Genomic DNA, 51,239 nt, shown 5'->3' on the forward strand with positions numbered 1-51,239 from the left:
CCGCGCTCGCCGGCGCCGCGCAGGTCACCGCCAACGACATCGACCCGTACGCGGTCGCCGCCGTCACGGTCAACGCCCGCGCCAACCAGGTGACGGTCGCGGCCACCGGCGGGGACCTGCTCGACTCGACCGACCTGGGCACCGACCTGCTGGTCGCCGGTGACGTCCTGTACGACCGGGAACTCGCCGACCGGGTGCTGCCCTTCCTGACCCGGGCCGCCGAGGCCGGCGCCGAGGTGCTGGTCGGCGACCCCGACCGGGGTCACCTGCCGCACGGACGGCTCGACTCGATCGCCACCTACCCCGTACCCACCACCGAACCGTCGGTCGACTCCCCGGTCCGCCGGGTGCAGGTGCTGCGCCCCGCCTGAGCGGCCGGCTCAGGGACCACCCCGAGCCGACGTCAGGGGTCAGGTGGGGGGTCCGGCCCGATGTGGCCGGTGGCGCGGCGGCCATAGCGTACGGGCATGGCGGATTGGCTGGCACAGGTCGGAGAGCTGCCCCTCACCCTGCTGGTGGGGGCGCTCGGGGTGGTCATGCTCTTCGACGCCGTGCCGCTGCTGGGGGTGCTGGTCCCCGGCGACGTGGCCATCCTCGCCGCGGTGGGGGTGGGCCGACCCGCGACCGGGCTGGCCACCTTCGTCGCCGTCGTCACCGGCTGCCTGGCCGGCTGGTCCCTGAGCTTCGCGGCCGGCCGCCGTTACGGCGACCGCCTGCGGCGCAGTCGGGTGGGCGGCTGGATCGGTGAGTCCCGGTGGGCCGCCGCCGAGGGCATCCTGCGCCGGGGTGGCGGCCGGATGGTGCTGGTCGCCCCCTTCCTGCCGGTGTTCAACGCGCTGCTGCCGCTGGCCGCGGGCGGGCTGCGGATGTCGTACCGGCGCTTCCTCGGCTGCGCGGCGCTCGGCGCCGCCGCCTGGGCCGGGCTCTACCTGGTCCTCGGCACCGCGTCCCGGTCGCTGGCCGGGCTGCTGCCCGGCGGGTCCGGCAGCCCGATGCTGGTCACCATGGCGATCGGGCTGCTGCTGGCGGGCGCGGTGCTGCTCGGCACACGGCGCCGACTGGGCGCTCTCGCCGGCCTTCCCGACGACGACGCCTGACCGTCCAGGCCGGACCGGAACCGCCGCCGGACGACGCTGAACCGGGACCGCCGCCGGACCGTGCCTCCCCCGGATGGTGCGGTCCGTTTCCCGGGTCGGGACGTCTCTCCGATCCGGGCCCGCCCGCTACCAGCCGCGCGCCCGCCACTGCGGCAGCGCCGGCCGCTCCGCGCCGAGGGTGCTGTCCCTGCCGTGGCCCGGGTAGAACCAGGTGTCGTCGGGCAGTCGGTCGAACAGCTTCCGCTCGACGTCGTCGATCAGCGCGGCGAACCGCTCCGGATCCTTGTCGGTGTTGCCGACCCCACCGGGAAAGAGGCTGTCGCCGGTGAACAGGTGCGGCGTCCCGGCCGGGTCACGGTAGAGCAGCGCGATCGAGCCGGGCGTGTGCCCGCGCAGGTGGATGACCTCCAGCGCGCAGTCGCCGACCGGCACGGTGTCGCCCTCCGTCAGGGTCTCCGCCGGGATGGGCAGCCCCTCCGCGTCGTCGGCGTGCACCAGCGTCCGGGCCCCGGTCTTGGCGACCACCTCCTCCAGCGCCACCCAGTGGTCCATGTGCCGGTGCGTGGTGATCACCGCGTCCAGGCCGTCGCCGCCGACCAGCTCCAGCAGCCGGGGCGCCTCGTTCGCCGCGTCGATGAGCACCTGGTCGCCGGTGGAGCGGCAGGTCAGCAGGTAGGCGTTGTTGTCCATCGGGCCCACCGAGAGCTTGCTGACGGTGAGCCCGGAAAGCTCGCGTACCGCCGGCGCGCCGCCGGGGGCCACGTCTCCGCTGTAGGTCATGTGGTCGTCTACATCCATTCGGGTGGGTTCGGCAGGGGGCCGGTGGGGGTGACGGTGAGTCGGTCGCCGCCGTCGCGGCCGATCAGCCAGGCGGCGAGGTCGGGGGCGGCGCCGGCCACGACCGGGGCGCCGTCGCGCCCGCCGAGGACCAACTCGTGGCGGCTGCCGTCGAAGCGCAGCACCATCGGTGGTACGCCGGGACGGTCGACCAGGTCGGTCGCCACCTCGTGCAGCAGCCGGTGGGCGAACGCCTCCGGCCAGTCCGCCGGCCCGTGCCCGGCGGCCAGGTCGAGGTGGTGCACCTCCACCTCGCGCAGCCGCCCCCAGACGAGCAGCGCGGCGACCTTCGGGCCGCGCGGCGTCTCGACGGTCGCGCTCCACGCCTCGGCCGGCATCGCCCCGACCGCGTCGGCGAACCGGTCGGCCGAGCGGCGCAGGTCGTCCAGGTGCGCCTCCGCCGCCCGGACGGCACCGGACTCGATGTCGGCGGACCGGGCCGCCGGTGAGGCGTACATCGGGCGGGCCTCGCCGGTGCGGGCGGCGGTGAGCAGGTTCACGAAGCCGTCCGCGTTGCGGGCCAGGTGCGCCAGCACGTGGCCGCGGGACCAGCCCGGTAGCAGCGACGCGGCGGCCAGGTCCGCCTCGTCGAAGGTGGCCGCGGTGCGCAGCAGCCGCGACGTCGCGTCGTCCACCTCGCCGATCAGCAGCAGGGGATCGGTTGTCACGTTCCGACCCTAGCGGTCCGCGGTCCGGGCGTCCCCGTGGAAATCGCTTTCGGCGCGTCGCCCCCGGCCCTACCGTCAGCACCGTACGCGGCACCGGGACGTCGGGAGGAGGTGGGTTCATGCCGGTCGAAGCACGCGTGGTCCACCGTCGTCACCTCCGACACCGATGAGGATTACATGACCATCGATCTGACCGCCCTCGGCTGGGACGCCGAGTGGGCGGCCCACGTACGCCGTCGCAGTGATCACCGGCCGGGCCGGGTGGCCCGGGTTGACCGGGGTGTCTGCACCGTTCTCTGCGCGGACGGTCCGGTCCGCGCCAGCCTCGGCGGCGGGCTGCTGGCCGACGCCGCCGTCGACCTGACCCGGCTGCCCTGCGCGGGCGACTGGGTGCTCGTCGGCACCTGGCCCGACGGGCGGACCACCGTCGAGTCCGTGCTGCCCCGGCGGACCGCGCTGGTGCGCCGGACCGCCGGCAAGGACGCCAGCGGGCAGGTGCTCGCCGCCAACCTCGACGCCGCCGCGGTGATCGAGCCGGTGCACCCCGAGCCCGACGTCGCCCGCATCGAGCGGCTGCTCTCCCTGGTCCACGAGTCCGGCGCCCGCCCGCTGGTGGTGCTCACCAAGGCGGACCTGACCGACCACCCGGGGCCGCTCGCCCGTCAACTCGCGGCGGTCGCGCCCGGCGTGCCGGTGCTGCCGGTCAGCGCCGAGCACGGCACCGGCCTGGACCCGCTGCGGGCCGAGGTCGCGCCGGGCCGCACGCTGGGCCTGCTCGGCCCGTCCGGCGCGGGCAAGTCGAGCCTGGTCAACGCCCTCGCCGGGGCGCTGATCATGCCGACGCAGGCGATCCGCCGGGTGGACGGCAAGGGCCGGCACACCACCACCTGGCGGGCCCTGGTGCCGGTGCCGGGCGGCGGCGCGGTCGTCGACACCCCCGGCGTACGGGCGGTGGGCCTGCTCGACGGCTCGACCGGTCTGGACCAGGCCTTCGCCGACATCGCCGAACTGGCGATCGGTTGCCGGTACGCCGACTGCGCCCATGACGGGGAACCGGCGTGCGCGGTGCGGGAGGCGCTGGAGGCCGGTGAGCTGACCACCCGGCGCTGGGAGAGCTGGCGGCGGTTGCAGCGGGAGCTGGCGTACGAGAGTCGGCGCCGGGAGGCCCGGGTGGCGGCGGAGCGGCGCGGCGGCTGGCGTGGTGGCCGCCGGCGGTCGACCCGTCCGGCCCGGCCACCGTCGGCGGGCGGATTCTGACCGGCGACCGCGTCGACGGGGGCGGGCCCGGTCCGCCGCACGGATCGACGGTCCGGGGGGTTGTTCCCGGTCGGCCATCCCGGCTGCCGGCAGGCGCCACGGGCGGCGGCCGACCGGGCTGAGCTGGGGGAATGTGCGGGCGCGGAGAATTGTCGTACCTCGGGGCTAGAGTTGCCGAGGCGTCATTCGTGCGCCCGCACAACCGCACAGACCCGCCTCCGAGCGGACAGATCCGCCTCATCTTCTTCCGGGAGCACACGCACCGTGGCCGACCGACTGATCATCCGTGGCGCGCGCGAGCACAACCTGCGTGACGTCAGTCTCGACCTGCCCCGGGACGCCCTCATCGTGTTCACCGGGCTCTCCGGGTCGGGCAAGTCGAGCCTGGCGTTCGACACGATCTTCGCCGAGGGGCAGCGGCGCTACGTGGAGTCGCTCTCCTCGTACGCCCGGCAGTTCCTCGGTCAGATGGACAAGCCCGACGTCGACTTCATCGAGGGCCTCAGCCCGGCCGTCTCGATCGACCAGAAGTCGACCTCGCGCAACCCGCGGTCGACCGTCGGCACGATCACCGAGGTCTACGACTACCTCCGCCTGCTCTTCGCCCGGGTCGGCGAGCCGCACTGCCCGGTCTGCGGCGAGCGGATCTCCAAGCAGAGCCCGCAGCAGATCGTCGACCGGGTCCTCGCCATGGCCGAGGGCACCCGGTTCATGGTGCTCGCCCCGGTGGTGCGCGGCCGCAAGGGTGAATACGTCGACCTCTTCGCCGAGCTGCAGGCCAAGGGCTACGCGCGGGCGCGGGTCGACGGCGTGGTGCACCCGCTCACCGAGCCGCCGAAGCTCAAGAAGCAGGAGAAGCACACCATCGAGGTGGTGATCGACCGCCTCACCGTCAAGCCCACCGCCAAGCAGCGGCTGACCGACTCGGTCGAGGCCGCGCTCGGCCTCTCCGGCGGCCTGGTCCTGCTCGACTTCGTCGACCTGGCCGAGGACGACCCCGACCGGGAGCGGCGCTACTCCGAGCACCTGGCCTGCCCCAACGACCACCCGCTCGCCATCGAGGACCTGGAGCCCCGGGTCTTCTCCTTCAACGCGCCCTACGGCGCCTGCCCGGAGTGCACCGGCCTGGGCACGAAGAAGGAGGTCGACCCGGAGCTGGTGGTCCCCGACCCGGAGCGCAGCCTGCGCGAGGGCGCCCTCCAGCCCTGGTCGACCGGGCACAACCTCGAATACTTCCTGCGGCTGCTGGAGGCGCTCGGCGAGGCCGAGCACTTCGACCTGGACACCCCGTGGCGGGCGCTGCCGTCCCGGGCGCAGAAGACGATCCTGCACGGCTCCGACGACCAGGTGCACGTCCGCTACCGCAACAAGTACGGCCGCGAGCGCTCCTACTACACCGGCTTCGAGGGCGTGGTGCAGTGGATCGAGCGCCGGCACACCGACACCGAGTCGGAGTGGTCGCGCGAGAAGTACGAGGGCTACATGCGCGACGTGCCCTGCGCGGCCTGCGGCGGCGCCCGGCTCAAGCCGGAGGTGCTCGCGGTGACCCTCGCCGGCAAGAGCATCGCCGAGGTGTGCAACCTGTCGGTCGGCGAGTGCGCCGAGCTGCTCGGCGGCATCGAGCTGACCGACCGGCAGAAGATGATCGCCGAGCGGGTCCTCAAGGAGATCAACGCCCGGCTGCGGTTCCTGCTCGACGTCGGTCTGGACTACCTGTCCCTGGACCGGCCGGCCGGCACCCTCTCCGGCGGCGAGGCGCAGCGCATCCGGCTGGCCACCCAGATCGGGTCGGGCCTGGTCGGTGTCCTCTACGTGCTCGACGAGCCGTCGATCGGTCTGCACCAGCGCGACAACCACCGCCTGATCGAGACGCTGGTGCGGCTGCGCGGGCTGGGCAACACGCTGATCGTGGTGGAGCACGACGAGGACACCATCCGCACCGCCGACTGGATCGTCGACATCGGCCCGGGCGCCGGTGAGCACGGCGGCAAGATCGTGCACAGCGGCTCGGTGCCGGCGCTGCTGGAGAACCCGGAGTCGATGACGGGGGCCTACCTGTCCGGGCGCAAGTCGATCCCGACGCCGCGGCAGCGCCGGCCGCAGACGCCGGGCCGGGAGCTGGTGGTGCACGGGGCGCGTGAGCACAACCTGCGCAACCTGACCGTGTCGTTCCCGCTCGGCCAGCTCATCGCGGTCACCGGGGTCAGCGGCTCGGGCAAGTCGACCCTGGTCAACGACATCCTGCACGCCGTGCTCGCCAACCAGATCAACGGTGCCCGGCTGGTGCCCGGTCGGCACACCCGGGTCACCGGGCTGGAGCACGTCGACAAGGTGGTCGGTGTCGACCAGTCGCCGATCGGGCGTACGCCCCGGTCGAACCCGGCCACCTACACCGGGGTGTGGGACCACATCCGCAAGCTGTTCGCCGAGACCACCGAGGCGAAGGTGCGCGGCTACGGGCCCGGCCGGTTCTCCTTCAACGTCAAGGGCGGGCGCTGCGAGGCGTGCTCCGGCGACGGCACCATCAAGATCGAGATGAACTTCCTGCCCGACGTGTACGTCCCGTGCGAGGTCTGCAAGGGTGCCCGCTACAACCGGGAGACCCTGGAGGTGCACTACAAAGGCAAGACCGTCTCCGACGTCCTGGAGATGCCGATCGAGGAGGCCGCCGAGTTCTTCTCGGCCATTCCCGCGATCCACCGGCACCTGAAGACGCTGGTCGACGTCGGCCTGGGCTACGTGCGGCTGGGCCAGCCGGCCCCGACCCTCTCCGGCGGCGAGGCGCAGCGGGTCAAGCTCGCCTCGGAGCTGCAGAAGCGCTCCACCGGCCGCACGGTCTACGTGCTCGACGAGCCGACCACCGGTCTGCACTTCGAGGACATCCGCAAGCTGCTGATGGTGCTCGAAGGGCTGGTCGACAAGGGCAACACGGTGATCACCATCGAGCACAACCTCGACGTGATCAAGACGGCGGACTGGCTGATCGACATGGGCCCCGAGGGCGGCCACCGGGGCGGCACGGTGCTCGCGACCGGCACGCCCGAGGAGGTCGCCGAGGTGGCCGAGAGCCACACCGGCCAGTTCCTCCGTCAGGTCCTCAAGCTCGACGGCGAGGCGAAGGGGGCGGCCGCGGCCACCTCCCGGGCCGCCAAGGCCAACGGCGCCAAGTCCCGCTCCCCGCGCAAGGTTCCCGCCGGGGCGCGCTGACCACCCGCCCGGTGGCGACGGTTCTTCCGTCTCCACCGGGCATCACCACGTGGTACGGGTGAACCGTCCGGCAGAGTGAGGCGTGTGCACAATTGTGGCCCGCGCCAGGACGGGCCGCGGCAGCTGACGAAAGGGCAAGCATGAGTGAGGATCAGGTGCGCAGCGGTCCGGGCACGCCGACGCGGCGGGCCCTGCTCGCGGGCGCGGGCGCGGTCGGCGCGGCCGTCGTCCTGTCCGCCTGCGGCGCGGACGACGCGGGTGACGGCGCCACGTCGACCACCAGCCCCGGCCCGACGGTGCCCAGCACCGGGGACGCCGGCGGCGGTGACCGGCAGGGGTCCCAGTCGCTCGCGACCACCACCGACATCCCGCTCGGCGGCGGCAAGGTCCTCGCGGCCGAGGGCGTCGTGATCACCCAGCCGAGCCCGGGTGAGTTCAAGGGCTTCGACCCGATCTGCACCCACCAGCGCTGCCCCGTCTCGAACGTCGACGGCGGCACGATCAACTGCACCTGCCACGGCAGCAAGTTCTCGATCGAGGACGGCTCGGTCAAGGCCGGCCCCGCCACCCGACCGCTGCCCGCCAAGAACGTCAAGGTCGTCGGCGACCAGATCTCGTTCGCCTGACCGACGCCGGACGGCGCGGCGGCGCGCGAGCGCCCGCACCCGGCGACACCACCTCCCGCCACCCCGGGGCCGCCCACGCGCCCCGGGGTGACGCGTCCGCGGCGTCGCCGGGGCGAGTACGCCGCGACCGGGCGCTGTCGGTCCCGCGGACTAGGCTTGCAGCCGTGGCTGACCCCTCGACCTACCGTCCCGCGCCCGGCACCATTCCGGAGTCGCCCGGGGTCTACCGCTTCCGCGACGGCACCGGCCGGGTGATCTACGTCGGCAAGGCGCGGAGCCTGCGCAGCCGGCTCAACTCCTACTTCGGCGACCTGTGGAACCTGCACGACCGCACCCGGCAGATGGTGACCACCGCCGAGTCCGTCGACTGGGTCACCGTCGGCACCGAGGTCGAGGCGCTCCAGCTCGAATACCTCTGGATCAAGCAGTACGACCCCCGGTTCAACGTCCGCTACCGGGACGACAAGTCCTACCCCTACCTCGCGGTGACCCTCGACGAGGAATACCCGCGGCTGCAGGTGATGCGCGGCGCCAAGCGCAAGGGCGTGCGCTACTTCGGGCCCTACTCGCACGCCTGGGCGATCCGCGAGACGCTCGATCTGCTGCTGCGGGTCTTCCCGGCCCGCACCTGCTCCGCCGGGGTGTTCAAGCGTGCCGGCCAGGTCGGCCGGCCCTGTCTGCTCGGCTACATCGGCAAGTGCTCGGCGCCCTGCGTGGGCAGCGTGTCCGCCGAGGAGCACCGGCAGATCGTCGACGGGTTCTGCGACTTCATGGCCGGCCGCACCGACACCATGGTGCGCAAGCTGGAACGGGAGATGGCCGAGGCCAGCGAGCAGTTGGAGTTCGAGCGGGCGGCCCGGCTGCGGGACGACGTCGCGGCGCTGCGTCGGGCGCTGGAGAAGCAGAGCGTGGTGCTCGGTGACGGCACCGACGCCGACGTGGTCGCGTTCGCCGACGACCCCCTCGAGGCGGCCGTGCAGGTCTTCCACGTCCGCGACGGCCGGGTCCGTGGCCAGCGCGGCTGGGTCGTGGAGAAGACCGAGGACCTGACCACCGGCGACCTGGTGCACCACTTCTGCACGCAGGTCTACGGCGGCGAGCAGGGCGAGACCGACGTCCCCCGCGAGTTGCTCGTTCCCGCGCTGCCGGGCGACGCCGACGCGTTGGCCGACTGGCTCTCCTCCCACCGCGGCAGCCGGGTGACCCTGCGCGTGCCGCAGCGGGGCGACAAGCGGGCCCTGATGGAGACGGTGGAGCGCAACGCCAAGGACGCGCTCGCCCGACACAAGCTCAAGCGCGCCGGCGACCTGACCACCCGCGGCAAGGCGCTCGACGAGATCAGCGAGGCGCTGGGCATGCGCACCTCGCCGCTGCGCATCGAGTGCTTCGACATCTCCCAGATCCAGGGCACCGACGTGGTGGCGAGCATGGTCGTCTTCGAGGACGGGCTGCCGCGCAAGAGCGAATACCGCCGGTTCATCATCCGGGGCGCCACCGACGACCTCTCCGCGATGTCCGAGGTGCTGCGTCGCCGCTTCGCCCGCTACCTCGACTCCCGATCCGAGACCGGTGAGGCGGGGGTGGAGTCGGCCGACGACCCCGAGGCCCCGGCCGGCCAGGTCGACGCCGGGGAGCCGCGGGTCGGCGCCCTGGTCGACCCGACGACGGGACGGCCCCGGAGATTCGCGTACCCACCGCAGCTGGTGGTGGTCGACGGCGGTGCGCCGCAGGTCGCGGCGGCGGCGCAGGCCCTCGCGGAGCTGGGCATCGACGACGTGGCGCTCTGCGGACTGGCCAAGCGGCTGGAGGAGGTGTGGCTGCCCGACGACGAGTTCCCGGTCATCCTGCCCCGCACCTCCGAGGGCCTCTACCTGCTGCAACGGGTGCGCGACGAGGCGCACCGGTTCGCCATCACCTTCCACCGGCAGCGGCGCTCGAAGCGGATGACGACGTCGGCGCTCGACACGGTGCCCGGGCTGGGCGAGGTACGGCGCAAGGCGCTGCTGCGGCACTTCGGCTCGCTCAAGCGCCTCTCCGCGGCCACCGTGGAAGAGATCACCGAGGTGCCGGGCGTGGGCCGGCGGACGGCCGAGGCGGTGCTGGCGGCGCTGGGCGGCGAGAGCAAGGCCCGCGAGGACAGGGCCGCCGAGGACAGGGCCGCCGAGGACAGAGCCGCCGAGGACAGGGCCGCCGAGGACAGAGCCGCCCAGGTCAGGGCCGCCGAGGGCAGGGCCACGCCGACCGAGGACGCGAGCGCCGCCCCGACCGACTAGTCGGCGTCGGCGAGGACGCCGAGGATCTGCTCGCCGTACCTGGCGAGCTTGTTCTCCCCGACGCCGCTGACCCGGGACAGCTCGGCCAGCGAGGTGGGCGCGTCGGTCGCGATCTGTCGCAGCGTGGCGTCGTGGAAGATCACGTACGCGGGAACGCCCTGCTCCTTGGCGGTGGCCGCGCGCCAGGCGCGGAGCCGTTCGAAGCTCGGGGCCGCGGCGGCGGGCAGCTCGGCGGCCGCGGTGGCCGCCTTCGCGCGGCCGGTCCGGGTCGACGCGGGCCGCTCCGGTTCGCGGCGCATCATCACCGTCCGCCGCCGGCCCAGCACCTCCGCGCTCGCATCGGTGAGCGCCAGCGTGCCGTAGTCGCCCTCGACCGCGAGCAGCCCCTCGGCGAGCAGTTGCCGGACCACCGCCCGCCACTCGGCCTCGCTGAGCTCGCCGCCGATGCCGAAGACGGTGAGCGAGTCGTGACCGAACTGGGTCACCTTCTCGGTCTTCCGCCCGAGCAGGATGTCGATGCTGTGCCCCGCCCCGAAACGCTGGTTGCGTTCCCGGTCCAGCCGGTACACGGCGGAGAGCAGCTTCTGTGCGGCGATCGTGCCGTCCCACGTCTCCGGCGGGTTGAGGCAGGTGTCGCAGTTGCCGCAGTCGCCGGCGGGTGAGTCGCCGAAGTATTCGAGCAGCTGCGCCCGGCGGCAGCGGACCGTCTCGCACAGCGCGAGCATCGCGTCCAGGTGCCGGGCCAACCCGCGCCGGTGGGCCAGGTCGCCGTCGGAGGTCTCGATCAGCTTGCGCTGCTGGACGACGTCCTGGAGGCCGTACGCCAGCCAGGCGGTGGACGGCAGGCCGTCCCGGCCCGCGCGGCCGGTCTCCTGGTAGTAACCCTCGACCGACTTGGGCAGGTCGAGGTGCGCGACGAAACGTACGTCGGGTTTGTCGATGCCCATGCCGAAGGCGATGGTGGCCACCATGACCAGGCCGTCCTCGCGCAGGAACCGCTGCTGGTGGGCGGCGCGGGTGCCCGCGTCGAGACCGGCGTGGTAGGGCAGCGCGGGAATACCGTTCGCGGTCAGGAACTCGGCGGTCTTCTCCACCGAGGCGCGGGAGAGGCAGTAGACGATGCCCGCGTCACCGGGGTGCTCGTCGCGCAGCAGGCTCAGCAGCTGCTTGCGCGGCTCCCGCTTGGGGACGATCCGGTACTGGATGTTGGGCCGGTCGAAGCCGGCCACGAAGTGCCGGGCGTCGGTCAGGTCGAGCCGGGTGGCGATCTCGGCGCGGGTGGCGCTGGTCGCGGTGGCGGTCAACGCGATCCGGGGAACGTCGGGCCAGCGCTCGTGCAGCATGTTCAGCGCCAGGTAGTCGGGGCGGAAGTCGTGGCCCCACTGGGAGACGCAGTGCGCCTCGTCGATCGCGAACAGGGCGATCTTGCCCCGGTCGAGCAGCTGGACGGTGGAGCGGGCGCCGAGCGCCTCCGGCGCCAGGTAGAGCAGGTCCAGCTCGCCGCCGACGAAGGCCGCCTCGACCCGGCGCCGGGCGTCGAGGTCCAGGGTCGAGTTGAGGAAACCGGCGCGTACGCCGACCGCCGTCAACGCGTCGACCTGGTCCTGCATGAGGGCGATCAGCGGGGAGACCACGACCGCGACCCCGGGCCGGACCAGCGCCGGGATCTGGTAGCAGAGTGACTTGCCGCCCCCGGTGGGCATCAGCACCAGCGCGTCGCCGCCGCCCACGACGTGGTCGATGACCTCCTGCTGGAAGCCCCGGAACGCGTCGTAGCCGAACACCCGGCGCAGCACCTGGAGCGCCTCGGAGGTGCGCAGGTCGGTGGGGGAGGCCATCCGCGAAGTGTACGAGCCCACTCCGACCCCACCCGACCACCGCGCGCCCACCCTCGGGTCTCCGTCCCCGCCTCCACCGACAGAGCGAGGGTGGTGCTCGGCGCGCGGGGGCGGTGGGGAGGCGGTGCGGAATGGGCGGGATAGAGTCGCTGTTTGACCGTTTGCGGCCGGCGGTGGCCGCGGCACCGTGGCTTGGGGGTGTTCGGTGAGCGAGGCGCGCACAGCCGAGGGGCGGCACGACACCTCGACGGAGCCCGGCTCGGGGCAGCCGGCGTCGGCGGAGTCGGACACCACACTCGTGGTGGTCACCGGCCTGTCCGGCGGTGGGCGCAGCACGGTCGCCCGGGCCCTGGAGAACGTCGGCTACTACGTGGTCGACAACCTTCCGCAGGCGCTCATGCTCGACATGGCCGAGCTGGCGGTCAAGGCCGGTGGCGCGGCCCGGCGTACGGCGATGGTGCTCGACGTCCGGTCGCGGGCGTTCTCCACCGATCTGGCGGGTGCGATCCGGGAGTTGAAGGAGCGCGGCTTCTCGCCCCGGGTGGTCTTCGTCGACGCCGACGACGAGGTGCTGATCCGCCGGTTCGAGAGCGTCCGGCGCTCCCACCCGTTGCAGGGTGAGGGGCGGCTCGCCGACGGCATCGCAGTCGAGCGCGGCCTGCTGGAGGAGGCCCGCGACCAGGCCGACGTGATCATCGACACCAGCCACCTCAACGTCAACCAGCTTCGCCGGCGCATCGAGGAGCTCTTCGGGGGCGAGGACGCGCGACGTCTGCGGGTCACCGTCCTCTCGTTCGGCTTCAAGTACGGCCTCCCCCCGGACGCCGACTTCGTGCTGGACGCCCGGTTCCTGCCCAACCCGTACTGGGTGCCGGAGTTGCGCGAGCACACCGGGCGGGAGGAGGCGGTCAGCGCGTACGTGCTGGGGCAGGAGGGCGCCGACACGTTCGTCGCCTCGTACGCCGATCTGGTCAACGCCACCACCACCGGCTTCGAGCGGGAGGGCAAGCGCTACCTGACGGTGGCGGTCGGCTGCACCGGCGGTAAGCACCGGAGTGTGGCGATCGCCGAGGAGCTCGCCGCCCGGCTGCGCCAGTCGGGGCTGGCCGCGAACGCCCAGCACCGCGACCTGGGGCGGGAATGACGACGACGCGGGTGGTGGCGTTCGGCGGCGGCCACGGCCTCTCCGCCTCGTTGCGGGCGCTGCGCCGCTGCGCCCCGGAGCTGGACCTGGACATCACCGCCGTGGTCACCGTCGGCGACGACGGCGGCTCCAGCGGTCGGCTGCGGGCCGAGCGGGGTGGCCTGCCTCCGGGTGACCTGCGGCAGGCGCTGGTCGCGCTGGCCGGCGACCACCCGGCGACCCGCCGCAGCGCCGGGCTTTTCCAGCACCGCTTCGCGGAGGCGCCGGCGGGCCCGACCCGCCGGGACACCGCCGGCCCGAACGCCGCCCGCAACACCAACGCCGGCACCGCCGGCCCTGACGTGGACCGTTCGGACGCTCGCGGGGACGGGCTGGCCGGGCACGCGGTGGGCAACCTGGTGCTCTGCGGGCTCATGGAGCTGCTCGGCGACCCGGTGGCCGCGCTGGAGCACGCCGGGGCGATGCTCGGCGCGGTGGGCCGGGTGCTGCCGATGTCCTGCCAGCCGGTGGGGATCGAGGCGCGGGTCCGCGGCGCCGACCCGGACCGCCCCGACGAGGTGCGTACGGTCTCCGGCCAGCACCAGGTCGCGGTGACGACGGGCCGGGTCGAGTCGCTGCGGCTTACCCCGGACGCCCCGGAGGCGTGCCCGGAGGCGGTGGCGGCGATCGGCGCGGCCGACTGGTTGATCTTCGGTCCGGGCAGCTGGTACACGAGCGTGCTACCGCACCTGCTGGTGCCTCAGCTGGCCGACGCGATCGTGTCGAGCCCGGCGCGCCGGCTGGTGACCCTGAACCTCGCCGCGGAGAAGGAGACCCTCGGCCTCTCCGTGGCCGACCACCTGGACGCCCTGCGCTGGTACCTGCCGGAGCTGAAGGTGGATCACGTCCTGGCGGACGCCAAGGCGGTGGGTGACCCCGAACCGGTCGAACGTGCGGCAGAATCGCTGGGTGCCCGGCTGGTCCTCGCCCCCGTCGCCGTCTCCGACGGCACTCCTCGCCACGATCCGGCCGCCTTGGGTGCCGCACTGGTGCCTGTCCTGGGCGCCGATCGTTAGACACGTACGTAATCTCCGGCGACACGCCGGAACCGGTCCGTGAGGGGACGCACAATGGCGATGACGGCTGCGGTCAAGGACGAGCTGAGTCGGGTCGACGTGCCCAAGCCCTGCTGCCGGCGGGCGGAGATGGCGGCGCTGCTGCGCTTCGCCGGCGGGCTGCACATCGTCTCCGGCCGGGTGGTCGTGGAGGCGGAGCTGGACACCGGGGCGGTGGCCCGGCGACTGCGGCGGGAGATCGCCGAGGTCTACGGCTACCCGAGCGAGATTCACGTGCTCGCGTCGGGCGGGCTGCGCAAGGGCAGCCACTTCATCGTCCGGGTGGTGAAGGACGGGGAGGCGCTGGCCCGGCAGACCGGGCTGCTCGACGTCCGGGGCAGGCCGGTGCGTGGCCTACCGCCGCACGTGGTGGCCGCGAACGTCTGCTGCGCGGTGTCGGCGTGGCGGGGCGCCTTCATGGCCCACGGCTCGCTGACCGAGCCGGGCCGCTCCAGCGCGCTGGAGATCACCTGCCCCGGCCCGGAGTCGGCGCTGGCCCTGGTGGGTGCCGCCCGACGGATCGGCATCACCGCCAAGAACCGTGAGGTCCGTGGCGTGGACCGGGTGGTGGTGAAGGACGGCGACGCGATCGCCGCGCTGCTGACCCGCATCGGCGCGCACTCCAGCGTGCTGGCCTGGGAGGAGCGCCGGGTCCGGCGGGAGGTCCGGGCCACCGCGAACCGACTGGCCAACTTCGACGACGCCAACCTGCGTCGCTCGGCGCGTGCCGCGGTGGCCGCCGCCGCGCGGGTCACCCGGGCGTTGGAGATCCTCGCCGAGGACGCCCCCAACCACCTCACCTCGGCCGGCCAGCTGCGGCTGGAGCACCGCCAGGCCTCGCTGGAGGAGCTGGGCGCGCTCGCCGACCCGCCGCTGACCAAGGACGCCATCGCCGGGCGGATCCGCCGGCTGCTGGCACTGGCCGACAAGCGGGCCCGTGACCTGGGCATCCCGGATACGGAAGCGGCCGTCACGCCCGACATGCTCGTGGTCTGATAGGACGGTGGGGGTCAGCGGGGGCGGGCGAGCCGACAGGCACGACGCCGCTGCGCCGCGTGCGCCCGGGGAGCACCGCGTCCCGGCCGCGCGGGCTCAGCGCCACCCGGCGCAGCGCGCTGCCCCGCGCTCGGATAAGGTCGCTGCGTACGGCAAGGGGGCCGGCACAGGCACGCCTCGCCGTGCTCACCGCCTCGGGCGGTCCGGTCTTCTCAGACCGCGGCGGGGTGGCCGAGATGAAACGTCAACGGCCGGCTCCAACGGTCGGCGCACATCACTCCGCCGGCGTCACGTTCTGCGGCCGGCGGACCAGAACGCGAGGAGATGGGACCTGTGACCATCCGGGTTGGCATCAACGGCTTCGGCCGGATCGGCCGTAACTTCTTCCGGGCAGTCCTGGCGTCCGGTGCTGACATCGAGGTTGTGGCGGTCAACGACCTGACCGACAACGGGACGCTCGCCCACCTCGTCAAGTACGACAGCATCCTGGGTCGCCTCCCGCACGAGGTCAAGGCCACCGCCGACGAGATCACCGTGGGCGGCAAGACCATCAAGGCGTACGCGGAGAAGGACCCGGCGGCGCTGCCGTGGGGCGAGGTCGGCGCGGACGTCGTCATCGAGTCGACCGGCTTCTTCACCGACGCCACCAAGGCCAAGGCCCACATCGACGGTGGGGCCAAGAAGGTCATCATCTCCGCTCCGGCGAAGAACGAGGACGTCACGGTCGTCATGGGCGTCAACCAGGACCAGTACGACCCGGCCAAGCACAACATCATCTCGAACGCCTCCTGCACCACCAACTGCCTCGCTCCGATGGCGAAGGTGCTGCACGACACGTTCGGCATCACCAAGGGTCTGATGACCACCATCCACGCGTACACGCAGGACCAGAACCTGCAGGACGCGCCGCACAAGGACCTGCGCCGGGCCCGCGCCGCCGCGCTGAACATCGTGCCGACCTCGACGGGTGCCGCGAAGGCCATCGGCCTGGTGCTGCCGGACCTCAAGGGCAAGCTCGACGGCTACGCGCTGCGGGTGCCGATCCCGACCGGCTCGGCCACCGACCTGACCGTCGAGGTCGGCCGGGAGACCACCGTGGACGAGGTCAACGCCGCGCTGAAGGCCGCCGCGGAGGGCCCGCTCAAGGGCATCCTGGTCTACAACGAGGACCCGATCGTGTCGGCCGACATCGTCACCGACCCGGCGTCCTGCATCTTCGACGCGCCGCTGACCAAGGTGATCGGCAACCAGGTCAAGGTCGTCGGCTGGTACGACAACGAGTGGGGCTACTCGAACCGCCTGGTCGACCTGGTCAAGCTGGTGGGTTCCTCGCTGTGACCGTACGGTCCGCTGTCTCGAACGAAGGGGTTGCTCGGTGAGCATCCGTACCCTCGACGACCTGCTCGCCGAGGGGGTGTCGGGTCGGCGCGTGCTGGTGCGCGCCGACCTGAACGTCCCGCTCGACAAGCAGTCCGGCGCGATCACGGACGACGGCCGGATCCGCGCGGTCCTGCCCACGTTGAGCGCCCTCACCGGCGCCGGCGCCCAGGTGGTCGTCTGTTCGCACCTGGGCCGCCCGAAGGGGGCGCCGGACCCGCAGTTCAGCCTGCGCCCGGTCGCCGACCGGCTGGGTGAGCTGCTCGGCGCCACCGTGCGCTTCGCGACCGACACCGTCGGCGACTCGGCGCGTTCCACCGTGGACGCGCTCGCCGACGGCGAGGTCGCGCTGCTGGAGAACCTGCGCTTCAACGCGGGGGAGACCAGCAAGGACGAGGCCGAGCGGGGGGCCTTCGCCGACCAGCTCGCCGCGTTCGGTACGGCGTACGTGGACGACGCCTTCGGCGCGGTGCACCGCAAGCACGCCAGCGTCTACGACGTCGCGGCGCGGCTGCCGCACTTCGCGGGTCGGCTGGTGCTGCGCGAGGTGGAGGTGCTCTCCACGCTCGCCGGTGAGCCGGAGCGGCCGTACGTGGTGGTGCTCGGCGGCTCGAAGGTCTCCGACAAGCTGGCGGTGATCGAGGCCCTGCTGCCAAAGGTCGACCGGCTGCTCATCGGCGGCGGCATGTGCTTCACCTTCCTCAAGGCCCAGGGCCACGAGGTGGGCAGCTCGCTGCTGGAGGAGGAGATGGTGGAGACCTGCCGCAACCTCCTGGAGCGGTCCGCGGGCAAGATCATGCTCCCGGTCGACGTGGTGGTGGCGGACGCCTTCGCGCCCGACTCCCCGCACGACGTGGTCCGCGCCGACGGCATGCCGAGCAAGCGGGTCGGGCTCGACATCGGGCCGGAGACCGTCGCCGGGTTCGCCGCCGCGCTGACGTCCGCCCCCGAGGGGGCCGGCGCGCCGGGCGGCGCGCGGACGATCTTCTGGAACGGGCCGATGGGCGTGTTCGAGATGCCGGCGTTCGCCAACGGCACCCGGGGTGTGGCGGAGGCCATCGCCGGCTCCGGCGCCTTCACCGTCGTCGGCGGCGGTGACTCGGCCGCCGCGGTGCGGGCGCTGGGCCTGGACGAGTCCTCGTTCAGCCACATCTCCACCGGTGGCGGCGCGTCGCTGGAATACCTGGAGGGCAAGACCCTCCCCGGCATCGCAGCCCTGGAGAAGTGATGGGAAGCGCCACCCGCCGGCCGCTGATGGCCGGCAACTGGAAGATGAACCTCAACCACCTCGAGGCGAACCTGCTGGTGCAGAAGCTGGCGGCCAGCCTCACCGAGAAGCAGCTCACCGACGTCGAGACGGTGGTGCTGCCGCCCTTCACCGACCTGCGCACCGTGCAGACCGCGGTGGACGGCGACAAGCTGCTGATCGGCTACGGCGCCCAGGACCTCTCGCCGCACGCCTCCGGCGCGTACACCGGTGACATCGCCGGCCCGATGCTCAGCAAGCTCGGCTGCACGTACGTGGTGGTCGGGCACTCCGAGCGGCGGGCCTACCACCACGAGGACGACGCGGTGGTCAACGCCAAGGTGCAGGCGGCGTTGACGCACGGGCTGACGCCGATCCTCTGTGTGGGCGAGGGCCTGGACATCCGGGAGCAGGGCACCCACGTGGCGCACTGCGCCGACCAGCTCGTCGGCGCCCTGAAGGGGGTGTCGGCGGAGCAGGTCACCAAGGTCGTGGTCGCGTACGAGCCGGTCTGGGCGATCGGCACCGGCAAGACGGCGACGCCGGAGGACGCGCAGGAGGTGTGCGGCGCGGTCCGCGAGCGGCTGGCCGATCTCTACGACCAGGGCACGGCTGACCAGGTCCGGATCCTCTACGGCGGCTCGGTCAAGGCGTCGAACGTCGCCTCGATCATGGCGCAGCCGGACGTGGACGGCGCGTTGGTCGGCGGGGCGAGTCTGGACGCCGAGGAGTTCGCGCAGATCTGCCGGTTCCCGGAGCACATCGCCCGCTGATCGCTCGCTATCCTTGACTCCGCCCGTCCGCCGGTCGGTGCCGCCGTGCCCGACCTGTCCGGGCGAGGATCGCTACGAGAGGACTGACCCCAGCCATGCTGCCGACCTGGTTCGCATACACGCTGATCGTGTTGCTGATCATCACGAGCATTCTGCTCACCATGCTCATCCTGCTGCACCGAGGTAAGGGTGGCGGCCTGTCGAGCATGTTCGGCGGTGGAGTCAGCTCCAGCCTCGCCGGTTCGTCGGTGGCGGAGAAGAACCTGGACCGCTACACCGTTCTGGTGGGCGTCGTCTGGTTCGCCTGCATCGTCGGTCTGGGGCTGTGGCTCCGACTCCAGATGACCGCCTGAGCGACCCTTCCGAGTCGTACAATCTGCGCGCGGTCCGTCACCCGACGGGCCGCGCGCAGGTCTTTTCACCGCACCGCGTCGCCCGCCGTCCACCCCCACGGCGGTCCCCTCCGACGACAGGAGCGAACAGCCGTGCCCAACGGCAACGTGATCCGGGGCGCCCGGGTCGGATCAGGTCCCGAACGTCCGCCCGAGCGTTACGAGCCGGCCCCCCGTCAGGCGGTCGCCTACTGGTGCCGCAACGACCACCGGGTCGAGATCCTCATCGCCGCGGAGGCCACCCCACCTCCGCTGTGGGACTGCCCGCGCTGCGGCTCTCCCGCCGGGCAGGACGCCCAGAACCCGCCCGGGCGGGCCCGTAGCGAGCCCTACAAGAGCCACCTGGCGTACGTGAAGGAGCGGCGCACCGACGAGGAGGGCGCGGCGATCCTCGCGGAAGCCCTCGCCGATCTGCGCCGCCGTCGCGGGCGCTGACCGTTCGCCCCTCCGCAACGGAAAGAGTGGCCACCCCCGCCGGGATGACCACTCTTTCCGTGTCGCGATCTGCCCGCCGGCGGGCTCAGCGCAGGCTGCGCGCCCGGGCGGGCACGTCGGCCGCCGCGGCCCGGTCCAGCAGCCAGAGCGTACGGCTGACGCCGCGTGCCCCGGCTGCGGGCAGCTGCACCGGCCCGGCGCCGGCCAGGGCCAGGCCCACCGCGCGGGCCTTGTCGGCCCCGGCGGCGACCAGCCACACCTCCTCGGCGGTGTTGATCGTCGGGAGGGTCAACGTGACCCGCACCGGCGGCGGCTTGGGGCTGCCCCGCACCGCGCTGACCGGCCGGCTCTCGTAGTGCACCGGGTGCTCGGGGAAGACCGAGGCGATGTGCCCGTCCTCCCCGACGCCCAGCATGAGCACGTCGAAGTGGGGCAGCTCCGCGGTGCCCGGTCGGGCCGCGGCGGCCAGCTCGGCCGCGTAGCGGGCGGCCGCCTCCTCCGGGTCGGCGCCGGCCGGCCCGTCGGAGGCCGGCATCGCGTGGACCCGGGCCGGGTCCAGCGGCAGCGAGTCCAGCAGCGCCGCACGGGCCTGGGTCTCGTTGCGGTCCGGGTCGCCGGAGGGCAGGAACCGCTCGTCACCCCACCAGAAGTCGACCCGGGACCAGTCGACCGCGTCGCGGGCCGGCAGCTGCGCCACCGCCCGGTACACGGCCGCCGCGATCCGCCCGCCGGTCAACACCACCGACGCCTGGCCGCGGTCGGCCTGGGCGTCCAGCAGCTTCACCACCAACCGGGCCGCCACCGCCTGTGCCAGCAGGTCGGGGTCGGCGTGGACGGCGACACTCGCCTCACTCATGTCGTGCCTTTTTCATTCCTCGCGGCCCGCTCGGGCGGGCCGGTGATTGTTCTTCCGGGCAGGCGCCGGTGCGCGTACCCACGCTCACCCGTCGCCGCTGGTGCCGGCGTGGGCGGAGACGCCCGCCTCGGCGCGCTGGGCGGTGGCCGGGTCCTTCCAGACGTGCACCCGCGTCGCCGGGCGCTGCTCCAGACCGGTCAGGTCAGCCGCGGCGCCCAACGCCTCCGCGTACACCTGGTCGGCGTCGAGCCGACGCAGCTCCTCGGCCAGTTCGTCGCCGAGCGGGCGGCGCACCAGCGGCAGGGTGCGGTCCTCCTGGCCGCTCCGCCGGAACGTGGCCAGGCTGTCGTCGCGGGTCAGCGTCAGCGCGTCGCCGTTGGCGCAGCGCAGCTGCACCTCCCGCATCCGGGGGAACTCGTCGGTGTGCTCCCACCGTGGATCGATGCCGAGGCGGGCCTTCAGCCAGCCGCGCATGAGCGCCGCGGTCGGGTCGGTGCGTGGCGCCACCACCGTGGCCTCGGTGACCTTGGCGGCGGTGGTGTCGAACGCCCCGGCGACCAGCGTGCGCCACGGGGTGATGCGGGTCCACGCCAGGTCGGTGTCGCCCGGCGCGTAGTCCCGGGCCCGCTGCCGCAGCGCCTCGATCGGGTCGGCGGCCTGCGCCGCGTCGGTGATCCGGCGGTCGGCCACCACCCCGAGGAAGTCGGTGGAGATCTCCGCGGGCGGCTCGCCGTGCCACCAGGTGACGACGGGCACGTCCGGCACCAGCAGCGGCATCACGACCGACTCGGCGTGCAGCGCCAGCCGGCCGTACATGCGGGTGACGACCGCCTCGCCCGGCCCGAGGCGGCCACCCACCACGATCTCGGCGTCCAGGCGGTTGCGGTCCCGCTCGATGTCGGAGCGGACCACCACCACCAGCCGGCAGGGGTGGGCGGCGGAGGCGATGGTCGCCGCCGCCTCCGCCTCGCGTACGCGCTTCTCGTCCACCACGACGATCAGCGTGAGGGCCATGCCGCTGGCCACCCCGCCCGCGCTGCGCCGCTCGGCGGCGAGCGCCTTGACCACCTCGTTGCCGGTGGTGTCCCACAGGCCGATCATGCTCGTCTCCAAGCCCGGCCCTGACGGGCCAGCATCTCGTCGGCGGCCCGGGGGCCCCACTCGCCGGCCCGGTAGGGCTCCGGCTTCTGGCCGGCCCAGGCCTGCTCCAGCGGGTCCACCACCTGCCAGCTCTGCTCGACCTCGGCGGCGTCCGGGAAGAGGGTGCGGTCACCGATCAGCACGTCCAGGACCAGCCGCTCGTACGCCTCCGGGCTGGACTCGGTGAACGCCTCGCCGTACTGGAAGTCCATCGCGATGTCGCGGACCTCCATGGCGGTGCCGGGCACCTTGGAGCCGAACTTGAGCACCACGCCCTCGTCCGGCTGCACCCGGATGACCAACTGGTTGTTGCCCAGCGCCTCCACGTCGGCGTCGTCGAACGGCAGGTGCGGCGCCTTCTTGAACATGATGGCGACCTCGGTGACCCGCCGGGGCAGCCGCTTGCCGGCCCGGATGTAGAACGGCACCTCGGCCCAGCGCCGGTTCTGGATGCCCAGCCGGACCGCGACGTACGTCTCGGTCGTGGAGTCCTGCGGCACACCCTCCTCGTCGAGGTAGCCGACGGCGCGCTCGCCGCCCACCCAGCCGGGCAGGTACTGGCCCCGGACGGTGCCCTCGGAGACGTCCTTGGGCAGGGTGATCGCCTTGAGCACCTTCAGCTTCTCGGTGCGGATCTCGTCCGGGTCGAAGCTGGTCGGCTCCTCCATCGCCACCAGCGCGAGCAGCTGGAGGAGGTGGTTCTGGAGCACGTCGCGCGCCGCGCCCGCCGAGTCGTAGAAGCCGGCGCGGGTGCCGATGCCGACGTCCTCGGCCATGGTGATCTGCACCGAGTCGACGTACTTCGAGTTCCACAGCGGCTCGAACAGGTTGTTGGCGAACCGCAGGGCGAGGATGTTCTGAACCGTCTCCTTGCCCAGGTAGTGGTCGATCCGGAACACGTCCTGCCGGGTGAAGACGTCGTCGACGAGATCGTTCAACGCCTTCGCCGAGGGCAGGTCGTGCCCGAACGGCTTCTCCACGACGACCCGACGCCAGCCGCCGGACTTCGCGTTGTCGGCCATGCCCGTGCGGGCGAGCTGCTTGAGCACGACCGGGAAGGCCGCCGGCGGGATCGAGAAGTAGAAGGCCGCATTGCCCGGGATCCCGTGGGTGTCCCGCAGCTCGTCCAACGTCTCGGCGAGGTGGTCGAACGCCGCGTCGTCGTCGAACGACCCACCGACGAACTTGATGTTGCCCGCCAGCCGCGCCCACACCTCGTCCCGCCAGGGGGTGCGGGCGTGTTTGCGCGCCGCCTCGCACGCGAGGGTCTCGAAGTCGCCGTCACCCCAGTCGCGTCGGGCGAAGCCGAGCACGACGAAGCCCGGGGGCAGCAGCCCCCGGTTGGCCAGGTCGTAGACCGCCGGCAGCAGCTTCTTCCGGGCCAGGTCGCCGGTGACCCCGAAGATCACCAGCGCGCACGGCTCGGGAATCCGCGGCAGCCGGCGGTCCTGCGGGTCGCGCAGCGGGTTCGCGCCGCGTCGTCGCTCCGCTTGTTCCACGTCGTCCATCCTCACGCCCGCAGCTCACCGGCCGCATCGAGCAGCTGGGCCACGCCTGCGGACCGGTCGGTCAGGTGCAGCCGCAGCACCGGGCGGTCCCGCCCGGCGAGCGCCTGCCGGTCGCCGGCGGCCTGCGCCGCCTGAAGCTCCCCGAACGAGTACGGCTTACCGGGCACCGGCAGATCATCGGCGACCGCACCGGTCAGCTGAAGGTAGCTGCCGACCTGCGGGCCGCCCTTGTGGTACTGACCGGTCGAGTGCAGGAAGCGGGGCCCCCAGCCGAAGGTGACCGGCCGACCGCCCGCCTCCGCCAGCAGCGGCCGCAGCCGGGCGGCGTCGGCGTCGGCGAACCGGTCGAGGTAGGCCATCACCGCGAGGTAGCCCTCGTCGCCCAGCCCGTCGAGCAGCCAGCGCAGCACGCCCACCAGGTCACCCGGGGCGCCCGCGGGGGCGTACACCTCGATCGCGCCCTCGGTGAACGACGGCGACTCCGCCGGCAGCCCCGAGGAGAGGATCTTGTTGGTGTTCTCCTTGGACTCGGTGACGTTCGGCTGGTTGAACGGGTCGATACCGAGCACCACACCGGCCACCGCGGTCGCGTACTCCCAGGCCAGGAACTGCGCGCCGAGCGGACCGTTGACCGCCACGTCCGGGTCGCTACCGCCGCCGGGCACGTCGCCGGCGGCGAGCGCGCCGCCGTAGCTCACGGTCAGCACGTCGGCGCCCTTCGCGCCGGGGCTCTGCGGCGACTCCACCACCACGGGCAGGATGCCCACCCCGGCCTTGCCGGTGGACTCGGCGATGAGCTGCTCGGCCCAGTCGCCGAGCCCGTCGATGCCGGTGCCGTCGGAGACCAGGGCGACCTTGTCGCGGCCCACCGTCGCCGCGGCGCCGAGCGCGGCGCCCAACGCGAGCGCCGGGTTGTCCGAGTCGCCGCCCAGCGACGCGGCGAGCGCGTCGGCCTGGTCGAGCAGCTCGACCACCTCGACGCCGGCCAGCGCCGACGGGACCAGCCCGAACGCGGTCAGCGCCGAGTAGCGACCGCCCACGTTCGGGTCGGCCAGCACGGTGAACGCGCCCATCTCGGCGGCCGTCTGCTCGAGCGGCGAACCCGGGTCGGTGACGATGACGAAGTGCCGTCCGGCCTCCGCCTCGGTCATGCCCGCGTCCAGGAACGCCTGCCAGTAGGCCCGGCGGTGGCTGTCGGTCTCCACCGTCGAACCGGACTTGCTCGCCACCACCACGACGGTGCGCTCCAGCCGGTCACCCAGCGCGGCCCGGACCTGGCCCGGGTCGGTGGTGTCCAGCACGGTCAGCGGCTTGCCGAGGGTCCGGGTGATCACCTCGGGAGCCAGCGAGGAGCCGCCCATGCCGGCGAGCACCACGTGGTCGAGGTCGCCCAGCTCCGCCTTCAGCTCGGCGAGCTGGGGGAGCAGTTCCCGGCTGCGCTGGTGGGTGTCCACCCAGCCGAGACGGATCTTCGCCTCGGCCTCGGCGTCGGGGCCCCACAGGCTCGGGTCCTTCGCGGCCAGCTTCGCGGGGACGCCGGCGGAGACCACCGCGTCCCGGGTCGAGGCCGGGGCGGCCTTGTCGACCGCGTCCGCCCCGTGGACGGTCAGCCCGGCGGCGGTCTCCGCCGGGCCGTTCAGAAGGTCGCTCACGCCACCACTCCGCTCCGCCGCGTGGCGGCGCGAGGCGCCACACCGCTGTGCTCGCTCACGCGTTGCCTCCCGCCTGCTGGGCGGCCTTCGCGTTGCCCGTGGCGGCCTTGCCGGGGGCACCCGCGCCCTGCGCGGCGGACTCCAGCGACTTGCGGACGCCGTCGAGCAGCTCCAGCCAGCTCGCCTCGAACTTCTCCACGCCCTCGCGCTCCAGCACACCGATCACGTCGGCCATGTCGACACCGGCCGCGGCCAGCTCGTCGAAGACCTTCCGGGCGGCGTCGTACGCGCCGGTCACGGTGTCCGCCTGGGTCTCGCCGTGGTCGGCGTAGGCGTGGATGACCGACTCCGGCATCGTGTTGACGGTGCCGGGGGCGATCAGCTGTTCGACGTACACGACGTCCCGGTAGTCCGGGTTCTTCGTCGAGGTGGACGCCCACAGCGGCCGCTGCGGGTGGGCGCCCGCGTCGGCGAGGGCCTTCCAGCGGTCGGAGGAGAAGACCTCGCTGTAGCGCTCGTACGCCAGCTGGGCGTTGGCGATCGCGGCCTTGCCGCGCAGCGACTTCGCCTCGGCCGAGCCGATCTTCTCCAGCCGCTTGTCGACCTCGGTGTCGACGCGGGAGACGAAGAAGGACGCCACCGAGCCGATCTTGGACAGGTCGTGGCCGTTGGCCTTGGCCTGCTCCAAGCCGGCGAGGAAGGCCTCCATGACCTGCGAGTAGCGGTCCAGACCGAAGATCAGCGTGACGTTGACGCTGATGCCCTCGGCCAGGGTCGCGGTGATCGCCGGGATGCCGGCCTCGGTCGCCGGAATCTTGATGAAGAGGTTCGGCCGGTCGATCAGCCACCACAGCGCCTTGGCCTCGGCGACGGTGCGCTCGGACTCGTGCGCGAGCCGCGGGTCGACCTCGATGGAGACCCGGCCGTCGACGCCGGCGCTCTTGTCGTACGAGGGGCGCATCACGTCGCAGGCCCACCGCACGTCGTACGTGGTGAGCATGCGGACGGCCTCCTCGACCTCCACACCACGGACGGCGAGGTCGCGCAGCTGCCAGTTGTACTCGTCGGCGTCGCTCAGGGCCTTCGCGAAGATCGTCGGGTTGGTGGTCACGCCGGCCACGTGCTTCTCCCGGCGCAGCTTGTCGAGCCCACCGGTGGTCAGCCGCGTCCGCGAGAGATCGTCGAGCCAGATCGCCACCCCGGTGGCGCTGAGCTCGCTCAACCTGTCAGTCATTTCCGTCCACGCTCCCCTTCAGTTACCGGTCGTGAAACCGGTGATGTCGCCCACCCGGGTCAGCGCCGCGTGCGCGGCGGCCACGATCCGGTCCGGGGTGAACCCGAACTGCTCGAACAGAACGGTGTGCGGCGCGCTCGCCCCGTAGTGCTCCAGGCTGACGCTCTCGCCGCAGTCGCCGACGATCGCGCGCCAGGACATGGCGATGCCCGCCTCCACGCTCACCCTTGCCTTTACCCCGCGCGGGAGGACCGACTCCCGGTAGGCCTCGTCCTGATCGGCGAACCACTCCTGGCAGGGCATCGAGACGACCCGGGTCGGGGTGCCCTCGGCCTCCAGTCGCTCCCGGGCGGTCAGGCAGAGCTGCACCTCGGAGCCCGTGCCGACCAGGATCACCTGCGGCTTGCCGGTGGACGCCTCGGCCAGCACGTACCCCCCGCGGGCCACGCCCTCGGCGCTGCCCAGCGTGCTGCGGTCCAGCGTCGGCAGCGCCTGCCGGCTCAGCGCCAGCGCGGTCGGCCGGTCGGTGTGCTCCAGCGCGGTACGCCAGGCCCAGGCGGTCTCGTTGGCGTCGGCCGGGCGCACCACGTCCAGGCCGGGGATGGCCCGCAGCGCGGTCAGGTGCTCCACCGGCTGGTGGGTGGGGCCGTCCTCGCCGAGACCGATCGAGTCGTGCGTCCAGACGTAGGTCACCGGCAGCTTCATCAGCGCGGCGAGCCGCACCGAGGGGCGCATGTAGTCGCTGAACACCAGGAACGTGCCCCCGTACGGGCGGGTGCCGCCGTGCAGCGCGATGCCGTTGAGGATCGCTCCCATGGCGTGCTCGCGGATGCCGAAGTGCAGCGTGCGGCCGTACTCGTGGCCGGGGAAGTCCTTGGTGGCGTGCGTCGCCGGAATGAAGGACGGCTCGCCCTTCATCGTGGTGTTGTTGCTCTCGGCGAGGTCGGCCGAGCCGCCCCACAGCTCCGGGAGCACCGGCGCGAGCGCCTCCAGCACCTTGCCGGAGGCGGCGCGGGTGGCGATGCCCTTGGCGTCGGCCGGGAACTCGGGCAGCGCGTCGGTCCAACCGTCCGGCAGGACCCGGCCGGCGAGCCGGTCGTAGAGGGCCTTGCGCTCCGGGTTGGCCTCGGCCCAGCTCTCGAAGGCCGTGGTCCACTCCTGCTCGGCCTGCTCACCGCGGGTGAGCACCGTGCGGGCGTGCGTCAGCACGTCCTCGTCGACCTGGAAGCTCTGCGCCGGGTCGAAGCCGAGGATCTGCTTGGTGGCGGCCACCTCGTCGGCGCCGAGCGCCGAACCGTGGATCTTGCCAGTGTTCTGCTTGTTGGGGGCGGGCCAGCCGATGATGGTGCGCAGGGCGATGAAGGAGGGGCGCCCGGTCTCGGCCTTCGCGGCCAGCAGCGCCCGGTACAGCGCCTCGACGTCCTCGTGGTAGTCGCCCTGGTCGGCGTCGCCGCGGCGCCAGTCGACGGTCTGCACGTGCCACCCGTACGCCTCGTAGCGCGCGGCCACGTCCTCGCTCTTGGCGATGCGGGTGTCGTCCTCGATCGAGATCTCGTTGTCGTCGTAGATCAGCGTGAGGTTGCCCAGCTGCTGGTGCCCGGCGAGGGCGCTCGCCTCGTGGCTGATGCCCTCCTCGATGTCGCCGTCGGAGGCGATGCACCAGATGTCGTGGTCGAAGACCGAGGTGCCCGGCTCCGCCTCCGGGTCGAACAGGCCCCGCTCACGCCGGGCGGCCATCGCCATGCCGACCGCGTTGCCGAGGCCCTGACCGAGGGGGCCGGTGGTGGTCTCCACGCCCGGGGTGTGCCCGTGCTCGGGGTGACCCGGGGTCAGCGAACCCCACTGACGCAGCGACTTGAGGTCGTCCAGGCTCAGCGGGTAGCCGGCGAGGAAGAGCTGGATGTAGAGGGTCAGGCTGGAGTGTCCGGCGGAGAGGACGAAGCGGTCGCGGCCGGGCCAGTTCGGGTCGGCCGGGTTGTGGCGCATCACCCGGTTGAACAGCAGGTACGCGGCCGGGGCGAGGCTCATGGCGGTGCCCGGGTGCCCGTTGCCGGACTTCTCCACGGCGTCCATGGCCAGCACGCGGACGGTGTCGACGGCCCGGCGGTCCAGGTCGGACCAGCTGAGTTCGGGCTCGGATTGGTTGGCAGCCACGTTGATTGTGCTCCTCGACAGATGGGCGGAACCGTCACTGGTGACCCTATCGACCACTCCTAAACGTCCGCCCGGGGATCAGTGCATGGTTCTCTCTACTCTCGCCCTGTGCGGGCGGAAAGGGGCGCACGTGTGACGACCGGCATGCAAGCGCGGCAGGTGTGACGGCAGGCACCGTTGCCGGGTCGGCCGGGCAGCCAAAACGACAGCGCGTAGTGTGTGGGGCGGTGTGTGGCCCGGTCCCGGGTCAGCCGACCCGATCTCCCCTGCCGACGCCGGAAGGTGGCAATCCGTGAGCATGATCACCGAGCGCCCCGTCAGCGACTCCGCCGGGCCGCCGCCCGCGCGGACGGCGGTGGACGACTCGGTCGCGCCGCGGCGGGACGTGCGGGCGGTCGTGGCGGCGTACGTGGCCCTCACCAAGCCGCGCATCGTCGAGTTGCTGCTCGTCACCACCGTGCCGGCGATGATGCTCGCCGCCGGAGGGCTCCCGGCCCTGTGGCTGGTCGCCGTGGTCCTGATCGGCGGCTCCCTCGCCGCCGGCGCGGCCAGCGTCCTCAACTGCTACATCGACCGGGACATCGACCAGCTGATGCGGCGCACCAAGCGCCGGCCGCTGCCCGCGCACACCGTGTCGCCGCGCAGCGCCCTGATCTTCGGTCTGGTGCTGGCGGCGGTCTCGGTCACCCTGATGGCGGTGTTCACCAACCTGCTGGCCGCGGGGCTGACCCTGGCCGCGATCGTGTACTACGACGTGGTCTACACGCTCTGGCTCAAGCGGACCACGGCGACGAACACGTTCTGGGGCGGGGCCTGCGGGGCCGCTCCCGTGCTGATCGGCTGGGCGGCGGTCACCGGCTCGTTGGCGCCGGCCGCCTGGGCTCTCTTCGCGGTGGTCTTCTTCTGGCAGATGCCGCACTTCTACCCGCTCGCGATGAAGTACAAGGACGACTACGCCCGGGCGGGCATCCCGATGCTGCCCGTGGTGGCGTCCGTCCGGCGGGTCAACGCCGAGATCCTGATCTTCGCCTGGCTGACCGTGCTGACCTCGCTGGCCGTCTGGCCGCTGGGCATGAGCTTCCTCTACGGCGTTCCGACGCTGGTGGTCGGCAGCATCTTCCTGGTCGAGGCGCACCGGCTCTGCGGGCGCGCCTCGCGGGGTGAGGCGGTCAAGCCGATGCGGCTGTTCCACTGGTCGACGACCTACCTGACCATCGTCTTCGCCGCGGTCGCGCTCGACGCGCTGATCTGACCGCACGCTCGGCGGTCGCAGCGCGGCGGTCGTGACCCGGTCCCGGCGGTCGTGGCCCGGGCCCACCGCCGCTCGGGGAGGGCAGCGCGGCCAACAAATCATGATGATGGATGAGTTGTCCGGCTTTGAGATCTTATCATGGTGACTTTCAGCATGAGTCGGACTGGCTCAACGTGCGGGGGATCGATGCGATCCGGGGCGGAGCTTTGCCGCAGTAAGTCCGGATAAAATCGGGCGTTTCACCTGTGGTCTTCCTTAAACCTGCAGGTAATAGGCATCACAAAAGGTTCACGGTTCTCGCCCGCACGGGTGGAAGTCTGCTTAGGCTTCGCGTCATGGCAGATGGTTCCGATACGACGCTGACGGCTGAGCCCACCACCGAGCAGGCCCCCAACGGCCTGGTCGCGGGCATCCGGTCGTTCGCCGCCGGACACGGCGGCGCCAAGGCGGTCATCGAGTACGTCGGCAAGCGCGGCGCTCGCATCGTCCTCGTGGGTTCCGACGGGACGTGGGGTGACCAGTTCGCGGACGACACCGTCGTCGCGCGGGAGGCCTGCGCCAAGGCGGGGGTCTCCGTCGAGAACGCCTGGGAGCGGGAACTGATGGACCAGATGCGGCCGAGCAACGACCTCTGGCGGTCGATGGCCCGACGCACGATGGCCCGTTGAGATAAATTGACCAACCACCACCAGCCGGCCCGGGGGAAACCCCGGGTCGCTCTCGTCACCTGCACCGAACTCGCCGACCTCGACCCGGACGACCGGCTCGTGATCGGCCCCCTCGCCGCGCGCGGTGTCACCGCCGAACCGCTGGTGTGGGACGACCCGACCGCGGACTGGTCCGCGTACGACCTGGCGGTTCTCCGCTCGCCGTGGGACTACATGCTCCGGCGCGACCAGTTCGTGGCGTGGGCGCAGAGCGTGCCCGCCCTGGCCAACCCGGCCGACGTGGTGCGCTGGAACACCGACAAGCGTTACCTGAGCGAGTTGTCGGTGGCCGGCGTGCCCACCGTCCCCACGTCGTGGGTCCTGCCCGGCGAGCCATGGCAGCCACCCGCCGACTCCGGCGAGTACGTCATCAAGCCCGCGATCAGCGCCGGCAGTCAGGACACCGGCCGCTACGACCTGGCCGATCCGGGGCACCGGGAGTTGGCGGTCGCGCACGTCCGGCGGCTCTCCGAGGCGGGGCGGGTCACCATGGTCCAGCCCTACCTGAGCGCCGTGGACACCGCCGGTGAGACGGCGCTGCTCTTCCTGGCCGGGCCGGACGGGTTGGCGTTCAGCCACGCCATCCGCAAGGGCCCGATGTTGACCGGCCCGGACGACGGCGTGGAGGGGCTCTACCGGCCCGAGGAGATCACCGCCCGGACGGCCACCGAGGAGCAGCTCGCGGTCGCCGCGAAGACCCTCGCCGCGGTGCCGGGCGGGTCGGAGCGTCTGTTGTACGCCCGCGTCGACCTGATCCCCGGCCCGGACGGCAGCCCGGTCCTCGTCGAGCTGGAGCTGACCGAGCCGTCACTCTTCCTGGCGTACGCCGCCGGCGCGCCCGAGCGCCTGGCCGACGCGATCCTCACCCACCTGACCCACCCCTGATCCAGCCGACCGGCCCCTGGGACCGCGTTGATCAGTGGCTTTGCGGCAGAGTCCGGCCGTGGTCTGACGCGAAGCTCTCGATCGGTAGATCTTGGTGAGTTGTGGCCCCTCCGGGGGCCCAAATCGTCCAAGATCTGCCCGCGCCGACCGTTCCGAGGCCGGCTGGTCGGGGGCTTGTCCGATTCCCGGGACCAGGGTTACGCGGTGGCGGGGACAGCCTCGGGGGTCGGGGTGGGCAGCGGGGCCGGGGTGAGCGGCTGGCGTTCGCGAGTCGCCCACTGCACGTGCAGGGCGGCCAGCAGGACGAGGCAGGAGCCGAGCATGTGCGCGCCGACCAGCACGGCGGGCAGGTGCGTGAAGTACTGCACGAAGCCGACCACGCCCTGGCTCAGCTCGACGGCGAGGAGCAGCACGGCCGCCCGGGCCGCCCGCGTCGCGCCGACGGCCCGGAACGCGAGGACCAACGCGATCGAGAGCCCGATCAGCAGGAAGACGCCGTCGGCGTGGACCTGCGAGATCGTCTCGGGGTCGAGGCCGTTGCGCGCGGCGCCCTGGTCGCCGGCGTGCGGGCCGCTGCCGGTGACCCAGGTGCCGACCACCAGCACCGACACGGCCACCAACGTGGTGAGCCGGGCCAGGGCGCGCAGCGGCGCCGGTACGACCGGCGTCGTCGGCCCGTCCGGCTCCACGGTGCGGCGCCAGAGGGCGTACGCGGCCGCGATCACCGCCATCGAGGCGAGGAAGTGCAGCCCGACCACCCACGGGTTGAGGTTGGTCAGCACGGTGATCCCGCCGATCACGGCCTGGGCGGGGATGCCGAGGAAGACCGCGACGGCCAGCGGCAGGAGCCCGCGGCGGCGGGTCCGGTGGGCGAGCACCGCCAGGACGGTGGCGAGCGCGATGACGCCGACGGCGAAGGTGAGCATCCGGTTGCCGAACTCGATCACCCCGTGCACGCCCATCTCGGACGTGGCCACGTACGAGGCGTCGGTGCACCGGGGCCAGGTGGGGCAGCCGAGGCCCGACGCGGTCAGTCGGACCGCCCCGCCGGTGACCACGATCGCGACGTTCGCGATGATCGAGGCGAGCGCGAGGCGGCGCAGCAGCGCGGCGGAGACCGGGAACCGGACGGAACGCTTCACGGAGGGAATCCTACGCACCGTAGTGGATCCCCTAACGGGTGACTCTGATCCCCGGTGTCGGGGATCACCGGGGGGTGGGTTTGCGGGCCTTCGGCGATTTACGTAACGTTGGCGTTGTGAAAAAGGCGGCGGCGCTCCCCGGGCACCGACCGGCGACCGCTGCGGTCGTCGGTCCGCCCACGTCCGCCGCCTCGGCCGTCGACCTCTCGACCCGGGGTCGGGTCACCCAGCTCCTGCTCGCGCAGGGGCCGACCACCGCCGCGCAGCTCGGTTCGGCGCTCGGGCTCAGCCCCGCCGCCATCCGCCGGCACCTCGACGCGATGCTCGCGGACGGTGACGTGGTGGCCCGGGAGCAGACGGTCCGCGGCCACCGTGGTCGAGGCCGTCCCGCCAAGGTGTTCGTGCTGACCGACGAGGGCAAGGTCCGCTGCGGCACCCACCACTACGACAACATGGCCACCGCCGCGCTGCGGTGGATCGCGCGCACCGGTGGCTCGGAGGCCGTGGACGCCTTCGCCGCCGAGCAGGTCTCCGCGCTGGAGGCCCGCTGCCGGGCGGCCATGGAGGACGCCGGCGACGACCCGCTGGCGCGGGCGGAGGCGCTCGCCGGAGCGCTGACCGCCGAGGGCTACGCTGCCAACGCGTCCACGATCGCGACCGGCGGCCAGCTCTGTCAGCACCACTGCCCGGTGGCGCACGTGGCCGCCGAGTTTCCCCAGCTGTGCGAGGCCGAGACCGCGGTGATCTCCCGTCTGGTCGGCACCCACGTGCAGCGCCTGGCCACCATCGCGCACGGCGACGGGGTGTGCACCACGCACATCCCGACCCAGCCGGGGCGTGCCCAGTCCGGAAATCCCGTCACCACTGTGAGGACAGATAGATGACCGAGCAGATCGTCCAGCCCCTGACCCAGGAGGAGCAGCTCGCCGCCCTGGGCCGCTACGAGTACGGCTGGGCCGACCCGGACGTCGCCGGGGCCGCCGCCCAGCGCGGCCTCAACGAGGCGGTGGTGCGGGACATCTCGGCCAAGAAGAACGAGCCGGCCTGGATGCTCGACCTGCGCCTGAAGGGTCTGCGGCTGTTCGACCGCAAGCCGATGCCGGCCTGGGGCGCCGACCTCACCGGGATCGACTTCGACAACATCAAGTACTTCGTCCGCTCGACGGAGAAGCAGGCCACCAGCTGGGAGGACCTGCCCGAGGACATCAAGAACACCTACGACCGGCTGGGCATCCCCGAGGCGGAGAAGCAGCGGCTGGTCGCCGGTGTCGCGGCGCAGTACGAGTCCGAGGTCGTCTACCACAAGATCCGTGAGGACCTTGAGGAGCAGGGTGTCATCTTCCTCGACACCGACACGGCGCTGCGCGAGCACGAGGACCTGTTCAAGGAGTACTTCGGCACGGTCATCCCGGTGGGTGACAACAAGTTCGCCGCGCTGAACACCTCCGTGTGGTCCGGCGGCTCGTTCATCTACGTGCCGAAGGGCGTGCACGTGGAGATCCCGCTGCAGGCCTACTTCCGGATCAACACGGAGAACATGGGCCAGTTCGAGCGGACGCTCATCATCGTCGACGAGGGCGCGTACGTGCACTACGTCGAGGGCTGCACCGCGCCGCTCTACTCCTCCGACTCGCTGCACAGCGCGGTCGTCGAGATCATCGTCAAGAAGAACGCCCGCTGCCGCTACACGACCATCCAGAACTGGTCGAACAACGTCTACAACCTGGTCACCAAGCGGGCCACCTGCGCCGAGGGCGCGACCATGGAGTGGGTCGACGGCAACATCGGCTCCAAGGTCACCATGAAGTACCCGGCGGTCTACATGCTCGGCGAGCACGCCAAGGGCGAGGTGCTCTCGGTGGCCATGGCCGGCGAGGGCCAGCACCAGGACGCCGGCGCCAAGATGGTGCACGCCGCGCCGCACACCAGCAGCACGATCGTGTCGAAGTCGATCGCCCGGGGTGGCGGCCGCACCTCCTACCGGGGCCTGGTCCAGGTGCTGGAGGGCTCGCACCACAGCCGCAGCACGGTCAAGTGCGACGCGCTGCTGGTCGACACCATCTCCCGCTCGGACACCTACCCGTACGTCGACATCCGCGAGGACGACGTGGCGATGGGGCACGAGGCGACCGTCTCCAAGGTCAGCGAGGACCAGCTCTTCTACCTGATGAGCCGGGGTCTGTCCGAGGACGAGGCGATGGCGATGATCGTGCGCGGCTTCATCGAGCCGATCGCCAAGGAGCTCCCGATGGAGTACGCGCTGGAGCTCAACCGTCTGATCGAGCTTCAGATGGAGGGCGCGGTCGGCTGACGCCGCCGCTCCCGCGGGTCGGGCCGGCACCATCGGCCCGCCCGCATCAGGCCCCCACCTCGTCGTAACGGAACAGACCAAGGAAGAGATGACTACCCAGGCTTCCGCGCCGCCGCCCAGCACCAAGTCGCAGGCACTGCGCTCGTACGACGTCGCCGACTTCCCGGCCCTCACCGGCCTCGAGGAGGACTGGCGCTTCACCCCGCTCAAGCGCCTGCGTGGCCTGACCGGGGAGGCGCAGACCGCGACCGGCGCGGTCCGGCACGAGCACGGTGACCTGCCGGAGGGCGTCATCGTGACCCGGGTCGGCAAGGACGACCCGCGGGTGGGCAGCGTGCTCACCCCGTTCGACCGGGTCAGCGCCCTGGCCTACGGCGGGGCCGAGCAGGCGTTGCTGATCCAGGTCGCGCCGGAGGCGCTGGTCGCCGAGCCGGTGACCGTACGCGTGGTCGGCGGCGGCGCCGACGCGGTGGCCTTCGGGCACAGCGTCGTCGAGGTGGGCCGCTTCGCCGAGGTCACGCTCGTGCTGGAGCACGTCGGCTCGGCCACGCTGGCCGACAACGTCGAGGTGACCGTGGCCGACGGCGCGAAGCTCACCCTGGTCACGATCGCCGACTGGGCCGACGACGCGGTGCAGGCGCAGCACCTCAAGGTGAAGCTGGGCCGGGACGCCAAGGTCGTGCACATCCAGGTCTCCCTCGGTGGTGACCTGGTCCGGCAGTTCACCAGCGTGGAATACACCGGCCGGGGTGGCGAGGCCGAGCTGTACGGCGTCTACTTCGCCGACTCCGGTCAGCACCTGGAGCACCGGCAGCTGGTCGACCACAACGTGCCGGACTGCCGCAGCTACGTCGGCTACCGCGGCGCCCTGCAGGGCGCGGACGCGCACACCGTCTGGGTGGGCGACGTGCTGATCCAGGCCGAGGCGACCGGCACCGACACGTACGAGATCAACCGGAACCTGCTGCTCACCGACGGTGCCCGGGCCGACTCCGTACCCAACCTGGAGATCGAGACCGGCGAGATCGCCGGCGCCGGCCACGCGAGCGCGACCGGCCGCTTCGACGACGAGCAGCTGTTCTACCTGATGGCCCGGGGCATCCCGGAGGCCGAGGCCCGCCGCCTGGTGGTCCGCGGCTTCTTCGCCGAGCTGATCAACAAGATCCCGGTGGAGGAGCTGCGCGACCGGCTCGGCGCGGCGATCGAGGACCGGCTCGCCAAGGCTGGGGCCTGATGATCAAGATCTGCTCCACCGAGGACGTCCCGAAGGGCACCGCGATCAGCGCGGACGTCGACGGCACCCAGATCGCCCTGGTGCACGCCGAGGACGACGGGTTCTACGCCGTGTACGACGAGTGCTCGCACGCCGCGGTCGCCCTCTCCGAGGGTGAGGTCGACGGCTGCACGCTGGAGTGCTGGCTGCACGGCTCCCGTTTCGACCTGCGCACCGGCGAGCCGACCGGGCTGCCCGCCACCGAACCCGTTCCCGTCTACCCCGTCGAAGTCCGCGACGGCGATGTCTACGTCAGCCTGACGCCGAGCAATGGAGTGACCCGATAATGAGCACCCTGGAGATCCGCGACCTGAAGGTGTCGGTCAAGCTGCCCGAGGGTGAGCTCAAGCCGATCCTGGCCGGCGTCGACCTGACCGTGAAGTCGGGCGAGACCCACGCCATCATGGGCCCCAACGGCTCCGGCAAGTCCACCCTGGCCTACTCCATCGCCGGCCACCCCAAGTACGAGATCACCGGCGGCACGGTGACCCTCGACGGCGAGGACGTGCTGGCCATGTCCGTCGACGAGCGGGCCCGCGCCGGTCTCTTCCTGGCCATGCAGTACCCGGTCGAGGTGCCCGGCGTCTCGGTGGCGAACTTCCTGCGTACCGCCAAGACGGCCATCGACGGCGAGGCCCCGAAGCTGCGCACCTGGGGCGGCGAGCTGCGCGGCGCCATGGAGCGGCTGCAGATGGACCCGGCGTTCGCCCAGCGCAACGTCAACGAGGGCTTCTCCGGCGGTGAGAAGAAGCGGCATGAGATCGTGCAGTTGGAGCTGCTCAAGCCGAAGATGGCCATCCTCGACGAGACCGACTCCGGCCTCGACGTGGACGCGCTGCGCGTGGTCAGTGAGGGAGTCAACCGGGTCCGCGACACCGGCGACACCGGTCTGCTGCTGATCACCCACTACACGCGGATCCTGCGCTACATCAAGCCCGACTTCGTGCACGTCTTCGTCGCCGGCCGGATCGTCGAGCAGGGTGGCCCGGAGCTGGCCGACAAGCTCGAGGAAGAGGGCTACGAGCGGTACGTCGCCGGGGCCGGCTCGGCGCGGGCCTGACACGAAGGACGCGGAGATGACCACCATCGCGATCCCTCCGGGGATGCCCCAGTACGGCGACGTTCCCCGGTACGACGTCGAGAAGGTGCGCGCCGACTTCCCGATCCTCGACCGGGAGATCAACGGGCACCGGCTGGTCTATCTCGACAGCGCCAACACCTCGCACAAGCCGCGGCAGGTGCTCGACGTGCTCGCCGAGCACTACGCCCGGCACAACGCGAACGTGTCGCGCTCGGTGCACACGCTGGGCACCGAGGCCACCGAGGCGTACGAGGGCGCCCGGGCGAAGGTCGCCGCGTTCATCAACGCGCCGAGCCCGGACGAGGTGGTGTTCACCAAGAACTCCACCGAGGCGATCAACATCGTGGCGTACGCGTTCTCCAACGCGTCGCTGCGTCCGGACGGCGACCCGCGGTTCCGCCTCGGCCCCGGTGACGAGGTGGTGATCTCCGAGATGGAGCACCACTCGAACATCGTGCCGTGGCAGCTGCTGTGTGAGCGCACCGGCGCGACCCTGCGCTGGTTCCCGGTCACCGACGAGGGCCGGCTGGACGAGTCGGGCCTGGACGATCTGGTCACCGAACGGACGAAGATCGTCTCGCTGGTGCACATGTCGAACATCCTCGGCACGGTGAACGCCACCGCGCGGATCACCGAGCGGGTCCGTCAGGTGGGGGCGCTGCTGCTGCTGGACTGCTCGCAGTCGGTGCCGCACCTGCCGATGGACGTGGTCGACTACGACGCGGACTTCATCGTCTTCACCGGCCACAAGATGTGCGGCCCCACCGGCATCGGCGTGCTCTGGGGCCGCTCCGAGCTGCTGGCGGCCATGCCCCCGGTCTTCGGCGGCGGCTCGATGATCGAGACGGTGACGATGGCCGGTTCCACGTACGCCGCGCCGCCGGCCCGGTTCGAGGCGGGCACCCCGCCGATCGCCGAGGCGGTGGCGCTCGGCGCCGCCGTGGACTACCTGTCCGGCATCGGGATGACGGCCATCCAGTGGCACGAGAAGGAGCTGACGGCGTATGCGCTGGACGCCCTCGCCACGGTCCCCGATCTGCGGATCTTCGGCCCGACGGTGCCGGTCGGCCGGGGCGGCACCATCTCCTTCGCCCTCGGCGACGTGCACCCGCACGACGTCGGGCAGGTGCTCGACTCGCTCGGCGTGCAGGTGCGGGTGGGTCACCACTGCGCCCGCCCGGTCTGCACCCGCTTCGGGGTGCCGGCCACGACGCGGGCCTCGTTCTACCTCTACACCACCACCGAGGAGATCGACGCTCTGGTGGGCGGTCTGGAGCAGGTGCGGAAGGTGTTCGGCTGATGCAGCTCGACCAGCTCTACCAGGAGATCATCCTGGACCACTACAAGCATCCGCACGGGCGGGGGCTGCGTGAAGCCGACGACCCGTCGGCCACCACGGCGGAGGCCCACCACGTCAACCCGACCTGCGGGGACGAGGTCACCGTGCGGGTGGCCACCGACGGCGCCGTGCTCACCGACGTCTCGTACGACGGGATGGGCTGCTCGATCAGCCAGGCCTCCGCGAGCGTGCTCCACGAACTGCTGCGCGGTCGGGGCACCGGGGAAGCTTTCGAGGTGCACGAGGCGTTCGTGAAATTGATGTCCGGCCGTGGTCAGGTCACGCCGGACGAGGACGTGCTCGGTGACGGGGTGGCCTTCGCGGGTGTGGCCCGCTACCCCGCCCGGGTGAAGTGCGCGCTGCTGCCGTGGATGGCGTTCAAGGACGCCGCGGCACGCGCCGGGGTGGGCGCGAGCCCGGAGGTGAAGGCATGAGCGACGAGACCGCGATGGCGACGCCGGCGACCGGCGGTGGCAAGGCCGCCGTCGCCGACATCGAAGAGGCGATGAAGGACGTCGTCGACCCGGAGCTGGGCATCAACGTGGTCGACCTCGGCCTGGTGTACGGCGTGCACGTCGACGACGAGAACGTCGCCACGCTGGACATGACGCTCACGTCGGCGGCCTGCCCGCTGACCGACGTCATCGAGGACCAGGCGCGGCAGGCGCTGACCACCGGTCCCGGTGGCGGGTTGGTCAGCGACATCCGGATCAACTGGGTGTGGCTGCCGCCGTGGGGGCCGGACAAGATCACTGACGAGGGTCGCGAGCAGCTGCGCTCGCTGGGCTTCAACGTCTGAGGCCCGCGACGGCCTGTCGTCGAGCGCGTCGCCCTGCACGGGGCGGCGCGCTCGACGCGTCTGCGGCGTCCGGCCGCCGCCATGATCGTGCTCGTCCGCTGAAGTAGGGGCCTCCCGCTGCCGCTGAGGCCACTACGACTCCCATCGAGCGGGAACCTTCGCCGGAATATCCGGTGGCGCGGCACCGGCCGGACGGCGCAGGATGGCGGCGTGATCGAGACGTACCGGATGATGCCTGCCTCTGTCGCCGCGGCCGATGCCGCGCCGCGACAGCGCCCGGCCGCCGGTCGCGCCTCGACCCGCCACCGACCGTCGTGAGCACGGCGTTCCTGGCCGGACTGGTCGCCGGCTACGGCGTCGCCATTCCGGTCGGCGCGATCGCCGTGCTGATCGTCGAGCTCAGCGCCCGCACCTCGTTCCGGGTCGGCGCGTCCGCCGCCCTCGGGGTGGCCACCGCCGACGGCCTCTACGCGGCGGTCGCCACGCTCGGCGGCGCGGCCCTGGCCGCGCTCATCGCACCGGTCGCCGGGCCGTTGCGGGCCGTCGCCGCGGTGGTGCTGCTCGCCCTCGCCGGGCACACCGCCTGGCGGGCGCTGCGCCCCCGCGCGTGGGACGGGTCGGGACGCACCAGGCGCGGCCTCGACAGCCCGGCGCGGGCGTTCAGCGGCGTGTTGGCCCTCACCCTGCTCAACCCGGCGACCGTCGTCTACTTCGCCGCGCTGGTGCTGGGCCGGGGCGACTCCGCCGACCCCGACCCGGCGGCCGGGGCGCTCTTCGTGCTCGGCGCCTTCCTCGCCTCGGCGAGTTGGCAGCTGCTGATCGCCGGCGGCGGCACCCTGGTCGGGCGGGCCCTCGCCGGACCGCGTGGCCGCCTGCTCACCGCCCTGGCCTCCAGCGCCATCATCGCCGCGCTCGCCGTCGCCACCCTCCTGTCGAGCTGACCCGCCGCGCCACCGAGGTCCGGGGCACGGGTACGGTCGGAGGCGTGACCAGCAGACCCGCGGCCGGGGGTGGACGGTGGGTCGAGGTCGACCCGAACCGGGTCGCCCGCTGGGTGGAGGGCTTCGTCGACCGGCACGGCGCGCCGGTGATCACCACCGAGCCGTACGGGCTGCTGCTCGCCGCCCCGGACGGGGCGACCGCTGAGCTGCACCGCCCGCCGGGCGCGCCGGCCGCCGCCGACCTGCCCGGGTTCGTCGCGGAGGCTCTCGCGCCACGACGGATCGGCCTGCTGCTCGCCCGCAAGGGTGCCGTGGCGGTGGGTGTCGCGGAGGGCACCGAGCTGGTCGTGTCGAAGGTGGACACCCGCTACGTGCAGGGGCGCACCGCCGCCGGCGGCTGGTCCCAGCAGCGCTTCGCCCGGCGACGGGACAACCAGACCAAGGCGGCGCTGGGTGACGCGGCCGAGCTGGCCGTACGCCTGCTGGTTCCGGAGGTGGCGACGCTGGCCGCGCTGGTGTGCGGCGGTGACCGGCGGGCGGTGGACACCGTGCTGGCGGACCGTCGGCTCGCCCGGTTGGCTGCGCTGCGCGCGGAGCGCCTGTTGGACGTGCCCGAGCCGAGGCACGCGGTGCTGGTGGCCGCGGTCGAGGCGGCCCGCGCGGTGCGCGTCCTGGTGCGCGACCCGCAGCCCTGACCGCCGGGGGGGGGGGGGGGGGGGGGGGGGGGGGGGGGGGGGGGGGGGGCGCCCCCCCCCCCGACCCTGGTCGGGCTACGACCCGACCGTCGCCTGGTAGGTGAGGATCTCGGCGCCGGGGTCCGCCCGACCGTTGGACTGCGCGGTCAGCCGTTGCCGAAGGTGTCGCAGGACTTCGGGTCGCCGCTGGAGTAGCCGCGGCTGAACCACTCCTTGCGCTGCGCCGACGAGCCGTGCGTGAACTCGTCCGGGTTCACCGGGCGGTTCGCCCGCTCGGAGATGGCGTCGTCGCCGATCTTCTCCGCGGTGTCGATGGCCTGCTGGATGTCCTGCTCGCTGATGCTGGTGAAGATCTTCTGGCCACTCTCGTCGGCGGTGCCGGTGGCGTTGCGCGCCCAGGCGCCCGCGTAGCAGTCGGCCTGCAGTTCCAGCTTCACCGAGAGGGCGTTGGCGTTGTCCGGGTCGCGTTGCTGCTGGCGGCGCATCTGCGCCTCGGTGCCGAGCAGGTCCTGCACGTGGTGGCCGTACTCGTGGGCCAGCACGTACGGCTGGGCGAACTCGCCCTCGGCGCCGAGCTGGTCGGCGAGCACCCGGTAGAAGGTGAGGTCGATGTAGACCAGGTCGTCGGCGGGGCAGTAGAAGGGGCCCACACCGGAGTCGGCGGCGCCGCAGCCGGTGGTCACGTTCTGGCTGAAGAAGACGGTCTTCGACGGCTGGTACTGCTCGCCGAACCGCTCCGGCAGTGCCGTCCGCCAGTACGCCTGGATCGAGTTCACGTAGAGCGCGTTGCGGCAGTCGAGCTGCCGCAACGCGTCGTCGGCCGCGCACTTCTGCTCCAGCCCGGTGTTGTCGCCCTGCGACTCGCCGCCGCCGTTGACGGCCGCGTTGAGGCCGAATCCGCCGCCGACCAGGGCGACGAGCACGGCGATGATGATGCCGACGATCCCGCCTCGCCCGCCGCCGATGGGGATGGGTATCCCGCCGATACCGCCGCCACCCGACCCCCGTCGGTCGTCCACCTGGCTGGTGTCGATCTGCGCGTTCTCGTTCAGCTCCATGGTGACCCCGATCGCCGATTAGTCCGTTCTGGGTGGTTGCGGTACCGGAGCGGGTCCGGACGGCAGTTTCGGTACCCGATGATCTTGTGCGGTAATCCGGAGGGCCCGTCGATCGCTGCCGGTACACTTGTGGCGTGCCGCGCTGCGAAGGCTGAACCGCCCCGCGCCGACGGGCTCCCCGCCCGCCGGCGCTTTCGCGTGCCCTGAGTCAGCCTTCCAGACCCCGAGAGCGAGTTCCACGACATGATCACTGCCACCGGCCTGGAGTTGCGCGCCGGCGCCCGGATCCTGCTGTCCGACACCACGCTGCGCGTGCAGCCGGGTGACCGGATCGGCCTCGTCGGCCGCAACGGCGCCGGCAAGACCACCACGCTGAAGGTGCTGGCGGGAGAGGGGCAGCCCTACGCCGGCCAGATCGACCGGCGCAGCGCCATCGGCTACCTGCCGCAGGACCCCCGCACCGGTGACCTGGAGGTCACCGGCCGGGACCGGGTGCTCTCCGCCCGCGGCCTCGACGTGCTCATGGCCCAGATGAAGGAGATCGAGGCCAAGCTCGCCGACGACGCCGACGAGCGCCTGGTGCGCCGCTACGGCGCGCTGGAGGACCAGTTCGCCTCCCTCGGTGGGTACGCCGCCGAGGCGGAGGCGGCCCGCATCTGCGCCAACCTCGGCCTGCCGGACCGGGCGCTCGCCCAGACCATCGGCACCCTCTCCGGCGGTCAGCGCCGGCGCGTCGAGCTGGCGCGGATCCTGTTCCGCGACGCCGGTGAGAACGGCGGCGGCATCCTGCTGCTCGACGAGCCGACCAACCACCTCGACGCGGACTCGATCACCTGGCTGCGTGGCTTCCTGGCCAACCACAAGGGCGGCCTGATCGTGATCTCCCACGACGCCTCGCTGCTGGACGCCGTGGTCAACAAGGTCTGGTTCCTGGACGCCACCCGCAGCGTGGTCGACGTCTACAACCTGGGCTGGAAGTCGTACCTGGAGGCGCGGGAGACCGACGAGCGGCGCCGCCGCCGGGAGCGGGCCAACGCGGAGAAGAAGGCCGGCGCGCTCATGGCGCAGGCCGACAAGATGCGTGCGAAGGCCACCAAGACGGTCGCCGCCCAGAACATGGCCCGGCGCGCCGAGAAGCTGATCTCCGGGCTGGAGGAGGTACGGGTCGCCGACAAGGTGGCCAAGGTGCGCTTCCCCACGCCGGCGCCGTGCGGCAAGACACCGCTCACCGCGAACGGCCTCTCCAAGTCGTACGGCTCGCTGGAGATCTTCACCGACGTGAACGTCGCGGTCGACCGGGGTTCCCGGGTGGCCATCCTCGGGCTCAACGGCGCCGGCAAGACGACGCTGCTGCGGATGCTTGGCGGCCTGCTGAAGCCCGACACCGGCGAGGTGCGGGCGGGGCACGGGCTGCGACTGGGCTACTACGCGCAGGAGCACGAGACCCTCGACGTCGAGCGGACCGTGCTGGAGAACATGCGCGCCGCCGCCCTGGAGCAGACCGACACCGACCTGCGGAAGATCCTCGGCGCTTTCCTGTTCTCCGGCGAGGACGTGGACAAGCCCGCGGGTGTGCTCTCCGGCGGGGAGAAGACCCGACTGGCGCTGGCCACCCTGGTCTGCTCCGGCGCCAACGTGCTGCTGCTGGACGAGCCGACCAACAACCTCGACCCGGTCAGCCGCGAGCAGGTGCTCGACGCCATCGCCCGCTATCCGGGCGCGATCGTCCTGGTCACGCACGATCCGGGTGCGGTCACGGCGCTCAAACCCGACCGCGCCATCCTGCTTCCCGACGGCGACGAGGACGCCTGGAGCGACGACCTCCTGGAACTGGTCGAACTAGCCTGACCCGCCCCGCCCTGCCTCCCCGGCTCGCCCCCGACCTCGGTTGATCATGAAGTTGTCGGGTGCAGCAGGTGGGTGAGGACGCCCGAGGTGGTCAGGATGACCACGCCGATCGTCACGAAGAGGGCCGGGACGAGCCAGTGCCCGGCCCGCTCGACCAGACGGACCACCCGGGGGTGCCCGCCGAGCCACGCGCCGGCCGCGCACCACAGCGCGACGAGCACCACGAAGACCAGCAGGAACACCGCGCTGTCGGCAGGGCCGAGGGCGCGGAACACCGGGACGTAGACCGCCACGTTGTCGGCGCCGTTCGCGATGGTCACCCCGGCCACCCCGAGCACACCGCTCACCACGGCCGGCGTCTCCTCGTCGTTCCGATGGAGCAGGGCGCGGACCCCGAGCGCGATCGGCAGCAGGCCGAGGAGCCCGGTCCACGGGTCGGGGACCACCAGCAGTCCGGCGGCGACCACCGCGCTGGCCAGCGCCAGCGCGCCGATGCCCAGGTACTGGCCGGCGACGATCTGCCGGGTCCGTGGCCGCCCGGTCGTGCGGGAGGCGACGAAGAAGAGCGTCAGGATGACGATGTCGTCGATGTCGGTCGCCGCGAACACCACAGCGGCTCCGGCCGCGGTCGCGAACAGTTCGATCACGCCCGGCAGACTACGGCCGGTCGTGGCCCGCCCGCACGGAGCGTGGTGACCCGACGCGGGGCCTCGCCGACCGGACGGCTCGCCGACGTCACCCTATCGGTTACCTGACATTGCATAGCGTGTCGGTTGGCGAAGAGTTGATATCTGGCGCATGATCGTCCGAGGCGGTCTAATAGGTGGGACCGTATCCGAACCGCACAGTCTGGGACGTGAGGACACAGTATGGCAGCCACCGGCACAGCCACCAGCACTGAGAAGGGTCGCCGGATCGTCGGAGCCGAGCGTCAGACGCTCGCCAAGGACCTGGTCAAGCGGTACACCTCGGGGGAGAGCATTCGCGCGCTCGCGGCCTCGACCGGCCGTTCCTACGGGTTCATCCACCGGGTGCTCACCGAGTCCGGGGTGCAGCTGCGGCAGCGCGGCGGTGCCCGGCGCCGCAAGAAGGCGTGACCCGCCTCCCGACGTCGTCCATCAGCGCCGGCCCCCGGGCCGCCCGGTGACCGCCGAGGCGACCGGGGTTCGGCTGGAATGCGACGGGCCGGTCGCGACGGTGACGTTGTGCCGGCCCGACGTGCTCAACGCGCAGACCCCGGCGATGTGGCGCGCGATGAGCGACTTCGCCCGCGAATTGCCCGGTGACGTGCGCGTGGTGGTCGTTCGCGGGGAGGGCCGTGCGTTCTCCGCCGGCCTCGACCTGTCGGTCGCGGGCGCGTCCGGGCCCGGCTCGTTCGCCGAACTGGCGACCCTGCCCGAGGCCGAGTGCGCGGACCGGATCGCCGAGTTCCAGGCCGCGTTCACCTGGTTGCACCGCCCGGACGTCATCTCCGTCGCGGCCGTGCAGGGCCACGCGATCGGGGCGGGGTTCCAGCTCGCCCTCGCCTGCGACCTGCGCGTGCTGGCCGACGACGCCAAGCTCTCCATGGCCGAGGTGACCCTGGGTCTGGTCCCGGATCTCGCCGGCACCAAGCGGCTGGTCGACCTCGTCGGCTACTCGCGGGCGCTGGAGATCTGTGCCACCGGCCGCCGGATGGACGCCGCCGAGGCGGACCGCATCGGTCTCGCCACGCTGGTCGTACCCTCCGTCGAGTTGCCGGACGCGGTGCGCGACCTGACCGCAGGGCTGCTCGCCAACAACCGGGACGCGGTCGTGGAGGTCAAGGCGTTGCTCGCCGGTGCCGGCGGACGCTCACCCGCCGAGCAGCAGCGGGCGGAGCGGGAAGCCCAGACCCGCCGCCTGCGCGACCTGGCGGGCCGGGGAGAATAGGTAAGGACCGTCCGGGAAGATCCGGGTTACCGCCGAGGTTGTCACAGTCGTCGGGAGAATTGGTCTGACGGTGTGGCCAGCCCGACGACCCGGAGGTGAGTGTTGTCCAGCCCGATGGCCGGCGGTGGGATGGCCGGGTGGAGCATGCTCCGCTCGATGCGCAACCAGGACGAGATCTCCACCCACCGGCTCCAGCGTGGCGTGGCCCGGCGCATCGTGGCCTTCGCGCGTCCCTACCGACGTGACATCGTCGTCTTCCTGATCACCGTGGTGCTCGCCGCGATCATCGGGGTGGCCACCCCGGTGCTGGCCGGCGACGTGATCAACGCGATCAACCGGGGCGGCACCGAGGCCGGTTCGCTGGTGGTCCGGCTCGCGTTGGTGATCGCCGCCCTGGCGGTGGCCGACGCGCTGCTCTCCCTCGCCCAGCGGTGGTATTCGGCCCGCATCGGCGAGGGGATCATCCTCAACCTGCGCACCCGGGTCTACGACCACGTGCAGCGCATGCCGTTGCAGTTCTTCACCCGCACCCAGACCGGCGCCCTGGTGAGTCGGCTCAACAACGACGTGCTCGGCGCCCAGCGGGCGTTCACCTCGACGCTCTCCGGCGTGGTCAGCAACGTCATCCAACTGGTGCTCACCGCCGCCGTGATGTTCACGCTCTCCTGGCAGATCACCGCGCTGTCGCTGGTGCTGCTGCCGATCTTCATCATCCCGGCCCGCCGGGTCGGCCGGCGGCTGGCCGACATCACCCGCGAGGCGTACAACCTCGACGCCAAGATGAACGCGACGATGACCGAGCGGTTCGGTGTCGCCGGCGCGCTGCTGGTCAAGCTCTTCGGCCACCCCGAGAGCGAGGCCCGTCGGTTCGCCGGCCGCGCCGAGCGCGTCCGGGACATCGGCATCCAGTCCGCCATGTACTCGCGGACGTTCTTCGTGGCGATGCTGCTCGTCGCCTCGCTCGCGCAGGCGCTCACCTACGGCCTCGGCGGCTGGTTGGCGGTGCGCGGCAACGTCAGCGCCGGCACCGTCGTGACCCTCGCGCTGCTGCTCACCCGCCTCTACGGGCCGCTGACCGCGTTGTCCAACGTCCGGGTCGACGTGATGAGCGCGCTGGTCTCGTTCGACCGGGTCTTCGAGGTGCTCGACCTGCGGCCGGGGATCGAGGAGAAGCCCGCCGCGGTGCCGGTGCCCCGCGGCGACGGGCGCGTCGAGTTCCGCGACGTGCGCTTCCGCTACCCGAGCGCCGCCGAGATCTCCCTCGCCTCGCTCGAAGAGGTCGCCACGCTCGACCGGACGGTCAACGAGCCGGTGCTGCGGGGCGTCTCGTTTGCCGTCGAGCCGGGGCAGATGGTCGCCCTGGTCGGCCCGTCCGGCGCCGGCAAGTCGACGCTGTCGATGCTGATCTCGCGGATCTACGACGTCACCGACGGTCAGGTGCTGGTCGGCGGCGTCGACGTCCGCGACGCCACCCTGGCCTCGCTGCGCGACGAGATCGGCGTGGTCACCCAGGACTCGCACCTGTTCCACGAGACGATCCGCGAGAACCTGCGCTACGCCAAGCCCGACGCCACCGACGACGAGATCTGGGCGGCGCTGGCCGGCGCCCAGGTGGCGGACCTGGTCCGGTCCCTGCCCGACGGGCTCGACACCACCGTCGGCGAACGGGGCTACCGGTTCTCCGGCGGCGAGAAGCAGCGCATCGCGATCGCCCGGCTGCTGCTCAAGGCACCGTCGATCGTCATCCTCGACGAGGCGACCGCCCACCTCGACTCGGAGAGCGAGGCCGCCGTCCAGCGGGCGCTGTCGGTCGCGCTCGCCGGACGTACGGCGGTGGTGATCGCCCACCGGCTCTCCACCGTCCGCGACGCCGATCAGATCCTGGTGCTCGACGGCGGGCGGATCGTCGAGCGGGGACGGCACGACGAGCTGGTGGCGGTCGGCGGGCTCTACGCCGAGCTTTACCGGACCCAGTTCGCCGTCGCCGACTCGCCCACGCCCTACGTGGACGCGACCGGCCCGGAGCCGGTGGTCATGCCGCTCGGCACCTACGTGGCCGACGAGGCGATGCCACCCGCGGCCGCGAACTGACGGCCGGGGCGCTCAGCGTACGGTCGACGCCTGCCGCAGCTCGGCGAAGGCCGCGCCCAGGCTCACCGGGGTGAAGTGCGCGTTCAGGCCGCTCGGGTTGGGCAGCACCCACACCCGGGCGTCGGCCAGCGGTTCCGGCTGCTCACCGAAGGTCGCCTTCGGCCGGGCGAACCCGATCCGGTACGCGGTCACCCCGACCACCGCCACCCACCGGGGCCGGTAGCGCGCCACCTTCGCCCCGAGCAGGGCGGCCCCGGCGACCAGCTCGGCGGCGGTCAACTCGTCGGCGCGGGCGCTGGCCCGGGCCACCATGTTGGTGATGCCCAGCCCGTAGCCGGGCAGCTCGTCCTGCTCGCTCGGGTGCATCAGGCGGGGGGTGAAGCCGCCCCGGTGCAGCGCCGGCCAGAACCGGTTGCCGGGCCGGGCGAAGTGCCATCCGGTGGCGGCCGACCACAGGCCCGGGTTGATGCCGACGAACAGCACGTCCAGACCGGGCGCGATGACGTCGGGGAGCAGCCGGTCCGCCGCGGCCGTCAACTCATCCCTGGTCGGCCTCGGAGAGCGGCGGGCCGCGCCCGCCGCGTCCCCGACCGGCGTCGGCCCCGCGGGCCGGCCGGCTGCGTCCACCGCGCCCCTGGTCGGCGTCGACCTGCCGGATCGGCGGGCCGCGTCGGCCGCGTCCCTGGCCGGCGTCGACCTGCGGCGCCGGCCGGCGGGTGGTTCGGCTGTCACAGGCCGCGCAGCGCGCCGCCGTCGACCGGAATGGTCAGCCCGGTGAGGTAGCTGGCGGCGGGGGAGAGAACGAACGCCGCCACCCGCCCGAACTCGGCGGGATCGCCGAGGCGGCGCAGCGGAATGGCTCCCTCAGCCTCGGCGCGGGCCCGCTCTGGGTCGCCGGTGGCGGCGAACAGCTCGCGGTTGCGGTCGGTGAGGATCCGGCCCGGCAGCAGGCCGACGACCCGTACGCCACGGGCGCCGTACTCGTCGGAGATGTCCTTGGCCACCCCGACCAGGCCGGGCCGCAGCCCGTTGGAGATGCCGAGCCCGGGCACCGGCCCCCGGGCCGACGTGGAGAGCACCAGTCCGATCGCGCCGCCGTCGGTCAGGGCGGCGGCCACGGTACGCACCGTGCGGACGGTGCCGAGGAAGACCGTCTCGAACGACAGCCGCCACTGCTCGTCGCTGATCGTGGCGGCGCTGCCCGGCGGCGGACCACCGACCGAGACGAGCGCGCCGTCGAGCCGGCCGAAGTGTTCACGGGCGGTGCTGACGAGCAGCTCCGCGGTCGCCGGGTCGGCCAGGTCGGCGGTCACCCCGACGGCCCGCTCCGGCCCGCCGAGGTTCTTCGCGGCGGCGGCGACCGCGTCACCGTCGCGGGCCGAGAGCACCACCCGCGCCCCGTCGGCCACCAGGCACTCCGCCGTCGCGTAGCCGAGGCCACGGGAGGCGCCGGTCAGCACGTACACCCGATCGGTCAGTCCGAGATCCATACCTCGATCCTGCCGTACGCGATCAGGCGCGGCCAGCGATGTCCCCCGGACGGTCGGCCGGGCGCACGAGGAGTACCCGACCGGCGACCTGGACCGCGACGGCGCCGCCGGCCCGCCCGAGCGCCGGCAGCCGGCGCGGGCGGGGCGACCGCCGCCCGTCGTAGCGTGCGCTCGCCTCCCGCGTGGCCAACTCCTCGGAAGCCAACGGAGGCAGGCCGCCGCGCTCGCGCAGCGCACGCGCGAGATCCCAACCGTCGCGCAGGGAACCGCCGGTGGGACGGGCGGCGGCCCAGGTCGCGAACGTCGCGGGCCAGTCCGCGCCGAGAGCGGCGGCCAACAGGGGCCAGTGGCGGGCGACGTCGCCGGCCCGCTTGCGCAGCAGCGCGGCCCGGGCGGCGGCCAGCGGCGCCGGGGCGAACCCGGCTGGGTCCGGCCCACCGGCCACGAGGGCGGCCACCAGTTCGGCCTGCCGCGCGGCCAGCCCGCCGTCCCGTGCGGACCCACCGTCCTGAGTCACGTGACCACCGGGAAGCCCGACGCGGCGGCGAGCGCGTCCAGTTCGGCGCGGAGCGTCGCCGCCGGCGGGTAGTCCCCGTCCCGTTCGAGCAGCAGCGCCGGAGGTCGCTGCCGGGCGCAGAGCTCGCCGACCAGGTCCAGCACCGCCGGCGGTACGGGGTCGGTGTGCGTGTCGTGGTAGAAGCCGCCGTGCTCGGCGCCCCCGGCCACGTGGACGTACGCGACCCGCTCCAACGGCAGTCGGTCCAGCAGGGCGAGCGGGTCGGTGCCCCGATTGCGGGCGTTGGCGTGAACGTTGGCGATGTCGAGCAGCAGCAGCGCCCCGGTGCGCTCCAGGATCTCGGTGAGGAACGCCGCCTCGTCCAACTCGTCGTCGGGCCAGTCGAAGAGCGCGGCGATCGGCTCCAACGCGATCGGCACCGGCAGCTCGGCCTGGGCCCGCGCCACGTTGGCGCAGACCGCGTCGACGGCCGCCCGGCTGCGCGGCAGCGGCAGCAGGTGACCCGCCTCCAGGCCACCGGCTCGGACGAACGCGATGTGTTCGCTGACCAGCGGCGCCCCGACCCGTTCGGCGACCGAGGCCAGGTGGGCCACCCGCGCCGGCTCGACCGGCTCCGCGCCGCCGAGGGAGAGCCGTACCCCGTGCGGTACGACCGTCACGTCCCGCTCACGTAGCCGCGCCAGCCCCGGAGGCAGCGGACCGGCCGGGCTGACCGCCTCCGCCACGACCTCCACGAAGCGCAGGCCGGGCAGCTCGGCGACGAACCCGGCGATCTCGGGACGCCAGCCGATGCCGACGCCGGCCGGACCGGTCATCCGCCGCACCCCCCACCGCCGCAGCCGCCGCCCCCGCCGCACGAACTGCCGCCGCCGCAGGAACTGCCTCCACCGCTGGAACTGCCGGACGACCAGCCGCCGCCGGAGAGGGCCTGGCGCTGGATCTCGGCCTGCTCGGCGAAGGCCGGGTCGAGCGCCCAGAGCGACGCGGTGCCGAAGAGCGCCACCCCCATCGCCGCGCCCGCCGCCCCGTAGGTGGCGTACGCCGGTGCGGACGTGGGCGACAGGTGGACGTGCTGGCGGCGCAGCTCCCGCAACGCCCGCCGGCCGGCCCGCGTCACCCGCGGCACCCGACGGAGGAACAGCAGGATCACGAACAGCGCCAGCAGGGTGAGGAACAGGTAGCCGACCGGCCGACCGTTGTAGAGCCCGACGAGGAGCCGCACCACCCCGAGGGCGAGCAGCGCGAACAGGGCCAGCGTGGCGCGCCGGGCGGCGGCCCGCCGGTCCGCCGAGACGAGCACGCCGCGCCGCTCGAGACCGTCGGCGAGTTGGGCGAGCGCCCGGGACACCACCTCGTCCCGCTGCAGGTCCCGGACCCGTGCCCGCTGCCTGGCGGCGTAGTGGATCGCCTGGTCCAACGGGGTCGACCCGGCGGGAAGCTCCCCGGACACCGTCAACCGGCGGTCCGGCCCGACCCCGATCGTCCGGCTGCCGCGCAGGCCGCCGAGAGCGGCGTGCACCGCGAGCGGCTCGCCGCCGTTGAGGTACGCGACCTGCTGCGGGCCGAGCGGTTCCCGGGCGGCGTCCGGCGGCCCGGCGAGGAGCCGGATCCGCTGGATCACGGCGAGGGCCACCGCCACGACGACCACGGCCAGGTAGATCCGCAGAAAGGTGGGACCGGAGATGCCCCAGGTGTCACCGGGGGCGGCGAGAGCGGTCATGGCTGCACTCCTGACACCGTAGGAATCGGCGGCCCCATTGTGGAGCAGGTGCGCCATGGGCGTGGCCCCGGGGAAGACGCGCCGCCGAGGGCCGGGCCGGGTCACGCACGGCCGGTTCGGCGGCGGGCCCGCCGGGTGGCTCCCTTCGGGCCGGTCGACCACGTCGCGCCGTACCCGGACGGTCGGGCGGATCGGTTCAGTGGGGCTGAACCGATCCTGGCTGAGCTACGTGTGCGAGTCGGCTTCCGGTTGTGGCTGGGGGCGGGGCCTGACGGTGGGGGTGGTGGGTGATGGTGCGTCCGGGGGATGCCGAGTGGTCGGTGTTGCAGCTGGATGCTGATCCGGTGCCGGGTGATCCGGAGTCGTTCGGGGAGA

At 72.6% G+C, this 51,239-nt stretch carries 48 protein-coding genes (1 of these 48 only partly in view); 31 read left to right on the top strand and 17 right to left on the bottom strand.

Annotated features, from left to right (window positions below; translation table 11 throughout):
* Positions 1 to 371 carry the 3' portion of a class I SAM-dependent methyltransferase gene (locus tag ACIBTV_RS08995; protein ID WP_396703455.1) on the top strand. The gene continues 325 nt to the left of window position 1, outside the view, so the window shows 371 of its 696 coding nt (coding positions 326–696); the start codon falls outside the window, past its left edge; the stop codon is at positions 369 to 371.
* A 96-nt stretch (positions 372 to 467) separates the two neighbouring features.
* Entirely contained in the window at positions 468 to 1,097 is a 630-nt protein-coding gene (locus tag ACIBTV_RS09000; protein WP_396703456.1) for a DedA family protein, read from the top strand.
* A gap of 126 nt (positions 1,098 to 1,223) precedes the next feature.
* Here ACIBTV_RS09000 and ACIBTV_RS09005 read toward each other — a convergent pair whose 3' ends face one another.
* Entirely contained in the window at positions 1,224 to 1,877 is a 654-nt protein-coding gene (locus ACIBTV_RS09005) for an MBL fold metallo-hydrolase (RefSeq protein ID WP_396703458.1), read from the bottom strand.
* An 8-nt stretch (positions 1,878 to 1,885) separates the two neighbouring features.
* Positions 1,886 to 2,602: a maleylpyruvate isomerase family mycothiol-dependent enzyme gene (locus ACIBTV_RS09010; RefSeq protein ID WP_396703459.1), complete on the bottom strand. Its 717-nt coding sequence runs from the start codon at positions 2,600 to 2,602 to the stop codon at positions 1,886 to 1,888.
* 177 nt (positions 2,603 to 2,779) lie between these two features.
* Here ACIBTV_RS09010 and rsgA point away from each other — a divergent pair, with 177 nt between their 5' ends.
* From rsgA to uvrC, 4 genes are all read left to right on the top strand, one after another.
* On the top strand, positions 2,780 to 3,859 hold the full coding sequence (rsgA, locus tag ACIBTV_RS09015; RefSeq protein ID WP_396703461.1) for a ribosome small subunit-dependent GTPase A: 1,080 nt from the start codon (positions 2,780 to 2,782) through the stop codon (positions 3,857 to 3,859).
* 264 nt (positions 3,860 to 4,123) lie between these two features.
* On the top strand, positions 4,124 to 7,066 hold the full coding sequence (gene uvrA / locus ACIBTV_RS09020; RefSeq protein ID WP_396703462.1) for an excinuclease ABC subunit UvrA: 2,943 nt from the start codon (positions 4,124 to 4,126) through the stop codon (positions 7,064 to 7,066).
* Positions 7,067 to 7,206: 140 nt separating this feature from the next.
* A complete protein-coding gene (locus ACIBTV_RS09025) occupies positions 7,207 to 7,692 on the top strand; it encodes a Rieske (2Fe-2S) protein (protein WP_396703463.1) in 486 nt (161 codons plus the stop codon).
* A gap of 164 nt (positions 7,693 to 7,856) precedes the next feature.
* Positions 7,857 to 9,965 carry an excinuclease ABC subunit UvrC gene (gene uvrC / locus ACIBTV_RS09030; protein ID WP_396703464.1) on the top strand — a complete coding sequence of 703 codons (2,109 nt, stop codon included), beginning with the start codon at positions 7,857 to 7,859 and terminating at the stop codon, positions 9,963 to 9,965.
* Here the strand turns inward: uvrC and recQ are convergent.
* Complete coding sequence (recQ, locus tag ACIBTV_RS09035; RefSeq protein ID WP_396703465.1) at positions 9,962 to 11,803, bottom strand: DNA helicase RecQ; 1,842 nt, start codon at positions 11,801 to 11,803, stop codon at positions 9,962 to 9,964. The two genes, uvrC and recQ, sit on opposite strands and share 4 nt — an antisense overlap.
* Positions 11,804 to 12,101: 298 nt before the next feature.
* Between recQ and rapZ the strand changes: the two genes are divergently transcribed.
* The 8 genes from rapZ to ACIBTV_RS09075 all read left to right on the top strand — a co-directional run bounded on the left by rapZ (position 12,102) and on the right by ACIBTV_RS09075 (position 19,260).
* On the top strand, positions 12,102 to 12,947 hold the full coding sequence (rapZ, locus tag ACIBTV_RS09040) for an RNase adapter RapZ (RefSeq protein WP_396703512.1): 846 nt from the start codon (positions 12,102 to 12,104) through the stop codon (positions 12,945 to 12,947).
* The gene (locus ACIBTV_RS09045; RefSeq protein ID WP_396703466.1) at positions 12,944 to 14,002 is read left to right on the top strand and encodes a 2-phospho-L-lactate transferase CofD family protein; all 1,059 of its coding nucleotides are present in this window, start codon (positions 12,944 to 12,946) and stop codon (positions 14,000 to 14,002) included. Before rapZ ends, ACIBTV_RS09045 begins: the two co-directional genes overlap by 4 nt.
* Positions 14,003 to 14,056: 54 nt before the next feature.
* On the top strand, positions 14,057 to 15,037 hold the full coding sequence (gene whiA, locus ACIBTV_RS09050; RefSeq protein ID WP_091597037.1) for a DNA-binding protein WhiA: 981 nt from the start codon (positions 14,057 to 14,059) through the stop codon (positions 15,035 to 15,037).
* Positions 15,038 to 15,370: 333 nt separating this feature from the next.
* On the top strand, positions 15,371 to 16,375 hold the full coding sequence (gene gap / locus ACIBTV_RS09055) for a type I glyceraldehyde-3-phosphate dehydrogenase (protein ID WP_091597039.1): 1,005 nt from the start codon (positions 15,371 to 15,373) through the stop codon (positions 16,373 to 16,375).
* Between the two features lie 37 nt (positions 16,376 to 16,412).
* On the top strand, positions 16,413 to 17,642 hold the full coding sequence (locus tag ACIBTV_RS09060; protein WP_396703467.1) for a phosphoglycerate kinase: 1,230 nt from the start codon (positions 16,413 to 16,415) through the stop codon (positions 17,640 to 17,642).
* Positions 17,642 to 18,433, top strand: a complete 792-nt coding sequence (tpiA, locus tag ACIBTV_RS09065; protein ID WP_396703468.1) for a triose-phosphate isomerase — start codon at positions 17,642 to 17,644, stop codon at positions 18,431 to 18,433. The genes ACIBTV_RS09060 and tpiA overlap by 1 nt, the downstream gene beginning before the upstream one ends.
* Before the next feature lie 98 nt (positions 18,434 to 18,531).
* Positions 18,532 to 18,786 (top strand): preprotein translocase subunit SecG, encoded by a 255-nt coding sequence (secG, locus tag ACIBTV_RS09070; protein WP_396703513.1) that lies wholly within the window; start codon positions 18,532 to 18,534, stop codon positions 18,784 to 18,786.
* Positions 18,787 to 18,918: 132 nt separating this feature from the next.
* Complete coding sequence (locus ACIBTV_RS09075) at positions 18,919 to 19,260, top strand: RNA polymerase-binding protein RbpA (RefSeq protein WP_396703469.1); 342 nt, start codon at positions 18,919 to 18,921, stop codon at positions 19,258 to 19,260.
* Between the two features lie 85 nt (positions 19,261 to 19,345).
* On the opposite strand, the gene pgl is transcribed toward ACIBTV_RS09075, so the two are convergent.
* The 6 genes from pgl to tkt form a co-directional block, all read right to left on the bottom strand.
* Complete coding sequence (gene pgl, locus ACIBTV_RS09080) at positions 19,346 to 20,116, bottom strand: 6-phosphogluconolactonase (protein ID WP_396703470.1); 771 nt, start codon at positions 20,114 to 20,116, stop codon at positions 19,346 to 19,348.
* A gap of 84 nt (positions 20,117 to 20,200) precedes the next feature.
* Positions 20,201 to 21,217: a glucose-6-phosphate dehydrogenase assembly protein OpcA gene (locus tag ACIBTV_RS09085; protein ID WP_396703471.1), complete on the bottom strand. Its 1,017-nt coding sequence runs from the start codon at positions 21,215 to 21,217 to the stop codon at positions 20,201 to 20,203.
* Positions 21,214 to 22,764: a glucose-6-phosphate dehydrogenase gene (zwf, locus tag ACIBTV_RS09090; protein ID WP_396703514.1), complete on the bottom strand. Its 1,551-nt coding sequence runs from the start codon at positions 22,762 to 22,764 to the stop codon at positions 21,214 to 21,216. Before zwf ends, ACIBTV_RS09085 begins: the two co-directional genes overlap by 4 nt.
* A 2-nt stretch (positions 22,765 to 22,766) precedes the next feature.
* The gene (locus ACIBTV_RS09095) at positions 22,767 to 24,416 is read right to left on the bottom strand and encodes a glucose-6-phosphate isomerase (protein WP_396703472.1); all 1,650 of its coding nucleotides are present in this window, start codon (positions 24,414 to 24,416) and stop codon (positions 22,767 to 22,769) included.
* A gap of 55 nt (positions 24,417 to 24,471) precedes the next feature.
* A complete protein-coding gene (gene tal, locus ACIBTV_RS09100; RefSeq protein WP_396703473.1) occupies positions 24,472 to 25,650 on the bottom strand; it encodes a transaldolase in 1,179 nt (392 codons plus the stop codon).
* 18 nt (positions 25,651 to 25,668) lie between these two features.
* A complete protein-coding gene (tkt, locus tag ACIBTV_RS09105) occupies positions 25,669 to 27,804 on the bottom strand; it encodes a transketolase (RefSeq protein ID WP_396703474.1) in 2,136 nt (711 codons plus the stop codon).
* Positions 27,805 to 28,096: 292 nt separating this feature from the next.
* On the opposite strand from tkt, the gene ACIBTV_RS09110 reads away from it, so the two are divergent.
* From ACIBTV_RS09110 to ACIBTV_RS09120, 3 genes are all read left to right on the top strand, one after another.
* Complete coding sequence (locus ACIBTV_RS09110) at positions 28,097 to 29,056, top strand: heme o synthase (RefSeq protein ID WP_396703475.1); 960 nt, start codon at positions 28,097 to 28,099, stop codon at positions 29,054 to 29,056.
* 335 nt (positions 29,057 to 29,391) lie between these two features.
* Entirely contained in the window at positions 29,392 to 29,724 is a 333-nt protein-coding gene (locus tag ACIBTV_RS09115; RefSeq protein WP_396703476.1) for a hypothetical protein, read from the top strand.
* 6 nt (positions 29,725 to 29,730) lie between these two features.
* Positions 29,731 to 30,648 carry a RimK family alpha-L-glutamate ligase gene (locus tag ACIBTV_RS09120; RefSeq protein ID WP_396703477.1) on the top strand — a complete coding sequence of 306 codons (918 nt, stop codon included), beginning with the start codon at positions 29,731 to 29,733 and terminating at the stop codon, positions 30,646 to 30,648.
* Positions 30,649 to 30,845: 197 nt separating this feature from the next.
* Here the strand turns inward: ACIBTV_RS09120 and ACIBTV_RS09125 are convergent, their stop codons facing one another.
* Positions 30,846 to 31,808: a heme A synthase gene (locus tag ACIBTV_RS09125; protein ID WP_396703478.1), complete on the bottom strand. Its 963-nt coding sequence runs from the start codon at positions 31,806 to 31,808 to the stop codon at positions 30,846 to 30,848.
* A gap of 98 nt (positions 31,809 to 31,906) precedes the next feature.
* On the opposite strand from ACIBTV_RS09125, the gene ACIBTV_RS09130 reads away from it, so the two are divergent.
* The 10 genes from ACIBTV_RS09130 to ACIBTV_RS09175 all read left to right on the top strand — a co-directional run bounded on the left by ACIBTV_RS09130 (position 31,907) and on the right by ACIBTV_RS09175 (position 40,229).
* Positions 31,907 to 32,674 carry a helix-turn-helix transcriptional regulator gene (locus tag ACIBTV_RS09130; RefSeq protein WP_396703479.1) on the top strand — a complete coding sequence of 256 codons (768 nt, stop codon included), beginning with the start codon at positions 31,907 to 31,909 and terminating at the stop codon, positions 32,672 to 32,674.
* The gene (sufB, locus tag ACIBTV_RS09135; protein ID WP_091597082.1) at positions 32,671 to 34,101 is read left to right on the top strand and encodes a Fe-S cluster assembly protein SufB; all 1,431 of its coding nucleotides are present in this window, start codon (positions 32,671 to 32,673) and stop codon (positions 34,099 to 34,101) included. Before ACIBTV_RS09130 ends, sufB begins: the two co-directional genes overlap by 4 nt.
* A gap of 88 nt (positions 34,102 to 34,189) precedes the next feature.
* Positions 34,190 to 35,335, top strand: a complete 1,146-nt coding sequence (gene sufD / locus ACIBTV_RS09140) for a Fe-S cluster assembly protein SufD (RefSeq protein ID WP_396703480.1) — start codon at positions 34,190 to 34,192, stop codon at positions 35,333 to 35,335.
* Positions 35,335 to 35,661 carry a non-heme iron oxygenase ferredoxin subunit gene (locus tag ACIBTV_RS09145; RefSeq protein ID WP_091597088.1) on the top strand — a complete coding sequence of 109 codons (327 nt, stop codon included), beginning with the start codon at positions 35,335 to 35,337 and terminating at the stop codon, positions 35,659 to 35,661. Before sufD ends, ACIBTV_RS09145 begins: the two co-directional genes overlap by 1 nt.
* Complete coding sequence (gene sufC / locus ACIBTV_RS09150) at positions 35,661 to 36,434, top strand: Fe-S cluster assembly ATPase SufC (protein ID WP_091597092.1); 774 nt, start codon at positions 35,661 to 35,663, stop codon at positions 36,432 to 36,434. The genes ACIBTV_RS09145 and sufC overlap by 1 nt, the downstream gene beginning before the upstream one ends.
* A gap of 16 nt (positions 36,435 to 36,450) precedes the next feature.
* Positions 36,451 to 37,755, top strand: a complete 1,305-nt coding sequence (locus tag ACIBTV_RS09155) for a cysteine desulfurase (protein WP_396703481.1) — start codon at positions 36,451 to 36,453, stop codon at positions 37,753 to 37,755.
* The gene (gene sufU, locus ACIBTV_RS09160) at positions 37,755 to 38,228 is read left to right on the top strand and encodes a Fe-S cluster assembly sulfur transfer protein SufU (protein WP_396703482.1); all 474 of its coding nucleotides are present in this window, start codon (positions 37,755 to 37,757) and stop codon (positions 38,226 to 38,228) included. Before ACIBTV_RS09155 ends, sufU begins: the two co-directional genes overlap by 1 nt.
* On the top strand, positions 38,225 to 38,593 hold the full coding sequence (locus ACIBTV_RS09165) for a metal-sulfur cluster assembly factor (protein ID WP_396703483.1): 369 nt from the start codon (positions 38,225 to 38,227) through the stop codon (positions 38,591 to 38,593). Before sufU ends, ACIBTV_RS09165 begins: the two co-directional genes overlap by 4 nt.
* Positions 38,594 to 38,907: 314 nt before the next feature.
* Positions 38,908 to 39,534: a LysE family transporter gene (locus ACIBTV_RS09170; RefSeq protein ID WP_396703484.1), complete on the top strand. Its 627-nt coding sequence runs from the start codon at positions 38,908 to 38,910 to the stop codon at positions 39,532 to 39,534.
* A 44-nt stretch (positions 39,535 to 39,578) separates the two neighbouring features.
* A complete protein-coding gene (locus ACIBTV_RS09175) occupies positions 39,579 to 40,229 on the top strand; it encodes an acVLRF1 family peptidyl-tRNA hydrolase (RefSeq protein WP_396703485.1) in 651 nt (216 codons plus the stop codon).
* A 146-nt stretch (positions 40,230 to 40,375) separates the two neighbouring features.
* Here ACIBTV_RS09175 and ACIBTV_RS09180 read toward each other — a convergent pair whose 3' ends face one another.
* On the bottom strand, positions 40,376 to 41,287 hold the full coding sequence (locus ACIBTV_RS09180; protein ID WP_396703486.1) for a neutral zinc metallopeptidase: 912 nt from the start codon (positions 41,285 to 41,287) through the stop codon (positions 40,376 to 40,378).
* 243 nt (positions 41,288 to 41,530) lie between these two features.
* Between ACIBTV_RS09180 and ACIBTV_RS09185 the strand changes: the two genes are divergently transcribed.
* The gene (locus ACIBTV_RS09185) at positions 41,531 to 43,135 is read left to right on the top strand and encodes an ABC-F family ATP-binding cassette domain-containing protein (protein ID WP_396703487.1); all 1,605 of its coding nucleotides are present in this window, start codon (positions 41,531 to 41,533) and stop codon (positions 43,133 to 43,135) included.
* A gap of 44 nt (positions 43,136 to 43,179) precedes the next feature.
* Here ACIBTV_RS09185 and ACIBTV_RS09190 read toward each other — a convergent pair whose 3' ends face one another.
* Positions 43,180 to 43,782 carry a cadmium resistance transporter gene (locus tag ACIBTV_RS09190; protein ID WP_396703488.1) on the bottom strand — a complete coding sequence of 201 codons (603 nt, stop codon included), beginning with the start codon at positions 43,780 to 43,782 and terminating at the stop codon, positions 43,180 to 43,182.
* A gap of 222 nt (positions 43,783 to 44,004) precedes the next feature.
* Here ACIBTV_RS09190 and ACIBTV_RS09195 point away from each other — a divergent pair, with 222 nt between their 5' ends.
* The 3 genes from ACIBTV_RS09195 (at position 44,005) to ACIBTV_RS09205 (ending at position 47,137) form a co-directional block, all read left to right on the top strand.
* Positions 44,005 to 44,232, top strand: coding sequence for a helix-turn-helix domain-containing protein (locus ACIBTV_RS09195; RefSeq protein ID WP_007462679.1), 228 nt, complete (start codon positions 44,005 to 44,007; stop codon positions 44,230 to 44,232).
* Between the two features lie 46 nt (positions 44,233 to 44,278).
* Positions 44,279 to 45,046 carry an enoyl-CoA hydratase/isomerase family protein gene (locus ACIBTV_RS09200; protein WP_396703489.1) on the top strand — a complete coding sequence of 256 codons (768 nt, stop codon included), beginning with the start codon at positions 44,279 to 44,281 and terminating at the stop codon, positions 45,044 to 45,046.
* A 114-nt stretch (positions 45,047 to 45,160) separates the two neighbouring features.
* Entirely contained in the window at positions 45,161 to 47,137 is a 1,977-nt protein-coding gene (locus ACIBTV_RS09205) for an ABC transporter ATP-binding protein (RefSeq protein ID WP_396703515.1), read from the top strand.
* A 12-nt stretch (positions 47,138 to 47,149) separates the two neighbouring features.
* Here ACIBTV_RS09205 and mug read toward each other — a convergent pair whose 3' ends face one another.
* From mug to ACIBTV_RS09230, 5 genes are all read right to left on the bottom strand, one after another.
* Positions 47,150 to 47,764 (bottom strand): G/U mismatch-specific DNA glycosylase, encoded by a 615-nt coding sequence (mug, locus tag ACIBTV_RS09210; protein WP_396703490.1) that lies wholly within the window; start codon positions 47,762 to 47,764, stop codon positions 47,150 to 47,152.
* A 101-nt stretch (positions 47,765 to 47,865) separates the two neighbouring features.
* Entirely contained in the window at positions 47,866 to 48,627 is a 762-nt protein-coding gene (locus tag ACIBTV_RS09215; protein WP_396703491.1) for an SDR family oxidoreductase, read from the bottom strand.
* A 22-nt stretch (positions 48,628 to 48,649) separates the two neighbouring features.
* Positions 48,650 to 49,144 (bottom strand): hypothetical protein, encoded by a 495-nt coding sequence (locus tag ACIBTV_RS09220; protein ID WP_396703492.1) that lies wholly within the window; start codon positions 49,142 to 49,144, stop codon positions 48,650 to 48,652.
* Positions 49,141 to 49,959, bottom strand: coding sequence for a DUF692 domain-containing protein (locus tag ACIBTV_RS09225; protein ID WP_396703493.1), 819 nt, complete (start codon positions 49,957 to 49,959; stop codon positions 49,141 to 49,143). The genes ACIBTV_RS09220 and ACIBTV_RS09225 overlap by 4 nt, the downstream gene beginning before the upstream one ends.
* Positions 49,956 to 50,864, bottom strand: coding sequence for a TIGR04222 domain-containing membrane protein (locus tag ACIBTV_RS09230; RefSeq protein ID WP_396703494.1), 909 nt, complete (start codon positions 50,862 to 50,864; stop codon positions 49,956 to 49,958). Before ACIBTV_RS09230 ends, ACIBTV_RS09225 begins: the two co-directional genes overlap by 4 nt.
* Between the last annotated feature and the right edge of the window lie 375 nt (positions 50,865 to 51,239).

This window comes from Micromonospora sp. NPDC049366 (genome assembly GCF_044466625.1).
Lineage (GTDB): Bacteria > Actinomycetota > Actinomycetes > Mycobacteriales > Micromonosporaceae > Micromonospora.

Coding starts and splice junctions, on each gene's coding strand:
- ACIBTV_RS09000 (WP_396703456.1), top strand. CDS start 468: ATGGCGGATTGGCTGGCACAGGTCGGAGAGCTGCCCCTCACCCTGCTG.
- ACIBTV_RS09005 (WP_396703458.1), bottom strand. CDS start 1,877: ATGACCTACAGCGGAGACGTGGCCCCCGGCGGCGCGCCGGCGGTACGC.
- rsgA (WP_396703461.1), top strand. CDS start 2,780: ATGACCATCGATCTGACCGCCCTCGGCTGGGACGCCGAGTGGGCGGCC.
- ACIBTV_RS09025 (WP_396703463.1), top strand. CDS start 7,207: ATGAGTGAGGATCAGGTGCGCAGCGGTCCGGGCACGCCGACGCGGCGG.
- recQ (WP_396703465.1), bottom strand. CDS start 11,803: ATGGCCTCCCCCACCGACCTGCGCACCTCCGAGGCGCTCCAGGTGCTG.
- ACIBTV_RS09045 (WP_396703466.1), top strand. CDS start 12,944: ATGACGACGACGCGGGTGGTGGCGTTCGGCGGCGGCCACGGCCTCTCC.
- whiA (WP_091597037.1), top strand. CDS start 14,057: ATGGCGATGACGGCTGCGGTCAAGGACGAGCTGAGTCGGGTCGACGTG.
- tpiA (WP_396703468.1), top strand. CDS start 17,642: ATGGGAAGCGCCACCCGCCGGCCGCTGATGGCCGGCAACTGGAAGATG.
- pgl (WP_396703470.1), bottom strand. CDS start 20,116: ATGAGTGAGGCGAGTGTCGCCGTCCACGCCGACCCCGACCTGCTGGCA.
- ACIBTV_RS09085 (WP_396703471.1), bottom strand. CDS start 21,217: ATGATCGGCCTGTGGGACACCACCGGCAACGAGGTGGTCAAGGCGCTC.
- zwf (WP_396703514.1), bottom strand. CDS start 22,764: ATGGACGACGTGGAACAAGCGGAGCGACGACGCGGCGCGAACCCGCTG.
- tal (WP_396703473.1), bottom strand. CDS start 25,650: ATGACTGACAGGTTGAGCGAGCTCAGCGCCACCGGGGTGGCGATCTGG.
- ACIBTV_RS09115 (WP_396703476.1), top strand. CDS start 29,392: ATGGCAGATGGTTCCGATACGACGCTGACGGCTGAGCCCACCACCGAG.
- sufB (WP_091597082.1), top strand. CDS start 32,671: ATGACCGAGCAGATCGTCCAGCCCCTGACCCAGGAGGAGCAGCTCGCC.
- sufD (WP_396703480.1), top strand. CDS start 34,190: ATGACTACCCAGGCTTCCGCGCCGCCGCCCAGCACCAAGTCGCAGGCA.
- ACIBTV_RS09145 (WP_091597088.1), top strand. CDS start 35,335: ATGATCAAGATCTGCTCCACCGAGGACGTCCCGAAGGGCACCGCGATC.
- sufC (WP_091597092.1), top strand. CDS start 35,661: ATGAGCACCCTGGAGATCCGCGACCTGAAGGTGTCGGTCAAGCTGCCC.
- ACIBTV_RS09155 (WP_396703481.1), top strand. CDS start 36,451: ATGACCACCATCGCGATCCCTCCGGGGATGCCCCAGTACGGCGACGTT.
- sufU (WP_396703482.1), top strand. CDS start 37,755: ATGCAGCTCGACCAGCTCTACCAGGAGATCATCCTGGACCACTACAAG.
- ACIBTV_RS09165 (WP_396703483.1), top strand. CDS start 38,225: ATGAGCGACGAGACCGCGATGGCGACGCCGGCGACCGGCGGTGGCAAG.
- ACIBTV_RS09180 (WP_396703486.1), bottom strand. CDS start 41,287: ATGGAGCTGAACGAGAACGCGCAGATCGACACCAGCCAGGTGGACGAC.
- ACIBTV_RS09185 (WP_396703487.1), top strand. CDS start 41,531: ATGATCACTGCCACCGGCCTGGAGTTGCGCGCCGGCGCCCGGATCCTG.
- ACIBTV_RS09195 (WP_007462679.1), top strand. CDS start 44,005: ATGGCAGCCACCGGCACAGCCACCAGCACTGAGAAGGGTCGCCGGATC.
- ACIBTV_RS09205 (WP_396703515.1), top strand. CDS start 45,161: ATGGCCGGCGGTGGGATGGCCGGGTGGAGCATGCTCCGCTCGATGCGC.
- ACIBTV_RS09215 (WP_396703491.1), bottom strand. CDS start 48,627: ATGGATCTCGGACTGACCGATCGGGTGTACGTGCTGACCGGCGCCTCC.
- ACIBTV_RS09225 (WP_396703493.1), bottom strand. CDS start 49,959: ATGACCGGTCCGGCCGGCGTCGGCATCGGCTGGCGTCCCGAGATCGCC.
- ACIBTV_RS09230 (WP_396703494.1), bottom strand. CDS start 50,864: ATGACCGCTCTCGCCGCCCCCGGTGACACCTGGGGCATCTCCGGTCCC.